Origin of the sequence: Nostoc sp. CALU 1950, assembly GCF_051172895.1 — a bacterium.
In the GTDB taxonomy this organism is placed as follows: Bacteria; Cyanobacteriota; Cyanobacteriia; order Cyanobacteriales; family Nostocaceae; genus Nostoc; species Nostoc edaphicum_A.
Map to the genome: position 1 here is coordinate 1 of NZ_JBDNJQ010000018.1, position 57,671 is coordinate 57,671.

General features: G+C 41.4%; 53 protein-coding genes, 2 pseudogenes and 1 CRISPR repeat array (1 of these 56 running past the window's edge). Of the genes and pseudogenes, 24 read left to right on the forward strand and 31 right to left on the reverse strand.

The window, feature by feature from the left end; genetic code table 11:
* Positions 1 to 84 precede the first annotated feature (84 nt).
* From ABF638_RS07755 to ABF638_RS07775, 5 genes are all read right to left on the reverse strand, one after another.
* Positions 85 to 753 carry a peptidoglycan-binding protein gene (locus tag ABF638_RS07755; RefSeq protein WP_435021681.1) on the reverse strand — a complete coding sequence of 223 codons (669 nt, stop codon included), beginning with the start codon at positions 751 to 753 and terminating at the stop codon, positions 85 to 87.
* Positions 754 to 1,073: 320 nt separating this feature from the next.
* On the reverse strand, positions 1,074 to 1,484 hold the full coding sequence (locus tag ABF638_RS07760) for a response regulator (RefSeq protein ID WP_435021683.1): 411 nt from the start codon (positions 1,482 to 1,484) through the stop codon (positions 1,074 to 1,076).
* Positions 1,485 to 1,646: 162 nt separating this feature from the next.
* Positions 1,647 to 2,378: a Crp/Fnr family transcriptional regulator gene (locus ABF638_RS07765; RefSeq protein WP_435021685.1), complete on the reverse strand. Its 732-nt coding sequence runs from the start codon at positions 2,376 to 2,378 to the stop codon at positions 1,647 to 1,649.
* A gap of 301 nt (positions 2,379 to 2,679) precedes the next feature.
* The gene (locus ABF638_RS07770; RefSeq protein ID WP_435021687.1) at positions 2,680 to 3,426 is read right to left on the reverse strand and encodes a Crp/Fnr family transcriptional regulator; all 747 of its coding nucleotides are present in this window, start codon (positions 3,424 to 3,426) and stop codon (positions 2,680 to 2,682) included.
* 191 nt (positions 3,427 to 3,617) lie between these two features.
* Positions 3,618 to 4,355, reverse strand: coding sequence for a Crp/Fnr family transcriptional regulator (locus ABF638_RS07775; RefSeq protein WP_435021689.1), 738 nt, complete (start codon positions 4,353 to 4,355; stop codon positions 3,618 to 3,620).
* Positions 4,356 to 4,972: 617 nt separating this feature from the next.
* On the opposite strand from ABF638_RS07775, the gene ABF638_RS07780 reads away from it, so the two are divergent.
* The 4 genes from ABF638_RS07780 (at position 4,973) to aroF (ending at position 9,554) form a co-directional block, all read left to right on the forward strand.
* Positions 4,973 to 5,740, forward strand: coding sequence for a circadian clock KaiB family protein (locus ABF638_RS07780; RefSeq protein ID WP_435021691.1), 768 nt, complete (start codon positions 4,973 to 4,975; stop codon positions 5,738 to 5,740).
* A 251-nt stretch (positions 5,741 to 5,991) separates the two neighbouring features.
* Positions 5,992 to 7,183: a CRISPR direct-repeat array (repeat unit 37 nt; unit sequence ATCGCAATCAACTAAAATCCCTATTAGGGATTGAAAC).
* 277 nt (positions 7,184 to 7,460) lie between these two features.
* The gene (gene rpsO / locus ABF638_RS07785) at positions 7,461 to 7,730 is read left to right on the forward strand and encodes a 30S ribosomal protein S15 (RefSeq protein ID WP_041565894.1); all 270 of its coding nucleotides are present in this window, start codon (positions 7,461 to 7,463) and stop codon (positions 7,728 to 7,730) included.
* Between the two features lie 11 nt (positions 7,731 to 7,741).
* Positions 7,742 to 8,212, forward strand: a complete 471-nt coding sequence (locus ABF638_RS07790; RefSeq protein ID WP_435021693.1) for a PAM68 family protein — start codon at positions 7,742 to 7,744, stop codon at positions 8,210 to 8,212.
* 283 nt (positions 8,213 to 8,495) lie between these two features.
* Positions 8,496 to 9,554, forward strand: coding sequence for a 3-deoxy-7-phosphoheptulonate synthase (aroF, locus tag ABF638_RS07795; RefSeq protein WP_435021695.1), 1,059 nt, complete (start codon positions 8,496 to 8,498; stop codon positions 9,552 to 9,554).
* 403 nt (positions 9,555 to 9,957) lie between these two features.
* On the opposite strand, the gene ABF638_RS07800 is transcribed toward aroF, so the two are convergent.
* The gene (locus tag ABF638_RS07800; protein ID WP_435021697.1) at positions 9,958 to 11,613 is read right to left on the reverse strand and encodes a B12-binding domain-containing radical SAM protein; all 1,656 of its coding nucleotides are present in this window, start codon (positions 11,611 to 11,613) and stop codon (positions 9,958 to 9,960) included.
* Between the two features lie 161 nt (positions 11,614 to 11,774).
* Between ABF638_RS07800 and ABF638_RS07805 the strand changes: the two genes are divergently transcribed.
* From ABF638_RS07805 to ABF638_RS07815, 3 genes are all read left to right on the forward strand, one after another.
* Positions 11,775 to 13,394, forward strand: coding sequence for a cyclic peptide export ABC transporter (locus ABF638_RS07805; RefSeq protein ID WP_435021699.1), 1,620 nt, complete (start codon positions 11,775 to 11,777; stop codon positions 13,392 to 13,394).
* A gap of 59 nt (positions 13,395 to 13,453) precedes the next feature.
* Positions 13,454 to 13,684, forward strand: coding sequence for a DUF6737 family protein (locus ABF638_RS07810; protein ID WP_435021701.1), 231 nt, complete (start codon positions 13,454 to 13,456; stop codon positions 13,682 to 13,684).
* A 744-nt stretch (positions 13,685 to 14,428) separates the two neighbouring features.
* The gene (locus ABF638_RS07815) at positions 14,429 to 15,523 is read left to right on the forward strand and encodes a sensor domain-containing diguanylate cyclase (RefSeq protein ID WP_435021703.1); all 1,095 of its coding nucleotides are present in this window, start codon (positions 14,429 to 14,431) and stop codon (positions 15,521 to 15,523) included.
* A gap of 34 nt (positions 15,524 to 15,557) precedes the next feature.
* Here ABF638_RS07815 and ABF638_RS07820 read toward each other — a convergent pair whose 3' ends face one another.
* Positions 15,558 to 16,151 (reverse strand): TetR/AcrR family transcriptional regulator, encoded by a 594-nt coding sequence (locus ABF638_RS07820; protein WP_435021705.1) that lies wholly within the window; start codon positions 16,149 to 16,151, stop codon positions 15,558 to 15,560.
* 82 nt (positions 16,152 to 16,233) lie between these two features.
* On the opposite strand from ABF638_RS07820, the gene ABF638_RS07825 reads away from it, so the two are divergent.
* On the forward strand, positions 16,234 to 17,568 hold the full coding sequence (locus ABF638_RS07825; protein ID WP_435021707.1) for a cytochrome P450: 1,335 nt from the start codon (positions 16,234 to 16,236) through the stop codon (positions 17,566 to 17,568).
* A gap of 44 nt (positions 17,569 to 17,612) precedes the next feature.
* Here the strand turns inward: ABF638_RS07825 and ABF638_RS07830 are convergent, their stop codons facing one another.
* A complete protein-coding gene (locus ABF638_RS07830; RefSeq protein ID WP_435021709.1) occupies positions 17,613 to 18,203 on the reverse strand; it encodes a thioredoxin family protein in 591 nt (196 codons plus the stop codon).
* Positions 18,204 to 18,391: 188 nt separating this feature from the next.
* Positions 18,392 to 20,302 carry an acetate--CoA ligase family protein gene (locus tag ABF638_RS07835; protein ID WP_435021711.1) on the reverse strand — a complete coding sequence of 637 codons (1,911 nt, stop codon included), beginning with the start codon at positions 20,300 to 20,302 and terminating at the stop codon, positions 18,392 to 18,394.
* A 313-nt stretch (positions 20,303 to 20,615) separates the two neighbouring features.
* Between ABF638_RS07835 and ABF638_RS07840 the strand changes: the two genes are divergently transcribed.
* The 3 genes from ABF638_RS07840 (at position 20,616) to purH (ending at position 23,891) form a co-directional block, all read left to right on the forward strand.
* Entirely contained in the window at positions 20,616 to 20,819 is a 204-nt protein-coding gene (locus ABF638_RS07840; protein WP_435021713.1) for a hypothetical protein, read from the forward strand.
* Between the two features lie 297 nt (positions 20,820 to 21,116).
* Positions 21,117 to 21,953 (forward strand): cyanophycinase, encoded by an 837-nt coding sequence (locus ABF638_RS07845; RefSeq protein WP_435021715.1) that lies wholly within the window; start codon positions 21,117 to 21,119, stop codon positions 21,951 to 21,953.
* A 417-nt stretch (positions 21,954 to 22,370) separates the two neighbouring features.
* Positions 22,371 to 23,891 carry a bifunctional phosphoribosylaminoimidazolecarboxamide formyltransferase/IMP cyclohydrolase gene (purH, locus tag ABF638_RS07850; RefSeq protein WP_435021717.1) on the forward strand — a complete coding sequence of 507 codons (1,521 nt, stop codon included), beginning with the start codon at positions 22,371 to 22,373 and terminating at the stop codon, positions 23,889 to 23,891.
* A gap of 366 nt (positions 23,892 to 24,257) precedes the next feature.
* Here purH and ABF638_RS07855 read toward each other — a convergent pair whose 3' ends face one another.
* From ABF638_RS07855 to ABF638_RS07870, 4 genes are all read right to left on the reverse strand, one after another.
* Positions 24,258 to 24,767 carry a PIN domain-containing protein gene (locus tag ABF638_RS07855; protein ID WP_435021719.1) on the reverse strand — a complete coding sequence of 170 codons (510 nt, stop codon included), beginning with the start codon at positions 24,765 to 24,767 and terminating at the stop codon, positions 24,258 to 24,260.
* A complete protein-coding gene (locus tag ABF638_RS07860; RefSeq protein WP_435021721.1) occupies positions 24,764 to 25,063 on the reverse strand; it encodes a hypothetical protein in 300 nt (99 codons plus the stop codon). The genes ABF638_RS07855 and ABF638_RS07860 overlap by 4 nt, the downstream gene beginning before the upstream one ends.
* A gap of 151 nt (positions 25,064 to 25,214) precedes the next feature.
* Positions 25,215 to 25,538, reverse strand: coding sequence for a hypothetical protein (locus tag ABF638_RS07865; RefSeq protein WP_435021723.1), 324 nt, complete (start codon positions 25,536 to 25,538; stop codon positions 25,215 to 25,217).
* A gap of 66 nt (positions 25,539 to 25,604) precedes the next feature.
* A complete protein-coding gene (locus tag ABF638_RS07870; RefSeq protein WP_435021725.1) occupies positions 25,605 to 25,727 on the reverse strand; it encodes a hypothetical protein in 123 nt (40 codons plus the stop codon).
* Between the two features lie 129 nt (positions 25,728 to 25,856).
* On the opposite strand from ABF638_RS07870, the gene gatB reads away from it, so the two are divergent.
* The 8 genes from gatB (at position 25,857) to ABF638_RS07910 (ending at position 37,387) form a co-directional block, all read left to right on the forward strand.
* Positions 25,857 to 27,332 (forward strand): Asp-tRNA(Asn)/Glu-tRNA(Gln) amidotransferase subunit GatB, encoded by a 1,476-nt coding sequence (gatB, locus tag ABF638_RS07875; protein ID WP_435021727.1) that lies wholly within the window; start codon positions 25,857 to 25,859, stop codon positions 27,330 to 27,332.
* A 775-nt stretch (positions 27,333 to 28,107) separates the two neighbouring features.
* A complete protein-coding gene (argJ, locus tag ABF638_RS07880; protein WP_435021729.1) occupies positions 28,108 to 29,349 on the forward strand; it encodes a bifunctional ornithine acetyltransferase/N-acetylglutamate synthase in 1,242 nt (413 codons plus the stop codon).
* A 592-nt stretch (positions 29,350 to 29,941) separates the two neighbouring features.
* Positions 29,942 to 31,315, forward strand: coding sequence for a CmpA/NrtA family ABC transporter substrate-binding protein (locus tag ABF638_RS07885; protein ID WP_435021731.1), 1,374 nt, complete (start codon positions 29,942 to 29,944; stop codon positions 31,313 to 31,315).
* A 103-nt stretch (positions 31,316 to 31,418) separates the two neighbouring features.
* Entirely contained in the window at positions 31,419 to 32,258 is an 840-nt protein-coding gene (gene ntrB, locus ABF638_RS07890) for a nitrate ABC transporter permease (protein WP_435021733.1), read from the forward strand.
* Between the two features lie 260 nt (positions 32,259 to 32,518).
* A complete protein-coding gene (locus ABF638_RS07895) occupies positions 32,519 to 34,525 on the forward strand; it encodes a nitrate ABC transporter ATP-binding protein (protein WP_435021786.1) in 2,007 nt (668 codons plus the stop codon).
* Positions 34,526 to 34,826: 301 nt separating this feature from the next.
* Positions 34,827 to 35,684 (forward strand): nitrate ABC transporter ATP-binding protein, encoded by an 858-nt coding sequence (locus tag ABF638_RS07900; RefSeq protein ID WP_435021735.1) that lies wholly within the window; start codon positions 34,827 to 34,829, stop codon positions 35,682 to 35,684.
* A 169-nt stretch (positions 35,685 to 35,853) separates the two neighbouring features.
* The gene (locus tag ABF638_RS07905) at positions 35,854 to 36,333 is read left to right on the forward strand and encodes a YbjN domain-containing protein (RefSeq protein ID WP_435021737.1); all 480 of its coding nucleotides are present in this window, start codon (positions 35,854 to 35,856) and stop codon (positions 36,331 to 36,333) included.
* Positions 36,334 to 36,916: 583 nt separating this feature from the next.
* Positions 36,917 to 37,387 carry a hydrogenase maturation protease gene (locus tag ABF638_RS07910; protein WP_435021788.1) on the forward strand — a complete coding sequence of 157 codons (471 nt, stop codon included), beginning with the start codon at positions 36,917 to 36,919 and terminating at the stop codon, positions 37,385 to 37,387.
* 49 nt (positions 37,388 to 37,436) lie between these two features.
* Here ABF638_RS07910 and ABF638_RS07915 read toward each other — a convergent pair whose 3' ends face one another.
* The 4 genes from ABF638_RS07915 to lysS all read right to left on the reverse strand — a co-directional run bounded on the left by ABF638_RS07915 (position 37,437) and on the right by lysS (position 41,035).
* Positions 37,437 to 37,811 carry a hypothetical protein gene (locus ABF638_RS07915; RefSeq protein ID WP_435021739.1) on the reverse strand — a complete coding sequence of 125 codons (375 nt, stop codon included), beginning with the start codon at positions 37,809 to 37,811 and terminating at the stop codon, positions 37,437 to 37,439.
* An 18-nt stretch (positions 37,812 to 37,829) separates the two neighbouring features.
* Positions 37,830 to 39,116 (reverse strand): SagB/ThcOx family dehydrogenase, encoded by a 1,287-nt coding sequence (locus ABF638_RS07920; protein WP_435021741.1) that lies wholly within the window; start codon positions 39,114 to 39,116, stop codon positions 37,830 to 37,832.
* Positions 39,079 to 39,567: an ankyrin repeat domain-containing protein gene (locus ABF638_RS07925; RefSeq protein ID WP_435021743.1), complete on the reverse strand. Its 489-nt coding sequence runs from the start codon at positions 39,565 to 39,567 to the stop codon at positions 39,079 to 39,081. Before ABF638_RS07925 ends, ABF638_RS07920 begins: the two co-directional genes overlap by 38 nt.
* Before the next feature lie 328 nt (positions 39,568 to 39,895).
* Entirely contained in the window at positions 39,896 to 41,035 is a 1,140-nt protein-coding gene (lysS, locus tag ABF638_RS07930; RefSeq protein ID WP_435021745.1) for a homocitrate synthase, read from the reverse strand.
* A 429-nt stretch (positions 41,036 to 41,464) separates the two neighbouring features.
* Between lysS and ABF638_RS07935 the strand changes: the two genes are divergently transcribed.
* Positions 41,465 to 41,674 carry a TOBE domain-containing protein gene (locus ABF638_RS07935; RefSeq protein WP_334696543.1) on the forward strand — a complete coding sequence of 70 codons (210 nt, stop codon included), beginning with the start codon at positions 41,465 to 41,467 and terminating at the stop codon, positions 41,672 to 41,674.
* Between the two features lie 50 nt (positions 41,675 to 41,724).
* On the opposite strand, the gene ABF638_RS07940 is transcribed toward ABF638_RS07935, so the two are convergent.
* From ABF638_RS07940 to ABF638_RS08000, 13 genes and pseudogenes are all read right to left on the reverse strand, one after another.
* Positions 41,725 to 41,985 (reverse strand): FeoA family protein, encoded by a 261-nt coding sequence (locus ABF638_RS07940; protein WP_435021748.1) that lies wholly within the window; start codon positions 41,983 to 41,985, stop codon positions 41,725 to 41,727.
* 103 nt (positions 41,986 to 42,088) lie between these two features.
* Entirely contained in the window at positions 42,089 to 42,388 is a 300-nt protein-coding gene (locus ABF638_RS07945; RefSeq protein ID WP_069069799.1) for a 2Fe-2S iron-sulfur cluster-binding protein, read from the reverse strand.
* Positions 42,389 to 42,616: 228 nt separating this feature from the next.
* Positions 42,617 to 42,988, reverse strand: a complete 372-nt coding sequence (locus tag ABF638_RS07950; RefSeq protein WP_094327427.1) for a HesB/IscA family protein — start codon at positions 42,986 to 42,988, stop codon at positions 42,617 to 42,619.
* 112 nt (positions 42,989 to 43,100) lie between these two features.
* On the reverse strand, positions 43,101 to 43,904 hold the full coding sequence (locus ABF638_RS07955) for a HesA/MoeB/ThiF family protein (RefSeq protein WP_435021751.1): 804 nt from the start codon (positions 43,902 to 43,904) through the stop codon (positions 43,101 to 43,103).
* Positions 43,905 to 43,914: 10 nt separating this feature from the next.
* Entirely contained in the window at positions 43,915 to 44,232 is a 318-nt protein-coding gene (gene nifW / locus ABF638_RS07960; RefSeq protein WP_114083655.1) for a nitrogenase-stabilizing/protective protein NifW, read from the reverse strand.
* Complete coding sequence (locus tag ABF638_RS07965; protein WP_099099960.1) at positions 44,229 to 44,444, reverse strand: CCE_0567 family metalloprotein; 216 nt, start codon at positions 44,442 to 44,444, stop codon at positions 44,229 to 44,231. The genes nifW and ABF638_RS07965 overlap by 4 nt, the downstream gene beginning before the upstream one ends.
* 128 nt (positions 44,445 to 44,572) lie before the next feature.
* Positions 44,573 to 45,049 carry a NifX-associated nitrogen fixation protein gene (locus ABF638_RS07970; RefSeq protein WP_012407193.1) on the reverse strand — a complete coding sequence of 159 codons (477 nt, stop codon included), beginning with the start codon at positions 45,047 to 45,049 and terminating at the stop codon, positions 44,573 to 44,575.
* Positions 45,046 to 45,459 carry a nitrogen fixation protein NifX gene (gene nifX / locus ABF638_RS07975; protein ID WP_012407194.1) on the reverse strand — a complete coding sequence of 138 codons (414 nt, stop codon included), beginning with the start codon at positions 45,457 to 45,459 and terminating at the stop codon, positions 45,046 to 45,048. The genes ABF638_RS07970 and nifX overlap by 4 nt, the downstream gene beginning before the upstream one ends.
* A 244-nt stretch (positions 45,460 to 45,703) precedes the next feature.
* Positions 45,704 to 47,041: a nitrogenase iron-molybdenum cofactor biosynthesis protein NifN gene (gene nifN / locus ABF638_RS07980; RefSeq protein ID WP_163926946.1), complete on the reverse strand. Its 1,338-nt coding sequence runs from the start codon at positions 47,039 to 47,041 to the stop codon at positions 45,704 to 45,706.
* A complete protein-coding gene (gene nifE, locus ABF638_RS07985; protein ID WP_435021755.1) occupies positions 47,042 to 48,424 on the reverse strand; it encodes a nitrogenase iron-molybdenum cofactor biosynthesis protein NifE in 1,383 nt (460 codons plus the stop codon).
* A gap of 110 nt (positions 48,425 to 48,534) precedes the next feature.
* Positions 48,535 to 48,882 carry a Mo-dependent nitrogenase C-terminal domain-containing protein gene (locus ABF638_RS07990; protein WP_435021757.1) on the reverse strand — a complete coding sequence of 116 codons (348 nt, stop codon included), beginning with the start codon at positions 48,880 to 48,882 and terminating at the stop codon, positions 48,535 to 48,537.
* A 158-nt stretch (positions 48,883 to 49,040) separates the two neighbouring features.
* On the reverse strand, positions 49,041 to 50,576 hold the full coding sequence (gene nifK, locus ABF638_RS07995) for a nitrogenase molybdenum-iron protein subunit beta (protein ID WP_435021759.1): 1,536 nt from the start codon (positions 50,574 to 50,576) through the stop codon (positions 49,041 to 49,043).
* Positions 50,577 to 50,776: 200 nt separating this feature from the next.
* Positions 50,777 to 50,944, reverse strand: a pseudogene (locus ABF638_RS08000) (nitrogenase molybdenum-iron protein alpha chain); the annotation flags it as partial.
* A 178-nt stretch (positions 50,945 to 51,122) separates the two neighbouring features.
* Between ABF638_RS08000 and ABF638_RS08005 the strand changes: the two are divergent.
* Positions 51,123 to 52,466: pseudogene (locus ABF638_RS08005) on the forward strand (site-specific integrase); the annotation flags it as partial.
* 192 nt (positions 52,467 to 52,658) lie between these two features.
* Here ABF638_RS08005 and ABF638_RS08010 read toward each other — a convergent pair.
* Positions 52,659 to 52,940 (reverse strand): hypothetical protein, encoded by a 282-nt coding sequence (locus ABF638_RS08010; RefSeq protein ID WP_094349959.1) that lies wholly within the window; start codon positions 52,938 to 52,940, stop codon positions 52,659 to 52,661.
* Positions 52,941 to 53,171: 231 nt separating this feature from the next.
* Between ABF638_RS08010 and ABF638_RS08015 the strand changes: the two genes are divergently transcribed.
* The 3 genes from ABF638_RS08015 to ABF638_RS08025 form a co-directional block, all read left to right on the forward strand.
* On the forward strand, positions 53,172 to 56,840 hold the full coding sequence (locus ABF638_RS08015) for an NB-ARC domain-containing protein (protein ID WP_435021761.1): 3,669 nt from the start codon (positions 53,172 to 53,174) through the stop codon (positions 56,838 to 56,840).
* A gap of 154 nt (positions 56,841 to 56,994) precedes the next feature.
* Entirely contained in the window at positions 56,995 to 57,411 is a 417-nt protein-coding gene (locus ABF638_RS08020; protein WP_435021763.1) for a XisH family protein, read from the forward strand.
* Positions 57,399 to 57,671, forward strand: the 5' portion of a protein-coding gene (locus ABF638_RS08025) for a XisI protein (protein WP_435021765.1). 66 nt of this gene lie beyond the right edge of the window; 273 of the gene's 339 nt are visible here — the first part of the coding sequence; its start codon is at positions 57,399 to 57,401; the stop codon falls past the right edge of the window. The genes ABF638_RS08020 and ABF638_RS08025 overlap by 13 nt, the downstream gene beginning before the upstream one ends.

A 57,671-nucleotide genomic window follows, 5' to 3' on the forward strand; every position in this document is an offset into this window, starting at 1 on the left:
GCCCCTCTGCAATCCCTACGCCGCTTACCTTTCAGCTTAACTTAGTGCCATTCGGCTTAAGACCTATCGCAGGATGGCTTCTGGCTAAATACCCAGAGCTGCTCGAGTTTCGGGGCCCACAACACCATCTACAAGTAGACCTTTACTTTGCTGAAAGCTTCGGACTCGGCTAACAGTTTCTTGACCATAAATTCCATCAACTCTAAGATTACCTAAAGCTGTTTGAACATCTCTGACAAGCTGACCTCTAGAACCAGGGGTAAGAATCACCGAACCGCCAACGCCACCAGGTCTAGTCACAGGAGGATTGCTAGGTCTATCACCAACCCATCGGGAAAAAACGTATCTACCCGTAGAAAGCCTAGCAAAACCGTTTTCATACCTTTCAATAGCTGGAAGTGTAGTGCCATTTGGTACACAATCTACATAGGAATAGTTGGTGCTTGGGCCTGTACGGATACGTAAACAACTGCCGTTAGTTTTTACATAAGCAGCCGAACTCATTTGAATTTGAGTAACAGCAGCAAGTAATACACCAACACCAGCTAAAGCTAGCCAAGCCGAAGATTTAAACAGTTTTTTCCAATTTAATTTATATTTGCTGTTTCCCGATTCCTCTTTTTTAGTAATAACTATGTCAGAAGATTTAAGAGGTTTTTCCCCATTGAATTGAGATTTAGGAGGATTATAATTGCTGTTTCCAAATGCCTCTTCTTGAGCAATAAACATGTGGGAATAAGCAAGATATTCCATAATATGCTCCTCTATATGCAAAAATGAGTACTCACAGAGAATAACCAAGTATTTCTCTGTATTGATTGTTAGTATATTTTATATCACTATCTTTCAACAGGTTTTTACTGGTAGCGAAATTAAGAAAAAATAAAATTAGTCAAAATATTCCTGAGAAAATGCGATGTCTACGACGGGCTACACCAAGGCACTGATTTAGGATCAAAATCACCAGGCATTAGTATAATCCGTAATAGACATCGCATTCTCAAATTAAATTTAATTTAAATTTAGTTAAAGCTTTCTTCCTTACTGGCTCCTTCCTTATGCATCCAAATATGTCAAGCGTATTGTTCGAGTCCAGTTAAACTAGCAACAGTAGAAGCTAAATCGTCTAAGTCTATCGGCTTGCATAGGTACATATCATAACCTGCTAATAGGGCACGTTTCTGGTCTTCGTCAAAAGCAGATGCCGTCATAGCAATAGCTGGAATCTTTCTCCCTCGCTTTGCTTCCAGATTTCTGACCTTCAAGAGCAGTGAGTAGCCGTTTTCATCTGGTAAATAAATGTCACTAATTAGAATGTCTGGTTTAAACAATGACACTATTGCTATAGCCTCGGCTGCTGAAGCAGCCGCAATAACCTGTGCTCCGTCTAATTCAAACAGAAAGGTAAGTAATGTTCTCGTATCAGGGTCGTCATCAACAACGAGCAATCGTAGGCCTTTAAAAGAGATCGATTGATTAGACATTCTCTCACCGCCATGTAGAGGAAAGACTTAGAGTAGCAATTACATCAAATGGCACGTGTTTGTAAATGTCATTTGATGCATACTTTACTAAATCTTAATGGAACTAACTAGCAAGCGTCTGTCCGGTTTCAGACATAGCAAGTTACATTGATCCACTGGGATTCACTGGCGATCGCGCCTTGGTTGATTCCCCAGCAACCGAGCAAATTCGTTTTGGATAACCCGATAACACTCGCAGGAAGTTGCTTCCAAATTCTCTCGGTTCAGGATGTTAATTTGACCACGTTGGTAGCGAATCATTCCGGCTCGGCTGAGGGTGCTAGCCGCTACTGTCACACCGGAACGCCGTACACCAAGCATCTGGGCGATAAATTCTTGCGTGAGCGGAAAATTCTCAGATTCCAAACGGTCAGAAACGGTGAGAAGCCAGCGAGCCAGCCGCTCCTCTAGGGTATGAAGACGGTTGCAAGCACATCCTTGTGTAAGTTCAGAGTATACAGCTCGTATATAGCGCAGCAACAGGTTTTGAATAGCTCCGCCCCGATCGAACTCGGTTTTCAGTACATCTGCATCCATCTGCATTCCAATGCCCGAAACTTGTACAAACGCTTTTGTGGTTGTTGTGTTGCCTCCTAAAATAATTGGGATACCCACCATGCCTTCATTGCTCACTATCCCAACTTCCACCATCGATCCATCTTTCATACTAGTGACTATAGAAACCACTGCGTTTTGGGGAAAATAGACTTGTGTGATTGGTTTTCCTGGTTCGTAAATGACTTGACGAGTGGGAAGTGAAACTAACTTCAGGTGCGGAACAAGACGCTCATAATCACTGGCTGGCAAAGCCGCAAGTAACTTATTTACTTGCGGCTTAAGAGTGTTTTCACTCACTGAACATTAAAAAATAAATTTGCTCAAAATACTTTAAATCAAGTTATTTTCGCGAGTCTGTCCGGTTTCGCACACATAACTCAAAAAAATTTTTGTGTAGTCTCGTTCCCAGCCTCCAGGCTGGGAATGTATTTAAAAGAGGCTCTGCCTCTTGTCAAGCTACTGGAGGCGGAGCCTACCAGAATGGGTTTCCAGCCTAGAGGCTGGGAACCAGTCATAGTAAGGGCTGTATCTTTTTTTAGTGCCATTCCACTTTCAATCAAGTTACTTTCACGAGTCTGTCCGGTTTCGCACACATAACTCAAAAAAATTTTTTGGCTCGGTTACTGGGCAAAAAGCCCAGTAACCGAGTAAATTCCTTTTGTATAACTTGATAACATTCACAGGAAGTTGCTTCCAAATCCTCTCGGTTCAGGATGCTAATATGACCACGTTGGTAGCTGATCATTCCAGCTCGGCTGAGGGTGCTAGCCGCTACTGTCACACCAGAACGACGTACACCCAGCATCTGGGCGATAAATTCTTGCGTGAGTGGAAAATCTTCTGATTCCAGACGGTCAGAAACGGTGAGAAGCCAGCGAGCCAGTCGTTCTTCGAGTGTATGGAGACGGTTGCACGCAGCTCCTTGCGCCAGTTCAGAGTATATAGCTTGTACATAGCACAGTAGAAGAGTTTGAATCGCTCCACCCCGATTGAATTCGGCTCTCAGTACATCTGCATTCATCTGCATAGCAGCACCCGGAATCTGCACAAATGCTGTTGTGGTTGTGGTGTTATCTCCTAAAATTACCGGGATACCCACCATGCCTTCATTGCTCACTATTCCAACTTCTGCCGTTGAGCCATCTTCCATAGTGGTGACTATAGAAACGACTGATTTATCAGGAAAATAGACCTGTGTGATCGGTTCGGCTGCTTCGTAAAGGATTTGGTGAACTGAGAGTGTAACTAGCTTTAGATGGGGGACAAGACGTTCATAATCACTAGTTGGCAAAGCTGCAAGCAGCTTATTTGGTGGTTGCTGAAAGAGGTTTTTATCTAATGACATTAGAAGTCACTCTCCTTAAGGTCGGTGACTTTAGAAAAGCCAACTTAGGGCACAAGGCAAGAATTAAAGAATCTGATCCTAATGTCAAAAGGTGTATTCTCTAAAGGAACACGGGGACAATCTAAAAAATCTTAAATGGACACACTTATTTGAGTCTATGCGGTTTCGTACATAGAAGCTTAAAAAAAAACTTATTTTTGTGGTTTATTGGGCTTATTAGCCAATAAACGAGCAAATTCATTTTCTATAATCTGATAACATTCGCAGGAGGTTTTTTCTAATCCCTCACGATTCAGGATGTTAATTTGACCACGGTGGTAGGTGATCATTCCGGCTTCGCTCAGAATGTTAGCTGCTTCGGTGACACCAGCGCGACGTACACCCAACATCTGTGAGATAAATTCTTGGGTGAGCGGAAATTCTTCTGATTCCAGACGGTCAGAAACTGTCAGCAACCATCGAGCCAGCCGCCTCTCTAGTTTATGAAGACGGTTACAGGCAGATCCTTGTGCTATTTGAGTATATACACCTTGCACGTAGCGCAGCAGCAGGCTTTGAAGGGCTGTAGCCCGATTGAACTCGCTCCGGAGTATATCTGCATTCATCTGCATGGCACTGTCTGGAATCTGCACAATTGCCGTTGTGGTTGTGATATCGTCTCCCAAAATTACCGGGATACCCACCATACCTTCATTGCTCACTAAACCAGCTTCCACTGTCGAACCATCTTCCATAGTGGTGACTATAGAAACCACTGCTTTATTAGGAAAATAAACCTGTGTGATCGGTTCGCCTGCTTCGTAAAGTACTTGCCGATTTGAGAGCGAAACCAGCTTCAGGTGTGGAACAAGACGCTCATAGTCAGCGGGTGGAAGAACTGCTAGCAGATTGTTTATCGGTTGCTCAAGAACATTTTTGTTGAATGACATTAGGATTATCCTGAATGTAGCCATTTTTAGAAAGGGTAACTCCAGGCATAAGGAGAAAAAGCAAGAGTCTAATCCTAATGTCAAAAGGTGTATTTCCTAAAAAAAAGTTGTAATAAAAATTTGGGATTTTTATACTTATATCTATAATCTAACATAGCAACATTAGCTATTTATAGGAGTGAAAAATATAAATTTTTTCCAATAAATTAGACAGATATCTAAAGGATCTATATCAAAACTGTGACAAAAGTAATAGGAATTAGTATAGAAAATATTAAGTACATACCAGAGCGCATAACTATTTTGGCATTGCTAAATTCTGGCTTTAGAAAGTTAATAGAAAGTATAAAAAATCAGCAGTTTCCCTCAAAGTAAGCAACCTCAACAATCAAATTTGCTAAATTTTACTGTAATTACAGTTGCGATCGCATAATTAAATAAAATTATATAGAGGTTCTCAGTTGAGTCCAATACAGACCTAACCCCCAGCCCCTTCTTTACAAGGCAGGATTTACGCAATTTTTAATGGGTTTCCAATTTTCTAGCTGATCCTGGTTGCGGTTATAGCTAAGGTAAAGGTAAAGAGAGAATTTTTTACTTTTAGCTCCTTAGCCTCTGTGAATAACTTGACGACAAATAAACTATCTACACCCCAGTTGTTTAAAGGCATTGCACTATTTACACCTGGAGGAGATTTAATTTACTGCATCGACCCTAGCAAACAAGGTCGATGGCACTTGCATTTGTGCTCGGCTTTGCAGGAAATTCTAGATTTACCAGAGCCGCCGCACTTTTTAGTGCCTTGTTATACTGCGACTATTGACAATTGGTTAGATCCGCGTACTCAACAAGTGCGAACTTTTGCTGAAGCTTATCCGGCTGTAATTAGACATCAAGCTTTGCTGAATGCTATTTTTGGCACTGGAGAGTTAGTATGGCAACCAGCTCCTTGGCAGGATGGATTGTGCGATCGCATGGTGTTAACAACTTATCGTTCCTCATTTTCGCAGCTTTGGGAGGATCACGATTTAATTGTCCGTCTAGACCTTTCTGAACCTGTGCCAAAATACCACCAGCCAGTTATAGTACAAAAAAAAGAAGCAATTACACAAGGCTATGTTCTCCGCTTGTTTGTTGCTGGACACAGCAGCACTACCGAACGCATCCTTCAAAATTTACACGAATTGTTAGAGCGATCGCTGGGACATCCTTATACTCTGAAGGTGATTGATGTTTTAAGCCATCCAGAACAAGCAGAACTCAATCAGGTTTCTGCAACTCCTACCCTTGTCAAAGTTTGGCCTCATCCAATTCGGCGAATCGTTGGAGAGTTGGATCATGTAGAAAAGATTTTACAGATGTTAGCTGCTAAGGAAAATTTTTAAATAATCAGGCTAGTTTTTTGCGAGTGCGCGAATGGGTAGGTGTTGGAGAAGGGGTGACTACAAAAATGGCTAGATTGCCGTATATCAAAGGCTTTGAGGCTTTCAGCATCTTGAAACCATCCGCGCACCTTATGTAGACTGACTTTCAGCTATTTACAGTTAGCACAATTGCCACTCCTTATGTTATGATTTCTGCATTCGCGCTATTGAACCTTGAAAACCAAATAACACACGGCTTTCAGACGCCTGCGATCGCAATCAACTAAAATCCCTATTAGGGATTGAAACATGACAATTATGAACAGCAGCGCGATCGCATTAATCGCAATCAACTAAAATCCCTATTAGGGATTGAAACTCAGTTTTGAGACTGTAGTCTCATTCCTGATCGAATCGCAATCAACTAAAATCCCTATTAGGGATTGAAACATTTTACGTCAAGCGAAAACCGTTTTTTCCATTTATAATCGCAATCAACTAAAATCCCTATTAGGGATTGAAACTGCATCTAAGATAGTTCAGAAAGTTTTGAAACATATCGCAATCAACTAAAATCCCTATTAGGGATTGAAACATCTCAGTCGGTAGTAGCATGTTTTTATTGATTCATCGCAATCAACTAAAATCCCTATTAGGGATTGAAACTACATCGGATACGGGGAAAAGTATCATACCAATTGCAAATCGCAATCAACTAAAATCCCTATTAGGGATTGAAACTGTTATTTGTTGTAACTGTGTTAGTGGGCAACGGCATCGCAATCAACTAAAATCCCTATTAGGGATTGAAACCCCACCGATGTACAAACGGGCATTGATAATGCCCAAGATCGCAATCAACTAAAATCCCTATTAGGGATTGAAACGTACAAAGTGCCTGGAATTCAGAATTTTTAGTATTATCGCAATCAACTAAAATCCCTATTAGGGATTGAAACCAGGTGGATTGAAGACAGCAACTTAAGGATAGGTAAATCGCAATCAACTAAAATCCCTATTAGGGATTGAAACGAACAAAGTATTTATTCCAAACTCTTTTGGAATTATATCGCAATCAACTAAAATCCCTATTAGGGATTGAAACACGGCAGCGGAAGAAGTAGCGGAATAATACATGCCAATCGCAATCAACTAAAATCCCTATTAGGGATTGAAACATAGCATTGCACCCATGGGAACGAGCGCGACAGAATCGCAATCAACTAAAATCCCTATTAGGGATTGAAACATCCCAATCAAGAACACCATGACGGCAACAATAGAATCGCAATCAACTAAAATCCCTATTAGGGATTGAAACTCGATATTATCTAAAACTTCATTGACAATTAAGGTATTGCAATCAACTAAAATCCCTATTAGGGATTGAAACGCAGCTTGACCAAAAGTATCTGCGATCGCTTGTTATTGCAATCAACTAAAATCCCTATTAGAGGTTGTTTGAAAAGTGTTTCGCTGTGGCTTTAGGCACTTTTAGATCCCCCCTAACCCCCCTTAAAAAGGGTGGAACCGGAATCAAAGTCCCCCTTAAAAAGGGGGATTTAGGGGGATCTAAAATTTTTGATACCGAGAAGTATGATAAAAATTTGGCTTCTTGATTACTTTGTATCAAAAAGTACAGTCTTTAAGCTATATAAGGTCATTCCACATCCAGCTTGAGGGCTGTGATATTATGGGAGACTGCTACATACATTTAGAAAAACTAGAAACTGAATCGATCATGGCCCTGACGCAACTGCGGAAACAAGAAATAATTTCCAATTACCAAGTTCACGAAACCGACACTGGCTCGGCCGATGTCCAAGTTGCCATGCTCACTGAGCGCATTAACCGCCTCAGCGAACATCTCCAGGCAAACAAAAAAGACCATTCTTCCCGGCGGGGACTGTTAAAGCTAATTGGTCAGCGCAAGCGTCTTCTAGCTTATATATCGCAGGAAAGCCGCGAAAAATATCAAGCTTTGATTGCTCGCCTTGGTATTCGTGGATAGGACTACCGCTTATGTCTGCTGAAGAATCTGAACGCAGTCGCTTGCCCTTTGAACCAAACAAAAAGCGCCAAAAACCCGCAAAAACTCAAAGTAAACCAGCAGCACAGCCACAAGAATCCGTCAAACAGGCTGATAGAAAGGTGCCTTACACCAAACAAGAGATGGCAATTCCCCAAGTAGTCAGCGAACGCATGATCAGACGCGTAGCTGGGTTTTGTGGTGTACCAACAGCTTTGGGCATTAGCGCCTTGGTTGTTAGCTATCTGCTTGCTATCTACTCCGACATCCGACTACCTCCCATCGCCGTGCTACTGGTGAACATGGGATTATTTGGTTTGGGGGTCTTAGGGATAACTTATGGCGTTCTCTCTGCCTCTTGGGATGAAGAAAAAGATGGAAGTTTGCTGGGTTTGGGTGAGTTCAACACCAATTGGGGACGAATGGTGGCAGCTTGGCGCGAAACTCGGCAAAAAAACTCATAATAAACGGCGCTCAGGTATTACATAACTGCGGTATTGGGTAAATGAAGAAGTGAATGTTGAAGTTGAAATTTTATAACTTCAACATTGCTAATTAAATTTTATATAATACTTTTTATACCCTACATGCAGTTATTTAGTAGTAAAACTACTGACTGAGCGCTATGTTTTGTCTATTTATTTTGTAAATAAGTTTTATTTTTAACTACTCGTAATTAGGCTGATAAGCAACAATAAAGTTAGCCAATTTACAGAAAAGTTTACTCAATTAATCAGGAAATTTCACATGATTATAGTAATGAAAAGTGGTTCCCCAGAAGCGGAAATAAACCGCATTGATGAGGAACTAACTAGCTGGGGACTAACTCCAGAAAAAATTGTTGGTCAACACAAAGTAGTTATTGGTCTAGTAGGTGAAACCGCCAACTTAGACCCGCTCCAAATTCAGGAACTTAGCCCCTGGATTGAGCAGGTATTACGGGTAGAGCAGCCTTACAAACGAGCCAGCCGCCAGTATCGCCACGGCGAAGCTTCAGAAGTGGTGGTTAATACTCCCAATGGAGCGGTGGTATTTGGTGAACACCACCCCTTAGTAGTCGTTGCTGGCCCGTGTTCGGTAGAAAATGAAGAAATGATTGTGGAAACAGCGCGACGCGTCAAGACGGCTGGAGCCAAGTTCTTGCGTGGCGGGGCATACAAACCCCGGACTTCACCTTACGCCTTCCAAGGACACGGCGAGAGTGCTTTGGATTTGTTGGCGAAGGCGCGGGAAGTGAGCGGGCTAGGTATTATTACAGAAGTAATGGATGCCGCTGATCTGGATAAAATAGCAGAAGTTGCTGATGTAATCCAGGTGGGGGCAAGGAATATGCAGAATTTCTCCTTGCTCAAAAAAGTGGGAGCGCAGCCGAAACCAGTTCTGTTGAAGCGAGGAATGGCGGCTACTATTGAAGATTGGTTGATGGCAGCCGAGTATATTTTGGCATCTGGTAATCCCAATGTGATTTTGTGTGAAAGGGGAATACGCACCTTTGACCGCCAGTATACGCGAAATACGCTGGATATATCAGTAGTACCAGTGTTGCGAAAACTAACTCACCTGCCAATCATGATTGACCCCAGCCACGGCGTGGGTTGGTCTGAGTTTGTGCCTTCAATGGCAATGGCTGCGATCGCAGCTGGCACAGATTCCCTGATGATAGAGGTACACCCCAATCCTGCCAAAGCTTTATCCGACGGGCCCCAATCTCTCACACCAGACCGTTTTGACAACTTGATGCAAGAATTAGCAGTGATTGGTAAGGCGGTGGGACGCTGGCAACAACCAGCAGTTGCTTTGGCTTAAAATTCAGTTGCAACTTCTTGCTAATTCCCACTCCCCCTCACCTCCCTCGTTACCTGACACCGACAGGTAACGAGTACCAGAGGCTCCGCCTAGGCTGTTGACTCTGTACCTTTTAGCCCACAAGACTTCATGCAGAAATTGTGTTTTTTATTTTGGCGTAAAGATGGCTGTTGCGGGCGCTTTCACACAAGCAAAAACCAGCACAAATAATTTTTCGGTAATTCCCAAAAAAATAGCCAAAATCAACAGCCTAGGCTCCGCCTCCCTAAATTCCCAGTCTCAGACTAGACTAATCAACGTATCGCGAACAAAACTTGGTTGAGGTCTGAATCCCTTTCCAAGTTTTCCCAGTCCCCAGTCCCCAGTCCCCAGTCCCTAATCCCCAGTCCCTTTTCAATGACAGTTAGCTACGAACTTTCGTAACAATTTTCTGGGAATAAAACGAAGCCGATTCTTGATTCTTGGCACAATCTTGGGCAAACTTAATCAGATGATGTCCGACAAGTCCAACGTGAATCAAGTTTTCAATATTACCTGCTTTTAGTGCTGGCTTGGCCATTTTCCAGAAAGTCTGACGATAATTACTAAATATGCCTATCCGCAGCAAAATATTAGCTAAATAAGTTAAACCTTTGCGAATATTAGCCCCAGAAGTTCGAGACGGGCTGTTAGGCACTTCGATGCGGTTTGGATAGGTGTGTTCCATATTGTAGGCAAACCGCTGATATAAAAATTCTGGCTCATAAGCAGTTGTGATGCAGCGCCGCCACATCTCAACAACTTGCTCATAAGGCATTAAAAACTCCACATTTGATTCACGGCTTTCATCAAAGACAAGTCGTCCTTCTGCTTCTAATCTCCGCCATAAAGGAGTTCTTGGTAAAGCATGAAGTAGGTTAATTGTCAACATGGGAATTTGGGATGCCCGAATAAATTCGATAATTCGGTCTGCTGTTTCTGGTGTATCTGTATCTAACCCGATGATGATTCCTGATACTACTTCCATGCCATAGCTATTTAAAACCTGAATTGCTTTTAAGATTGGCATACTCAGATTTTGGTCTTTGGAAATAGCATGGAGAGCATTTGCTTCAGGTGTTTCAATGCCGCAAAAGATTGTGCAGAAATAAGCTTCGCGCATCATTTCCAGCAGCTTTGGACTTTGGGCTAAGTTGAGGGTGGCTTCACAGGCAAACTGGATGGGGTAGCCATTGCGTTTTTGCCAGTCAATCAGGTGAGGAAGCAACTTCATGGCGGCGCGGCGATCGCCAACAAAGTTATCATCGACAAAATACACTGCCCCCAAATTGCCAGATTGTCGCATTGCATCTAACTCCGCGACTACTTGCTCTGGTGTTTTCATCCGGGGACTGTTGCCATAGAGTTCGGGAATATCACAAAACTCACAACGATAAGGGCAACCACTAGAAAACTGGACATTTGCTAGAAAATAATCATTAATATTCAGCAAATGATAAGCTGGGGTGGGAAACTCTGTTAAGGGTAAACGTTCCTTAGTTTCAAAGCGAATTTGCGTTTGGGGACGTTCCAGATTTTGGTCTAGATATTCGATCATGCGATCGCTTGCATCTCCCAATTCGCCCAAATGTAAAATGTCAAATTCAGGATAATATTCTGGACACCCAGATACTGAAGGGCCACCCACAACTGTAATTTTCCCGGCTCGATGGGCAAGTTCATTAATTTGATTAATCTGTGGTTTTTGGATATGCATTCCACTCACAATCACCACATCACACCATTGGTAATCAGCCCTCGTTGCTGATTTGACATTCTCATCAATAAACCGGACTTCCCATTCTTGAGGTAAGTAGGCAGCCACAATTAAAATACCTTGGGGTGGCATAAAAGCCCGGACATTGCCCATGAGTGGGTAGGCATGATGAAAAGTACCAAAGGAACGGCTGTATTTAGGAAAGATACACAGAATTCGTCGATGGTGCGAAGGAACGTAGCGGGTTCTTTGAGTGATCGGAGCGGTTTTGGAATCGGCCGCGACATGAATTTGGTTCTCTAAAGACTTTAGATTCACAGTCATTGCAAATTTCACCCTGGAAAACTGAGCAGGTAATTTGACAGTTTATTGACACAATCAGATGTAATGCAAACTAGCTTACCGTGATCTTTCAGAGGTTTTTAACTGTAAAATATAAAATTTCCCATAGAAAGGCGAACTGAGTTTGTTGGCAAGCCAATATCATGAATTTGATTTATTTTCTTTTGCGTTCTTCGTGGGGAATGGTAGCGATCGCGATCGCTACTGGATTCTTGAGTGGCGGTAGTAGTGCTGGTTTGATTGCCTTAATTAGCCGTGCTGCTAGTAGCGGTAGTGCCTCCCGCCTCACATCGATAATTTGGGGTTTTGCGGGGCTGGCAATAGTTGCACTGATTACCAGTATAATTTCTCAAGTGATGCTGATTCGCCTTTCTCAGAGTGCAGTTTTGCAATTACGGATGCGTTTGAGTCGCCAGATTCTCGCTTCCGAGTTGAGTCACCTAGAACGCTTGGGGAATCCTCGATTATTGGCAACTCTCACAGAAGATATTCAGGCGGTTGCCAATGCTGTTTATCAGATGCCTTTCATCTTTATTAATTTAGCGATCGTCTTGGGTTGTATCGCGTATATAACTTGGCTCTCTTGGTTAGTATTGTTAATGGTTTGTGGGATTTCAGTAGTTGCGATCGCTAGTTGTCAGTGGCTACTCAACAGAGGAGGAAAATTGCTGGCCCTAGCTCGTGAAGATGAAGATCAGCTATTTAAACATTTTCGCACCATTACCGAAGGAGTCAAGGAACTCAAGCTGAATTACAGGCGGCGTCAAGACTTTTTAGAAGAAAAACTGCAATCAACTGCTAGCGAGTTCCGTCATCACAACGTTAACGGTCTAACTCTTTTTGCCATGACTTCAAGCTGGGGTCAACTCATATTCTTTTTTGCCCTCGGTTTTGTATTGTTTGCGCTGCCGAATCTGCTTACCATCAATGCCGAAACTCTCTCTGGTTATATTTTGACCTTCACTTACTTGGTGTTACCAATGGATAACATCATCAGCAAACTTCCCCTATTAAGTAAAGCCAGCATTGCCTTTCAAAAAATCGAATCACTGGGTTTATCTCTAGCTAGTCGAACTGAAATATCCACTGTTCCACCTGCCCTAAAATCTGACTGGCACAGCTTAAAATTTGAAAGCGTTACCCACACTTACTACACAGATCAAGAGGATAATAGCTTTATCTTTGGCCCTATCGACCTAACACTATATCCTCAAGAATTGGTATTTATTGTCGGCGGGAATGGTAGCGGAAAATCTACCCTAGCAAAACTAATTACTGGACTTTACATTCCTGAGAACGGCGAGATTTCCTTCGATGAGGAGCTAATTAGCGAACAAAATCGAGAATGGTATCGCCAGCATTTTTCTGTGGTATTTTCCGACTTTTATTTATTTGAAGAACTTTTAGGATTAAAAAATTCTCACTTGGATGCTCAAGCGACAAAATATTTACAACAACTGCAACTAGACCATAAGGTGAAAGTTGAAAATGGACAACTTTCTACCACGGCACTTTCTCAAGGACAACGGAAACGACTAGCTTTACTCACAGCTTACTTGGAAGATCGACCAATTTATCTATTTGATGAATGGGCAGCCGATCAAGATCCAGTATTCAAGGAAATATTCTACACTCAACTTTTGCCAGAACTGCGATCGCGGGGCAAAACAGTGTTGGTGATTAGCCATGACGATCACTATTTTCATTTAGCAGACCGAATTATCAAACTTGACTATGGAAAAATAGAGTACGACAAAACTTAATCTGTCAAAGTAATTCATAATTGTTAAAGGAATATTTGGAGTTTTACTAAATAAAACTAATGACTGAACAAAAACCCATAAGTCCTTGGAACTACAAACCTTGGTGGTGTCAGCCCTGGTCTATAATTCTCACAGGTATAACACTGATTAGTGGTAGCTGGTTACTATTTAAAACTATCTGGCTAACAGTTCTCGTTTCTATCCCTGTAGTAACATGGATGGGATTTTTTGTGTTGTTTTGGCCACAACTAATGATTCGCAGTGGGGTTTTAGAGTCGTATAAAGAGTAATTAAAGCCTGATGTGATACTGGAAATTGCTCTACCTAGAAGAAAATTATTCCACCGTGTTTAGAGATTTAGCAGCAAAATTTATTTAGAGGATGTTTAAAAAGTTTTGGGCGAATTATATTCCAATACAGTTCAAGATAAGACGAAAGCACTTGTAGAGACGGCGATTTATCGCGTCTCTAACTCCACCTAGCAGAAAATCAAGTTTTATAACCCGCGTAGGCGGGTTTTGTATGTGTAGCCGCGACTTCTAGTCGCAGAGGCAACTAATGACTTTTCAAACAACCTCTTAGCTTGGTTTGGTCATAGAGAAAAATTCTGCATAAATTAGAACTCCTGTTGTAACTACTTTTGAGCCTATCTCTGCGCGTCTACGCAGAGATGGTCGAGAGGGATTACAAAGTTAAGCGATCGCCTCCGTAGACCAGAAAGAGAAGTTGCAGGGGTTGGAAGCTAACTCGTGCAAATTGCGTGTATATAGACAAATTAGCGGTATCAAAAATATCAAGTTTTGACGAAGGAAGCCTGACGATATAATAAGTTTTGATAATTTTTAGCTAAAATTAATTATTTTCAAGCCGACTTTGGGCAAAAGACCTTGTAAGCATTTACATATTCAGGGATTTTGCAGAGTGAAAGCTAGGGTGACATGAACAATAGAGCAAACCAAAGGCATGAAGAACATCATATAATACAATTTTTCTGTATATTCAACAGAATGTTGATTGTCGTTGCAGAGATGTTTATGTCACGCAGCCTTGCTGCTGGAGAGGTAATTTTACGGTTGTTGCAAAATTTCCAGCGTCCCAGACTTTTCTGGCTAAGGCTCAGACACTCATCTGTGAAAACCCAAGCTGTTCCTCTACCTGAAAATGAAGCAGAAAGACTCAAAGCATTGGCGGAATACAATATTCTGGATACCCTGCCTGAAGAAGCATTTGATGATATAACTGCTCTTGCTGCCTACATTTGTAAGACTCCAATTGCTTTAATTAGCTTAGTTGATAGCGATCGCCAATGGTTTAAATCTAAGGTTGGACTAAAAGTTAGAGAAACACCCAGACAGTTGGCCTTTTGTGCCCATGCTATTCTTCAACCAGAGGATATATTAGTGGTTCCCAACGCCATCAAGGACGATCGCTTTAATAACAACCCCCTAGTCAAAGGTAATCCCAAAATTCGTTTTTATGCTGGCGCTCCTCTAATTACACCCGATGGCCTTCCTATTGGGACATTGTGTGTTTTGGATACCATTCCTCATCATCTAAGTTACCAGCAGTTAGATGCACTGCGTCGCTTAAGTCGTCAGGCGATCGCTCAGATGGAACTTATTCAGGAAGTTCGCAACCGCAAACAAGCATCGCTGACTGATGAATTAACTGGTTTGCACAACCGACGTGGTTTCTTTCTGATGGCTGAACAAGAGTTAAAAATTGCTCACCGCATGAAAGCATTGTGCTGGGTGATCTTCATTGATTTAGATGGGCTAAAACAGATTAACGACACCCTTGGTCATGATATAGGAGATGCCTTAATTATTGATGCTGGTCAATTACTCAAGCAAAGTTTTCGGAACTCGGATATTGTTGCTCGCTTGGGTGGAGATGAGTTCATTGTTTTCATCTCCAGCTACTTTAAGGACGCTGATAGCATCCAAGTGTATCTGCAAGCAAATATCGCCAAATTTAATCAACAGCAAAACCGCAGCTATGAACTTTCAATGAGTATGGGGATAGAGCGTTACTCACCAGAAAGCAATATGTCACTAGAACAGCTAATCGCTAGCTCTGACGAATTAATGTACGCTCATAAGCGTCTCAAGCGCCAATCTCTTACATGAAGGGGACAGGGGACAGGGTACAGCGGACTGGGGATTAGGTAGGGAAATTGCTTTTCAGGAAAAGCTTCAAAGCACGGCGAATATATGCCTCCCAAGGCTCAGAGGCGGGAGGAAAGATTTGAGCGTAGAGCATTGCCCCACTCATCAAGTCGAAGATTAAATCGCTGTCTGCGTCAGCCTGGATTTCGTTTGTTGTTTTTGCACGCTCGATCACGACTCGGAAGGCTTGGCGTCGCGGTTGTAGGTATTTTGCCCAGTAGACCTGGGCAAACTGCGGACTACTCGAAGCGGTGCTGAGGATCAAGGCTTTAATCTGACGACCCAAGGGAGTAAGGGTAGTTCTGGCGGCACTCTCAATGATGAGATCGAGATCACTCCAAAGACTACCAGTATCCGGTATTGATATTTCTTCTCTTAAACTTTCAATAGCATCTGCTACGAGTTCTTCTTTAGAACTATAACGCCTATAGATGGTAGGTTTCCCTACCCCAGCACGCGCTGCGATCGCTTCAATACTCATGCGTTCATATCCAACTTCCGCTAACAAATCCAAGGTCGCTTTGAGGATGGCTTGATGTGATAGGACACTCCGAGGTCGTCCGGGCGAGTTTTTGACAGATTCACTCATGAAATCTTACCGATTGACATACTCTTTTAAATTTACGATACTGTTCCGTAACTAAAATAATACCTTTTTTCCCACAAAAAAAATGACAACTTTCTCTAAAGAGCGCCTCCCTTTACCCCCTGGTAACTTGGGCTTACCTATCATTGGCGAAACAATTAGCTATTTGCGCGATCCAGGACATTTTATTGAGCAGCGACAGCAGCGACATGGAACAATCTTCAAAACTCATTTATTGGGTCAGAAGACAATTGTCCTGATTGGGGCAGAAGCCAGCCGTTTTCTGTTCACTAACGAGGGTCACATATTGGCCATGACTAACCCTTTAAGTTTTGAAGTGTTATTGGGAGCAGGTTCTATTGGGATGAAAACTGGCATTTCTCACCAAAATCTGCGTAAGCAGTTGTCACAAGCTTTCCAGCCAAGAGCTTTAGCAGGATATGTCTTCATAATGGAGGAAATAACCCGCAGCTATCTGCATAAATGGGAACGCTTGGGTACAATGACCTGGTATTATGAACTGAAAAAATACACCCTTGATGTTGCCTGTAAGTTGTTAGTGGGAGTTGATACAGCCTCGGATGAGAACTTAGAAAAAGTCTATGAAACTTGGGGAGAAGGATTGTTATCAGTTCCGATTCGATTACCTGGGAGTAAGTTTGATCGCGCAGTACACGCTCGTGAACAACTTCTTGCCAGGATTGATGAGATGATCTACCAACGCCAGCAAAATCCTTCCTTAAATCAAGATGTCTTAGGAATTTTGTTGCAAGCGCAAGACGGGGAGGGAAATTGTTTGAGTTTAGAGGAAGTGAAGGATAACGTTTTGGCATTGCTAGTCGCTGGACATGAAACCTTGACTTCAGCACTGACTTCCTTATGTTTGCTGCTAGCCCAGCATCCAGAAGTGTTAAAAGCTGCCCGTGCAGAACAAGAGCAGTTAGGGTTCATAGAATCCCTTACTCAAGAAAACCTCAAGCGAATGACCTACCTAGAGCAAGTTCTCAAAGAAGTTCTACGGCTCACCCCTCCAGTAGTTCGCAGTGGATCTAGGGAGGTGATTGAGGCATGCGAATTTGGTGGATACTTAATTCCCAAGGGCTGGAATGTACATTACCAAATCCCGGAGACTCATCAAGATCAGAATGTTTATACTGAGCCTGAACGTTTCGACCCGCAGCGCTTTGCTCCTGAACGGGCTGAGGACAAAAAAATCTTTAGCCACATACCCTTTGGTGGTGGTATCCGAGAATGTTTAGGTAAAGAGTTTGCCAGACTGGAAATGAAGTTGTTTGCAGCTATGTTAATCCGTGACTATGAATGGGAACTGCTCCCTGGACAAAATCTTGAGAGGGTTTTACTACCGTTCTCTCGTCCTCGTGATGGCTTAAAAGTGAAATTTTGTCAGCGATCGCATTAAGTATAAGTCTTCCTGTGTGAATTTCATTTTTACTGTTGTTTTTGCTAATTTACCACCTGGCTACCATGACTGCGGGGGTCATCTTGATTAGTCGTTGGTGCGACTGGGGCTGAAAACTTGGAAACTTTGCCGCTAGCTTGAGCATAAGGCAGAGACGAACCAGTAACCAAAGCTTCTAAATTGCTTGCCATAATTGTCCGGGGTTGATCGCCGATGGCTTGGGCGATGGTTTCTCCTTGCTGACTCAAAAATACAAAATGGGGAATCCCATCCACCCGATATCTCAGCATTTCTGGCAGCCACTTGGTATTATCCACATTCAGCATGACAAAATTCATCTTGCCAGCATACTCGGTTTCTAGTTGAGTGATATCTGGGGCCATTTTTTGGCAGACAGTACACCAATCAGCATAAAACTCTACTAGAGATGGTTTGCCGTTGCTGATTGCTACTTCTAACGGTGTGGAAGTCTCGCTTAACTTAGCTAGAGTTGCCGAGGTTGTTTCAGTTCGCAATCCTAAGACGAGGGAAACGCTAAGTGCGATCGCTACCATTACAATTAAGAAGTTTCTCAGACGTTTCCCAAATGTGGATTCAGGTTTTTCGGGAGAATTAACAGGTGAATCAGTACTCATAACAGAATTATTAAAACTTATTAAGCAATTCTTCTTTAGTTTAGCTGACTCCACGCGCTCTTTTCTCTCTCTCCACCTTTGAAAGCTTGAACAGGGAACCGGGGATTGGGTATCCTTAAAGATTTGAATCGGGAGTGAACTAATCCGAGTTACCCAATCCCCAGTCCCCAATCACCTATTTACTTAACTCACAAAATCGTCCCGGTTTCTTTCAAATAAACCCGTGTAAATGGTTCATCTTCACCCAAAGTATAATCTTCAATCAACCCTTTGCGACGAATAGAAATATCATTGCCTTTTCTAATCACCACAGTTGAACCATCGAAAACATCCCGCACCAGAATCATTTCAGTTTCGGTAGGATTATCCAAAACTACCATATTACTACTCTGGTAAAACATCCCCTCTTCTTCTAAGATATTTTCTGCGTACTCGGCAATCAGCAAATCAAGTTTGGGATGGCGCAGCAAAGTTTGTACATTGGTGTTGTAATCTTTGCTTAATACTTTTTTCGAGCGATTCACAAAAACTGCATCACGACAAACAGCACCTATTGTCCAATCGGGATGTTGCAAAAGGATATGGTCAATTGTCGCTTGCAGTTCTTCAACTGAGATTTTATTGAAGGTAATAATCGGTATTCTCGCATCTGTACCTGACTCAAAAAATGTTTCTAAAATATGAGAAGGCACATCAACGCTTTCACCATCAGAAGGTTTCAGATGCATTAAAATTCCCGGTGCAGCATTGATTTCCAGGATGGCAAAGTTACTGGTTTTCCAAGATTCTGCGAGACTTTTGGTCATGACATCAATCCCCAGACAAGTCAATTGGAAATGCTGGGCAATATCTTGCGCCAAGATAATATTATCGTCATGAACTGTCGGGGTTGCATCGATGCTTATACCTCCGGCTGAAAGATTGGCGACTTTACGCAGGTAAACAGTCCGTCCTTTCTCAATCACGCTGTCCAATGATAAGCGCTGTTCGTCTAGATAGAGTTCCATCGCTTCATCAATCTGAATTTTGCTCATTGGTGAGGTTGGCGTATCTAAACGTGCAGGTTTGCGGTTCTCTTGGCGAATTAACTCTGCAAGCGTTAAGTACCCATCACCGACAACCGATGCAGGACGGCGTTCTGTGGCGGCGACGAATCGACCATTGACACACAACAAGCGAAAATCCGATCCTGAGATGCTTTTCTCAACAATTATTCGGGTTAGCTGATCTTCAGGAATCGCTGCCAGTGCCCGATTATAAGCAGATATTAGTTCTTTTGAGTCTTGCACATCAGCCGTGACGCCAATTCCTTTGTGGCCTACCACTGGCTTAACTGCCACTGGGTAGCCAATTTCTCTTGCTGCCGCCAAGGCTTCCTTTTCGGAAAAGACAATATCGCCTTTAGGCACTGGGAAACCCAAGGTATTTAAAAATGCCTTACAGTCATCTTTGCGGGTGGTGAACTCCGAATCTAGATGGCTATCACAGTTAAATGTTGTTGCTACCCCCCGGACGTGTTTTTTTCCCAAGCCATACTGCATTAATCCTTCTTCCCACAAATAAAAGGCAGGAATACCTTTCTCGTAGGCTGTTCGCAATAGGGCGTAAACTGTAGGGCCACCGTAGACAGATGCGCGAAATTTATCTTGTAGCCTTACTAGTTCTCCATCAAAGGCGAAGTCTTCGTCTTGGGTAATAGCTTCAAACCAATCCCAAACAAAGTAAATTACCTCTCTGGTTGTGCGTTCATGTAGTGATTGGACACTAATCCGTGTGAAATCTTGATATGGCTTAACACTCCAGTGCTTAAAGTGTAAATCCATGTCCAGTTTTCCGACTTCGGACACAACTTGGGCAAATAGATGGGCATGGGATTCGTAAGTTTGATCGCGCAGATTTGGATAGCGATCGCCAATGCTGACAATATAATCTTCAATGGGCAAAGGCTCTCTAGAGTCGACTAGAGCAAAATCAAATACTAGCGACCCTATATTTAAATAAGGGTTAGGCCCTATATAATGCTTGAAGTTGAAAATATCGAATACATCCGTTCTTCTAGCATTAATGCGGACTAAATCACTGCTTTTTTGTAGAACCATTGATTACGAACCTTTGGCTAAACACCCTGAAATTTCAATTCTGAGTTCTGGTTTCTCAGACTTATTGATTGTAGATTGATTCACATTTATTTTGGAGAGTGATGGCTTTGCAATTAAGCTAATCAGAACCCACCCTAACTCTATTGTTAAGTATTTTTAACTATCTTAAGGCATAATTCAATCTCCATTCCTCAGCCAGGAATCAACAACGGTCAATTCATCCTGATGAGTAATCAAAGGTATAACTTTTGAAGGGTGCAACCTCACTCAATAATTTGTATAAATAGTGAGGTATCAAAAAGACAGCAAAGGTATGAATAGCACACAAGCTACTCTAAGAGATGAAATTCGAGAACTTGCTGAGGAAGCTTTTCACCAAAAGCTGATCTCTGGACATGGAGATGGGGCAGATATGAATGAGTATCAAATTGTCTACCAAGGCAAACCCAGACATCTACCACTAGAACAAGCGCGTTTTTTCTTAACTAACTTACTTTACAGAAGTCGGATTCATTAAGAATTGCCATTAGCTAGAGTTAATACCAAATTACTCACGCTCGCACGATAAATCTCCAATCGACAATTAGAAATATAGCTAACAATGCCTCTAGAAAATAACTCTAGAGGCAGTTGACGTTGTAGATTTTATTTAGTGAGTGAAAATTTAGGTAATTTTTCGGAAAAATCTTTTGGTCTAATTGCGATCGCAAATGTTAATCCTACTTATATCCAGTAATCTACCATAAGGATGGTTTGATAGTTTTAATTGTCATGGTTTAGTGAAATTTACTAACTTAAATCAGGAGTCATCACGATGGAAAGTCATATCAAACGGCAGTTGGTCATTATTGGGGGAGCCGAAGATAAAGATGGCGATTCTGTAATTTTGCGGGATTTTGTACGACGCGCTGGGGGTACAAAGGCGTACATTGTAATTCTGACAGCAGCAACGGAACTACCAAGAGAAGTGGGAGAAAATTATATTAGAGTGTTTGAGCGCCTGGGAGCCGAGAATACTCGTATTATTGATACAGAAACCCGCGAAGATGCATCTTCATCTACCGCATTGGAAGCAATTAATAAAGCAACTGGGGTATTTTTTACAGGGGGAGACCAAGCTCGAATTACCAGCATCCTCAAAGACACCGAAATCGATGCGGCGATTCATAAACGTTTCTCTGAAGGTATAGTTATCGCAGGCACAAGTGCGGGTGCTGCTGTGATGCCAGATAAAATGATTGTTGAAGGTGATTCACAGACACATCCTCGGATAGAAACTGTTGAAATGGGCCCAGGTATGGGATTTTTACCAGGGGTAGTAATTGACCAGCATTTTTCTCAGCGGGGACGCTTGGGACGCTTAATTTCAGCTTTAATACTAGAACCTGCTGTTTTGGGATTTGGTATTGACGAAAATACCGCTATGGTGGTGACAGATAACCAAATTGAAGTGATTGGTGAAGGTGCGGTTACGATTGTTGATGAATCAGAGGCTACATATAACAATATGGGCGAAATTTTGAAGGATGAGCCTTTGGCGATTTGTGGAGCAAAGCTTCATATCTTGCCACATGGATTCAAATTTGACCTCAAAACCCGTCAGCCTATCCTAAATAATGTTGCTGTACCACTTGCTTCAATCAACGCTTAATTTTTAGCTATTTCCAGTATTTTCGACAGCAACACATCCTTGGGTAAAGACGCGATGAATCGCGTCTCTACAAATGGTCTATTTGTTGCATTCTTTTTTCAAATTGGTATAAGGATATAAATTACACGAGTCAATCTTATCAAGGAAGGCAGAGGGCAGGAGGCAATACTTGTCGGTTAAGCATTTTGAACCCAAAGTTTGGTTTTGGGAAAGGGTTACTGGGTTTGGGTTAAAGGTTTTTAATTTCCCTTTCCCCCTTCCCCTTTCCCCCTTCCCCTTTCCCCCTTAACCGACAAGTATTGGGGCAGGAGGCAGTTTTCCTCCTGTCTCCTTCAATCCTCATGGTCTTGAAGTGAAGCAAGGCTTATGCAAAACTTGAGATCCTTCGCTTCTAGCCTACTTTTAAGGAATTGATTAATGGCGCGTCTAGCCCTGCTGAGTGTATCTAACAAAACTGGTATAATTGACCTAGCCCGTAGCTTGGTTGAAGAATTCGACTTTGATTTAATCAGCAGTGGGGGAACAGCCCAAGCCCTCAAAGATGCGGGACTCCCTGTCACCAAAGTTGCAGATTACACAGGTTCTCCAGAAATTTTAGGTGGTCGAGTCAAAACGCTGCATCCCAGAATTCATGGTGGTATTTTGGCACGGCGCGATTTTCCCGAAGATATTACAGATTTAGAAAATAACCAAATTCGCCCGATTGATTTAGTGGTGGTGAATCTATATCCTTTTGAGGAAACGATCGCTAAATCAGGGGTAACATTATTAGAAGCTGTTGAACAGATTGATATCGGTGGGCCAGCAATGCTACGGGCATCATCGAAAAACTTCGCCCATCTTGCTGTATTATGCGAACCAGCACAGTATGACGAGTATTTGGAGGAATTGCGCCAAAATAACGGCGTAGCATCCCTAGAGTTTCGCCAAAAGGCAGCATTAAAAGGATTTTCGCACACTGCTAGCTATGATCAAGCGATCGCATCTTATCTCGCAGAAGCACAGCAATACACCCTTAGCGGTACACAATTGCAATCTCTGCGTTACGGCGAGAATCCCCATCAACCCGCCACCTGGTATCAAACTGGTACTACTCCAACTGGATGGGCAGCTGCAACAAAACTCCAAGGCAAAGAACTTAGTTACAATAACTTAGTTGATTTAGAAGCCGCACGCCGAATTATTGCTGAGTTCACTGATACCCCAGCCGCAACGATTATCAAACATACAAATCCTTGTGGTACGGCACTAGGAAGCAGTATTTTTGAAGCCTATCAAAAAGCTTTCAATGCTGATTCTACCTCTGCCTTTGGTGGAATTGTGGCACTCAACCGTCCCATTGATGCGGCGACAGCTAGCGAGTTAACCAAAACATTTTTAGAATGCGTGGTTGCACCAAGTTGTGATGCCGAAGCTCAAGAAATCCTTGGTAAAAAATCCAACGTGCGGATTTTGACTCTAGCTGATTTGAGCAGTGGCCCCAAGGATACAGTAAAAGCGATCGCAGGTGGTTTCCTTGTCCAAACTAGCGATGATATAATTGCTGACACCAGTCAATGGCAAGTAGTGACTGAACGTCAACCCACCGACAGCGAATTAGCCGAATTACTGTTTGCGTGGAAAGTTTGCAAACACGTTAAATCTAATGCCATTGTTGTGACTAGCGATCGCACTACACTAGGAGTAGGTGCTGGTCAAATGAACCGTGTCGGCTCAGTTAAAATTGCCCTAGAACAAGCTCAAGAAAAAGCCAAAGGTGCAACTCTAGCTAGCGATGGATTCTTCCCCTTCGATGATTCTGTGAAAACAGCCGCAGCCGCAGGAATTACAGCCATCGTCCAACCAGGAGGAAGTTTGCGCGATAAAGATTCAATCAAAGCTGCTAACGAACTAGGTTTACTGATGGTTTTAACTGGTGTACGTCACTTTTTACACTAAATCATTGACCATCAAGTGTGCGGTTTTGAAAGTGTCACACAATATACTTGCTCTTTCATAGGAGTGGTGATATATTTTAGTCGTGTGTGAGGAGCAAGTTAAAAATAAAAAGCGCCTGGGGTGGAAACACGGCAACACTCCCAAGCGCTTTTTAATTTGTCAGAAATTGGATTGTTTGTACGATTTTAGATGTGTCACTCAATATACTTGCTATTTGATAGAAGTAGTGATATTCTCTATTTGTGTGTGAGGAGCAAGTTAAGAATAAAAAATGCCTGGGGTGGAAACACGGCAACACTCCCAGGCATTTTTTAATTTGCGTATATAAATGATAGAAATTAACGCTTCCAAAATAATTTCATATTTTTACTTCCAGTTAAAGACACGAATATTGTTAAAGTTAACTACGTCAATTTCTACACTCTGAAGATAACTTGCTAGTTTGAAGTCATCAGTTAGTACAAGATACTTCCCTTTAGATAAAGTCAGGATTCCACAGTCAGTAAGTCCGAATTTGATAAATTTTTCAGTATTAACAGCATCTAAACTACTTACGTAGTATTCATCCAAAAGAGCAACATTTTTAACAAATTGAGCAAATATTGCAAAGCATTGAGAACGTTCCGGTTCACCAAGTTGATTTGCAAGGCTATTAACTTCTGTCAGAATATTCGGAGTTGTTACAAGCTTTTGAAAGCGTGCAATAAATGCTAGTAGAAGCTCATAGTCTTCTGGTATAAATTGCTGGGTTCGATTAAATCTAGTTATTCGTTCTTGATTAACACTCCCAACTAAAAAGAGAAGCAGGATATTTGTATCAATTAAAACCCCTTTTTGGCAATAACGACGAATAAGGGAAGCAATCAAATCTTTCATACTTGTCTAATTTTCATTGCTTCTACTTCGCCAGTTTGAGAATTTACTTTAAAAAGTTTATATTCTCGTTCATACAGCACGGGAGTAGAACCAAGAGAGGGAGGAATTAAGTCTTCTAATCGGCTTTTAGGAGGTTTTTTAGGAATATCAAACCCTAAAGTAATCAACCAGAAGCTTTTATCCTCAGAAAGTTCAACTTCTTCAAGTCTCAAATCTCCTAATGAAGAACCCATCATGTCTTGTATGGATTTTATGTATTGATATGCAGCATTTACTGCTGTTTTGACATCAATCATAATCTTAGTTACTCCCTGAACTAATTTGCTAGTTTAATACTTAATTATAGTAATTTAACCTTATTTACTGGTAGTTAGTTAGTAGATAAGTAACAATATCTACTTCCCCTATTTTTTCAGATAATTTTAATAAAAATCAATTTAGTAAATCTTAATAGCGGGAAATATTTTGCAAAAACTCTCTGACTTCTGTTGGTTTGCAGAGAATAATAACTTGTCGGTTTGGTGTTACTTGACTAAGTTTTTCTAGAATTCCAGGACGACGAATAATTGGGTATGACCATATATATTTAAGAAATTCCCAATTCAATCTTTCAGGACAATCTGATGCCATATCAGGTCTGGATTTCCCAGCATACATCAAGCGACGTTTAATCACTCGCGACAAACATAAAAGCCGGGGAAAATCCAAAAAAATTACCGTGTCTGCAACCGACAAACGAATGTCGAGAGTAGCACTATAGTTACCATCCATAATCCAAGATTCTCGCAAGGTTAGGTCTTGGATGATACTTTGCCATTCAGTTTTTGGAGTCTCAATCTAACCAGGATTCCAGAACCAAGCATCCAAGTGAATGACTTCTAAGCCTAAAATGGTTCCCAGTTGGCGGGCTAGGGTAGATTTACCAGCACCCCCAGAACCAATAATCAAGATTTTCTTCACTTTAGGTTTGCACCTTCTTTTTCAAGCTCAACAGGGTAAGCATTACTCACCCAAATAACCGTCTTCAGCGCAACTCAATACGCCGCTACAATAGTACCCTAAGAAGGATTATGCCGAAATAGTGATATTATGACGACTGCTACGACTGTAAAAACTGAGTATGAAGCGATTATTGGTCTAGAAACCCATTGTCAGCTAAGTACTAACACCAAGATTTTTTCTAATAGCTCTACGGCATTCGGTGCTGACCCCAATACTAACATTGACCCGGTTTGTATGGGTTTGCCTGGGGTTTTACCTGTACTCAATGAAAAAGTATTAGAATACGCCGTCAAAGCTGGTTTGGCACTTAATTGTCAAATCGCTAAATATAGCAAGTTTGACCGGAAACAGTATTTTTATCCAGATTTACCCAAAAATTACCAAATTTCTCAATACGATTTACCGATCGCAGAACACGGTTGGTTAGAAATTGAGTTGGTAGATGCTGAGGGGAATCCAACTCGCAAACGCATTGGAATCACGCGTCTGCACATGGAAGAAGATGCTGGGAAATTGGTACACGCAGGTAGCGATCGCCTCTCCGGTTCTTCCTATTCTCTGGTAGACTACAATCGCGCAGGTATACCGTTAGTAGAAATTGTCTCGGAACCGGATTTGCGTTCTGGACTAGAAGCTGCTGAATATGCTGAAGAATTACGCCGGATTGTGCGGTATCTCGGCGTCAGTGACGGCAATATGCAAGAAGGATCTCTGCGCTGTGATGTCAACATTTCTGTGCGTCCAGTGGGACGAAAGGAGTTTGGCACCAAAGTAGAAATTAAAAACATGAACTCCTTCAGCGCCATCCAACGGGCGATTGATTACGAAATTGAGCGCCAAATTGCCGCCATCGAAGCAGGCGATCGCATTATCCAAGAAACTCGGCTGTGGGAAGAAGGCGCTCAACGCACAAGTAGTATGCGGGTGAAGGAAGGTTCTAGCGATTATCGCTACTTCCCCGAACCAGATTTATCACCAATTGAGGTGACAAATGCCCAATTAGAGCAATGGCGCAGCGAATTACCAGAATTACCAGCCCAAAAACGCCATCATTATGAAAGTGAGTTGGGGCTTTCGACTTACGATGCGCGAGTGTTGACAGAAGATCGTCCAGTAACCGAATATTTTGAAACTGCGATCGCATCTGGAGCAAATCCCAAAGCTGCTGCTAACTGGATTACTCAAGATATTGCAGCCCACCTCAATAAGCAAAAACTTAATATTACTGAAATCGCCCTGACTCCGATCAATTTAGCAGATATCATCACTCGCATTGAAACGGGCAAAATTAGCAATGCTCAAGCTAAACAAAAGCTGCCAGATTTGCTCAGTGGTGTTTCTCCTGAGAAAGCCTTTGCAGGTCTTGAGTTAATCACCGACCCTAGTGTACTAGAACCCATCGTTGATGAAGTTATAGCCGCCAATTCCAAAGAACTAGAAAAGTATCGCAACGGTAACACCAACCTCAAAGGCTTCTTTGTTGGACAAGTTCTGAAAAAGACAGACAAACGTGCCGATCCTAAGCTGACTAACGAATTGGTCGAGAAGAAACTGAATGCCTAGTACCGCAAGGCGGAATTCGTAATTCGTAATTCGTAATTACGTTTTGTGTCGGGGTCTAAATCCCCGTCACAAAACGTTGTGCCTGTAGATCCAGGGGACTTAAACCCCCAAACTTAGTTAAATATGATGAGTTTGTAGTAAGCACTTCAGTGCTTAAAAATCTAGGACTAAAGTCCTTACTACGAACTTATTTACCCATCGTAACTAATAAGACAGAACATTGCTGGATGAGGAGTTGCAGTAGATTTTTCAGCTGTACCCAATTTCCAAGTAAGTATTTTCCCGGTGCTTCTTTACAAAATCTTCATACAAAAGCTGGTGACAACCCGCATACGTAAAATGATATGCTGTGGTAAGTAGATGCACCCTGATGATCTGGAGAGCTGCCTAAGTGGCTCTCTTTTTTATTTTATGTTTGTAGTATTTAGGGATAATCTCATAAGATTATTAGAAATAATCTCAATTAATAAGTATTAAACCTTAGAAGATAAATGAGAGAGTGCAGTAATTATATGCACCTTGATGATCTAGAGAGCTACTTAGGTCGCTCTCCTTTTTTGCTTTGACCTTTCTTATGACGAAAGATAAAAACAATTATGCCAATCGCCAACTGGTGCATTATTATTGCCATCAGCAAATAAAAGAGATTGGGGACTGGAAACTGGGAAGCAGGGGAAGTATAGAAAAACTTATAACTCCTGACTCCTAACTCAGCCCTCAGAACTTTTCTAAGCACAAATTGACATATTTAACCTAATAGTTATAAGGAAAAATAATGGCAGATTGGCAAGAAATAACAGGTGGCATCACAGCACCAAGGGGGTATCAAGCGGCGGGAATTACCGCAGGGTTGAAACCTTCGGGGTTACCAGATTTAGCTTTGATATTCTCAGATGTGGAAGCGATCGCAGCGGGTGTATTCACCACCAGCCAAGTGAAAGCTGCTTGCGTAGAATATTGTCGCCAACGTTTGCAAGCCAAACAAAGCGCTCGTGCCATCCTCTGCAACGCTGGACAAGCAAACGCCGCTACAGGAACTCAAGGCAACCTTGATACCATAGAATCTGCTCTGGCAGTAGGTCAAGCACTAAACATCCCATCTGAATCTGTGTTATTGGCTTCCACTGGCGTGATTGGTCAAAGAATTAAGATGGATGCTTTGCGAAGCGGGATTCCCAAAGTAGTAGCAGCACTATCAGAAACAGGCTCAGATGCCGCAGCCGGAGCGATTATCACTACAGACTTGGTAACAAAATCTATTGCTTTAGAGACAACTATAATCGATCGCCCAGTGCGAATTGGCGGCATTGCCAAAGGTTCCGGTATGATTCACCCCAACATGGCAACCATGCTGGCATTTGTTACTTGTGATGCTGTAGTTTCGCCTCACCTTTGGCAACAGATGTTAGCAAGGGCAGCTGATAGAAGCTTTAATTCCATTACCGTGGATGGTGATACCAGCACCAACGACAGCTTAATCGCCTTGGCAAACGGTCAATCCCGCACCCCAGCAATTATAGAATGGGGCGCAGAAGCAGAGAAATTAGAGGCAATGTTAACAGCAGTTTGCCAGCATTTAGCCAAAGCGATCGCTCGTGATGGTGAAGGTGCAACTTGTCTCATTGAAGTGGAAGTGACTGGCGCTCATGACGAACTCTCAGCCCGACAAATAGCCAAAACTATCGCCGGTTCATCCTTAGTTAAATCTGCAATCTTTGGACGCGATCCAAATTGGGGACGCATCGCCGCCGCTGCTGGACGTGCAGGTGTGCCCTTTGAACAAGAAAACCTGCAAATTAAGCTAGGAAATTTCTTAATGTTAGAAAATGGACAACCTCTGCAATTTGACCGTGCAGCAGCAAGTGCTTATTTGAAAAAAGCATCGTTGGGTGCTTATCTGCAACAGGATACGGTGTTAATCTCCGTTAACGTTGGCAATGGTTATGGCGTGGGTAAAGCTTGGGGTTGTGATTTGAGTTACGACTACGTGAAGATTAACGCCGAATATACTACTTAAAATACTCACAATTGTTTGCTTATAGGAGTTACGAACAAAAAGATCCCCGGCTTCTTGAAGAAGTCGGGGATCTGAGCCTCTCGGTGTTTCCAAATCAAATAGTATTGCTAGATAAATCATAGTCTCAACATAATAGTGATGATAAATGAAAACTTATATATGACACATTACGACTAAAATTAAGTTAGAAAATAAACCGAGACAGTAAATCATAAAGTAAACATAATAGTCTTCATAAATAAAAGTTGATATATTAAAAATTATTCCTATAGTTAAGGATAATAGATAAATTTTTCCTTATACATCCAATCTAATATTTGTTTAATAAATCGAGACTCCGAGTTAACAATTTCGGCTTCAAAGGCTGTAAACTAATTTCAACAAGGTGAATGACACCTCTGCATCACACTAGAAAAGCAGAGCCAATAATTTAACCGAGTTTTTATATAGCTAGCTATTTCATTGATGAAATGGCTGCGATCGCTTGGTCAAATATAGCTTGATTAATCATTAATAATGCAAGAAACATAAGGTTTTTTGCCTAAATTGTCATAGCTATAAAAAATAACATTTACATTTTCAGGAGATATTTATGACAGAATTTTTTAATCAAATTTCTCGCCGCAAATTCATCTTCACAGCCGGAGCATCTGCGGGTGCTGTATTCCTCAAAGGCTGTTTGGGTAATCCTCCTGAAAACCTTACTGGTGGAAGTACTCAAGCACAGCCAACTGCTCAAACGGTTGCTAATATTAGTCCCGAACAAACACCAGAAACTACTACAGTCAAGTTAGGATATATTCCCATTGTAGAAGCGGCTCCTTTAATTATTGCCAAGGAAAAAGGCTTTTTTGCAAAGTATGGGATGACTAATGTTGACCTTTCCAAACAAGCTTCTTGGGGTGCGGCTAGAGATAACGTAGAAATTGGTTCTGCCGGTGGTGGGATAGATGGCGGTCAATGGCAGATGCCAATGCCACATTTGATTACAGAAGGTTTAATTACCAAGGGCAATCAAAAAATTCCCATGTATGTATTATGTCAATTAATTACACATGGAAATGGAATTGCGATCGCAAACAAGCACCAAGGCAAAGGTATTAGTTTACAACTCGCCAGCGCTAAGTCCCTATTCACGGAATTAAAATCCTCAACACCCTTCACTGCTGCATTCACCTTTCCCCACGTTAACCAAGATTTATGGATTCGCTACTGGTTAGCAGCAGGCGGCTTAGACCCGGATGCAGATGTCAAATTGCTCACAGTACCAGCCGCGCAAACTGTGGCCAACATGCAAACAGGAACGATGGATGCCTTTAGTACAGGCGACCCCTGGCCTTATCGCCTGGTGCAAGACAAAATTGGCTACGTAGCAGCATTAACCGCAGAAATTTGGAAGAATCATCCTGAAGAATATCTAGCCATGAGAGGCGATTGGGTTGATAAAAATCCCAAGGCTACCAAAGCAATTTTAAAAGGAATTATGGAAGCCCAACAATGGCTAGATAATTTTGATAATCGCAAAGAAGCGGCTCAAATTCTGGCTGGACGAAATTATTTCAATCTTTCTTCCCCTGAAATATTGGCAGATCCATACCAAGGCAAATATGACATGGGTGATGGTCGTAAAATTGATGATAAATCAATGGCTGCTTACTACTGGAAAGATGAGAAAGGTAGTGTTTCCTATCCCTACAAGAGTCATGATTTATGGTTCATAGTTGAAAACGTTCGCTGGGGATTTTTACCAAAAGATTACCTAGACAATAATGCTGCTAAAGCGAAAGAACTGATCAACAAAGTCAACCGCGAAGATATTTGGAAAGAAGCTGCCAAAGAAGCTGGGATTGCTACTGCTGATATTCCTACAAATACATCCCGTGGCGTAGAAGAGTTTTTTGATGGCATCAAATTTGACCCCGAAAAACCAGAAGAATATCTCAAGAGTCTCAAAATCAAAAAATAGAGATGCAATTCCTCTCTTGTAGAGACGCGATTCATCGCGTCTAGAAATATCGATTATTTACAACGGACAAATAACAAATAAAATTTGAGGAGAACACAGCATCATGACACTCGCCCAAAAACGCCCTGCAAACCCTAGATTGAGTAATAGCTTTATATCCAGCCTGAAAAAGCAATTTCCCGATCTTATACCACCAACGATCGCGATCGCAATTTTCCTCATTCTCTGGCAACTCTTCGCCTGGACTCCGGGAGCCACATTACCAGGGCCAATACAGGTTATCCAAGATACTTGGGTACTCATTCTCTGGCCATTTTATGACCGAGGTGGCATTGATAAAGGTCTATTTTGGCAGATTCTCGCTAGTCTACAACGGGTTGCTATCAGTTATACTCTAGCTGCGATCGTTGGTATTGGCTTGGGCATTTTGATTGGGGTGAATAAAACCATGTCCAAAGCTTTAGACCCCATCTTTCAACTACTGCGGACAGTACCACCTCTAGCTTGGGTTCCGATTTCTTTAGCAGCTTTACGACAAAACGAACCCGCAGCCTTATTCGTAATTTTCATCACTGCAATTTGGCCTATCTTAATTAACACTGCTGTCGGCGTTACCCAAATTCCCCAAGATTACAACAACGTCGCCAAAGTTCTGCAACTTAGCCGCAAAGAATATTTCACTAATATTTTGATTCCGGCGGCATTACCCTACATCTTTACCGGCTTGAGAATTGCGATCGGTTTAGCTTGGTTAGCGATTATCGCCGCCGAAATCGTCATGTCCGGTATTGTCGGCATTGGCTTCTTTATCTGGGACGCCTATCAAAATAACAATGTCAGCGAAGTGATTTTAGCTCTAGTTTACATCGGCGTTGTTGGGTTGCTGCTAGATAAAGCAATGGGTTGGCTGCAAAACAAGATTTTACCAGCAGAGCAAAAATAGTCATTCGTCATTAGTCATTGGTCATTAGTCATTTGTAAAAAACTAAGAACTAATGACTGTTTTCAAACTCGGAGATCCCCCCTAACCCCCCTTAAAAAGGGGGGGAAAAGAAATTCTGAAAGCCCCCCTTTTTAAGGGGGGTTGGGGGGATCTTCAAAGGCTAGGGTGCTTAAAAAGAGGTTTGAAAACACGACCTAATGACTAGATACCAAGGACTAATGGCGAAATAGAAATGACAAAGGACAAATGACAAAGGACAAATAAGTATGTTTGTAGCTGTTGACCAAATTGACAAAGTTTTTGAATTAACTGGTGGTGGCAAATATATCGCCCTTAAAGGAATCGACCTTCAAATTAGAAAAGGAGAATTTGTCTCTCTTATTGGTCACTCCGGTTGCGGTAAATCCACTCTATTAAATATGATTGCAGGTTTGGATTTGCCAACTGAGGGTATTGTCACTCTCGAAGGACAAAAAATCACCAAACCCGGCCCAGACAGGATGGTGGTGTTCCAAAATTATTCGCTATTACCTTGGCGGACAGTAAGAGAAAATATTGCCCTCGCTGTGGACTCGGTAATGAAGGGTTTACCCGCAGCCGATCGCAACGCTATTATCGAAAAACATATTGATATGGTGGGTTTGCGTCCCCATGCTGACAAACAGCCGGGAATGTTATCAGGTGGACAAAAGCAGCGAGTTGCGATCGCCCGCGCCTTAGCAATTCGTCCCAAATTACTGCTGCTAGATGAACCATTTGGTGCATTGGATGCACTCACACGCGGCAATTTGCAAGAACAACTGATGCAAATCTGCGAAGAAAATGAAGTCACTGCTGTGATGGTTACTCATGATGTCGATGAAGCCGTGCTGTTATCTGACAGAATCGTGATGCTAACTAACGGCCCCGAATCTAAAATCGGCGACATTTTAGAAGTGGATATTCCCAGACCCCGCAAGCGGATGGAAGTAGTAGAACATCCCAGCTACTACAGTTTGCGGAGTGAGATGATTTACTTCCTCAATCAGCAAAAACGCATCAAGAAAATTCGGGCGCGGAAAACTGCCGACGTTGCCCGTCATGGATTAGAAAAAGTTAACCTAGAAATTGGCTTTTTACCTCTGACAGCTTGCGCCCCCTTAGCAGTTGCTAAAGAAAAAGGCTTTTTTGTCAAGCATGGTTTAGATGAAGTTAACCTGGTGCGGGAAAGTAGCTGGCGGGGTATAGAAGATGGCATCAGTGGCGGTTACTTGGATGCGGCGCAAATGCCTTCGGGGATGCCGATGTGGCTAACTTTAGGAGGACATAATAACCAACCTCTGCCCGTTGTCACCGCGCTTACCATGACTCGCAACGGTAACGCCATCACCTTGGCAAAACACTTTTATGAACAAGGTGTACAAACCTTATCAGATTTCAAAAGATACCTGCTTCGCACCCGCGAACAACGGCACACAATGGGAGTAGTACATGCCGCATCGATGCACAACTTACTGCTGCGTTACTGGCTAGCGGCTGGAGGAATTGACCCCGATAGCGATGTGGATATGAAAACCATTCCGCCAGCGCAGATGGTAGCCGACCTAAAAACTGGAAGCATTGATGGTTACTGCGTAGGCGAACCTTGGAACTACCGCGCGGCTGTGGAAAATGTCGGCTTTACTATCGCTACCGATTTAGAAGTTTGGTTGGGACACCCCGGTAAAGTTCTTGGTGTGCGGGAAGATTGGGCAGAAAATTATCCAAATACACATATCGCCTTGACTAAAGCTTTGTTAGAAGCTTGCCAGTATTGTGCAAATCCCGAAAATACCCAAGAAATTCGCCAAATTTTAGCAGGGCGAGATTACGTCAGCACTGATTTAGAATACATTCAACTCGAAGATCCAGATAATCTCACCTGTGACTTAGATCATCCGTTGCAAGACTATGCCCATCATCAGTTTTATTCTGAATCTGCCATTAATCGCCCCAGTCGCACCGAACAAATTTGGATTATGAGTCAATTGGCCCGTTGGGGTGACACTCCCTTCCCCAGAAATTGGGTAGAAGTTGTGGAACGGGTTTGTCGAGTGAGGGTTTTCAGCACCGCCGCACGAGAATTAGGTTTGGATATTAGCTATATTCGCCAACCGATCCAACTGTTCGATGGGACTCCCTTTAACGCCGACGATCCGATCGCTTATCTCAACAGTTTGCAGATTAAACGTGATTTTTCAGTCGCGGAAGTTGTTCTTGATGCGCCAAGAAGAAAACTCGCTTCATAAAAAAATCGTGAGAGAAAGAGGGAGTGGAAGAAGTAGCACATCACAAGCGAACCTTTTATCTCCGTCAACGAGTATTTGAACTGGATGCATCCACCTTTTATCTCCGTTAACGAGTATCTGAACTGGATGAATCCACCTTTTATCTCCGTTAACGAGTATTTGAACTGGATGAATCCACCTTTTATCTCCGTTAACTAGTCTTTGAACTTCATTAAGAAACCTCTAGGTTGCAGCGACTAGTCCCCAATACCCAGTCCCCAATACCCAATACCCAGTACCCAATACCCAATCCCCAAATACCATGCAAAACCGCAACTCAACAGCTACAAACACACTAGGAAAACCATTACCCCCTGCAAGCACCAGCCGCAAACCTTTCCTAGAAATTAAAGACGTTACCAAAGTCTACCCGACAAAGAAAGGCCCCTTCACCGTACTCGACGGCGTTAACCTCAACGTCGAACAAGGCGAGTTTATTTGCGTCATCGGCCACTCCGGCTGTGGCAAATCGACACTACTAAATATGGTATCCGGTTTTAACTTTCCCACCTCCGGGCAAGTTTTACTAGAAGGAGAACCAATCACCAAACCAGGCCCAGACAGGATGGTTGTCTTCCAAAACTATGCCTTACTACCTTGGCGAACTGCTTTTGAAAACATCTACTTAGCTGTCAACGCCGTTTATCCCAACAAACCACAAGCCGAAAAAAGAGCGATCGTCCGCGATCATTTAGCAATGGTGGGACTGGCTGATGCAATGGAAAAGAAACCAATGCAAATGTCCGGTGGAATGAGACAACGGGTTTCTATCGCCCGTGCTTTGGCGATTCGTCCCAAAGTTTTAATTTTAGATGAACCTTTTGGGGCGCTGGATGCCATTACCAAAGAAGAATTACAGGAAGAATTGCTGAAAATTTGGGGTGATAACCGTTGTACAGTGCTGATGATTACCCACGACATCGACGAGGCACTATTTTTAGCGGACAAATTGGTAATGATGACTAATGGCCCTCATGCGAAAATTGGTGAAGTTATGGAAATTCCTTTTTCTCGTCCGCGCGATCGCAGCCGGATCATGGAAGATCCACAATACTACCAACTGCGTAACTATGCCTTAGACTTTCTCTTTAACCGCTTTGCCCACGATGACGTAGGTTGAGCCAATAGTTATCTATTTTTTCAGAATAATTCTTGTTCTTCCCGTTACCATACCAGATGGTGGCGGGAAGAATCAGTAAGGGCAATTCATAAATTGCCCCTACAACTGCGTCCACAAGTTATAAAGTATGTGTAGATAAAACAGCGAGTATGTTGAGAAAAAAATCTGTATGACAAGCTACCCAGAAACCCTAACTAGTAACGAATCCGTTAATGATTTAATCGCCGAGACAACAACCATTAACCATGTGGAGGTAATTGAAAATGTCATCGACTCTTTGGAACAAGATGATAGTGCAATGGTTAGCCACACTCCAGAGGCTGGTTATCTCTGGAAGTTTAAGTACGGAAGTGTGCAAGTATTTGTCCAACTCAACGGGACAACCGATGAAGACACTATAACGGTTTGGTCTGCGGTGCTAAATTTACCTGCCAAAAATGAACCTAAGTTGATGCGGTATCTTTTGGAGTTGAACTGCTCTAGTACTTTTGAAGCGCGTTTCGGTATTATTGAAAATCGGGTGGTTGTAATATCGACACGCACCTTAGCCGAGTTATCTCCTGGCGAAGTGTCTCGGCTAATTACCGTTGTGGCAACGATCGCAGATAATAACGATGAAGCCTTACAAACTGAATTTGGTGCGACTTGACTAATCGCTTCACTTCAGTAGGAGTTATGAGTTGCACTATTTTCCCAGTGCGACCCATCAGTAAGTATGGTTTGCTGCATTACTTGTTTTAGTCGATCAATCTTGATGATGAACTGAATTTGTTAAGTCAGTCGATTGAAATGACTTTTTCCTCTATACCAATTAAAAAGCGCCTGGGAGTGTTGCCGTGTTTCCACCCCAGACGCTTTTTATTTTTAACTTGCTCCTCACACAACTAGATAGTATCATTGCTTCCATCAAAAGGCGAGTATTGTGAGTGACACTTTCAGAACTGCACCACCATTTGAATTTGGGCTTATATTGCCTTGACTTGAGCTATTAGAGCAAATATAGGACTCATATTTGATTTCTGAAAAAACTTAGTACAACTAAGAAGCCTTCTTGACTGTTGCCTATTGCCTGCCTACGCAAATTAGTTCAGAAATCAAAGCGGATTCCTATAAAAGAAGTAAGTATAGATTTGTAGCGTGGGCATAAAAGCTTAATAGAATAATTAATGCCGAATGCTCAAGTAGTAGCAGATAGATTTAATGTAATGACACAGATAATTAAATATCATCTTATGCTAACTATTATTGGTTGCGGAAATCTCAATCGCAGTGACGACGCAGTAGGCGTAATCATCGCCCAACGCTTACAGAAATATCTAGCTGAAAACCCTCATCCTCATGTGCGAGTTTATGACTGTGGCACCGCAGGGATGGAAGTAATGTTTCAAGCTAGAGGTAGTAAACAATTAGTAATTATTGATGCAAGTTCAACTGGTTCTGAACCCGGCGCTGTGTTTAAAGTTCCAGGAAAAGAACTGGAAGCTTTGCCAGAACCTAGTTATAACTTGCACGATTTTCGTTGGGATAATGCTTTAGCCGCTGGAAAGAAAATCTTTCAAAATGACTTTCCCGAAGATGTGACAGTTTATTTAATTGAGGCGGCAAATCTTGGTTTTGGACTAGAGTTAAGTCCTGCTATTAGACATTCTGCTGATTTGGTTTTTGAAGAGGTAGCTGCACTTATCAGCCAGAATAATAAGTAAAAATTCCTAACTCTTGTACAGACGCGATTAATCGCGTCTCTCCAATCTTTTATGCCCAATCCCGATAAACAGAAAGTTCATCTACTCTCATTTCAAAAGGTATACCTTGACTTTCTGGCGGACAAACACGGATTTTTGCACTGTTAACAATTCCATATAGTAATGTCCCCATTGGCACAATTTTTTGTAAAACACGCCAATTAATAACTTGATCGGGACATTCAATTACCAATGTCAGAGCATTGGCGTGGGTTGTGACATACCACCGACAATCAGACAGCAGATTTTGAATGGTGCGATCGCAAGCGTCATAAAAGTATCTACTAATAGAATCCTCTAATTGCTGTCGCAGTATAATATCTGCCGATGTCGGTTGCATAGGATGTGAGTCATCACTATTAAAGTAATACATCTTTTTAGCCATCTCTCTTTAGTTTCCTACTTATATTCCAATTGCCATCCCATAAAGTACATCTTTATTTGTCTCTAATAATTCTTGGGTTTCGTCATCATAATAAGCACCAATTCCACTACACTGAATTCCCAAATAATTACTAGTTAAATAAAGTCTCTGTCCGAGAAAACCAGCTATTTGCATAGCAGTTTGATAATTTAAATAATCTGACACAAAAAATAAAGTTACAGCGCCATCTTTAGCAATAGCCTGATTGATACATAAGTAACCTGTCTTTTCACTAAAATTACCTGTCTTAATCAGATTTGTTCCTTTATATAACCCAGGTGTCATTCCATTTACTCGATGCACCACTGAGTAAATTTCTATTTCCTCATAATTTTCTGTCGGTATTTGCTGCTGAAGTTGCTGCACTATATATAAATAATCTTCTTGAGAAATAGGCTCTTTCCGGAAACGTCTAATAGAACGTCTATTCCAAACAGTTTGATGAAATTTATCCTGATCAAAATCAAATTGAGGATACTCTAATTTTTGCTGGCGGCTCTTTTGTAGAGTAGTTGCTTGATAGGCATCTTCAATAAATTGATTAGATTCAAAATAATCAGTACCACAGACAAAAGGAATTTTCAGCCTTAAGTGTCTGATTTTCTTGTCTTGTACTTCTCCTGACACCACACAAGCAGTGATAAACTCTTTATTCTCAAATCCCAAATCTGAATTGAGCGAAAGTTTATCAAAGTCGAAAACTAGTTGTATATTTCGGTTGTGGAGAAAAGCTGAAGCTGCGATTGCACCTAAATGGTGTCCGCTATCTAATAAGCAATATCTTATGCTTCTATTTTGATATTTCCAGCTAGACCTATAATAAACAGAACTAATTAAAAAGATGAATCCATTGATACTTTTACCCGGTATAATATAACTCTCTAACCCATCATCAATTAATTCATAGATGAGAGTTAGACAATTATTCTCAACTTCTAGATGGTATATACCATCTACCATTCCCTCAATCCCGCGAACCTGTACGTAAACTTCTGTAGGATACAGAGCGCCTGCTGATGGATTCACCCGCAATTTATAAGGGCCATCTTTATACACTTTTTCCAGGGTTATCGCACTGGTTAATGAGATAAAAGAATGAACAGGATTATTGAGATTTAATTTCACTCTCCGATAAAACTTGGGATAAACTTTAAATGAAGATGGCTGTGTTGAAGCATCTACATAATTTGGATCAAGTTGTACCGATAAGTAAGAATGCTTGGTAGCGTCATGATAGGCTTTTCCCGATATCTGACTTGATGGCATTTTTAAGTATCCTTAAAACTTCTACATTGCTAGCAAAATCTATCGCTTTATAATCGTCTAAGTTTTTTAAATATAAATTAGGATGATGTTGTAAAAGTAACTTGACGACTTCTGTCTTTCCGGCTGATGCTGCGTACATTAAAACAGTTGCACCATTATCATTTTGGTTATCGATGTTAATGTTGACAGCCAGCAGCAAATTAATTAAATCGTAGTGATTACCAAAACAAGCAAACCACAAAGCGTTGTTGCGATCGCTATTTCGAGCATTGATATCCACACCTGCATCAATTAGTTCTTTGACGACTACATAAACTCCTTCTCTTGTAGCTTTCATCAAAGCTGTATCGCCATTTTCACCTGTCTGATTTAAATCACCAGGATTATAGCCTTTTGCTATTAGCCATTGGGTTGTTACGTCACTCATTTTTTGACTGTTGGTTCGATTCATAACTACTCGCTCAGTTAATTTTTTTACTAATATAAATTTGCTTGGCAAATAGAATGGTGAGCATTGCTCACCATTTTTGCAAAAATGTTATTTAAATCCTTTTAACTTAGATATATGCTATCAATTTTATAAGTTTAAATTATGAATCATTTATAAAGAACAGCAAACATTCTTCTTAAAAAAGCTTGAAAAATAATGGAAAAGCAGTAATTTTTACAGTTTTCTTCCATAAGATAGATTAATAGCAGATATAGATGGATTTAGATCCCCGACTTCTTGAAGAAGTCGGGGATCTGCACTTGGAGATTAAGTGCGTATATTTTAAAATTTACTGGCAATGATAAGAATATAAAATATTGTCTACATCTTCGATGGTAAGACTTTGTTTATCAGCTAAAGCTTTCAACCTATGAGTAATATCTTTAAGCTGGGATAAATTAAAGGAAAGTCCTAATTCATTAGCTCGGTGATTAATCGCTTGTTTACCAGCTAATTTATGATTGATTAAAATTGAGCGAGTTACACCAAAACTCCGGGGGTTAATAGCTTCATAAGTCTCAGAACTATTGAGCATAGCTTTAGTATGAATACCAGCTTTATGACTAAAAGCACTCTCCCCAAAAATACAGTGATTAAAAGGAATAGAAATTCCAACTTTTCTCGCAACTAATTCATGCAAGTAAGCCAGTTCTTCCAAGCGATATTTACACTTAATCTGCTCCGGATTTGTAGCATATAACCTAGCGATAAATCCGGCTAGTGAGGTAATACCATTGCGTTCACCAATACCAAGCACACAAGTATCGATATGAGTCGCTCCTGCTTCCAGTGCTGTATAACTGTTAGCATTTGCACATTCTGTATCATTATGACCATGAAACTCAATATCTAAATTGGTGAACTGGCGCAAAGTCTTCACTAATTCAAATACTTGCATTGGGGTACTAATTCCTACTGTATCGGCAATTCCTATGCGTTTGACAACTCCTAATTTCTCAATCGCCGAGTAAATTTTTATTAAATCTTCTGTGGAAGTGCGTGACGAATCCTCAGCAGAAAAACGTAACTCAATATTGGGAGCTTGCTGATGAATAAAAGTTAAGACTTCCGATGCTAAATCAATAATTTGATTAATATTTTTACCATGACTGAACTGACGCATCAAAGAAGAACTACCTATAGTTAAATTAATCCCAGCTACACCTGTAGCTAAAGCAACTTTAGCATCTTCTAAGTGACAGCGAATGTGAGTTAAGATTTTGGAAGGTAATCCTAACCCAGCCAATCGTTCACAGTCTTGTCTAGATTGAGGTGAAGCAATTGGTGAAGTTAGCTCTATATATTCAACTCCAAATGCACCAAGCGCCTCAGCAATTTCGACTTTATCATCTGAGGAAAAATTGGCTTTTATAAATTGTTCACCTTCACGGAGAGTACTTTCTACAATTGCAAATTCAGATAGCGACATCGAGCAATCCTTGTGTTAATTATTGCTAAGGATATTTACTTGTTAATTTTTATATTAACAGATTTGCATAATCGAGAAATAATTACTTTGTCTGATTATTGGAGACTAGCTATAGTATCAATTATAAGAGAGCGATCGCTTGTATCCATCGCTTCTAAAATTTGTTTCCTAGGAACTGAATCATAATAATAACAGCTATACTAATATTGATAATAAGATCCATCAATATTAGTTTTGTTTAAATTGTTTTATTTTATGCTTTGCAGTAAATGACCACGCATTTTTGTAATACTCGTCAAGTAGAGGTAACACCATTAGATAAATGATAATTATTTCAAAAATATTAAGATATCTTAAAGAAAGCTAGTTTTAAAATCAAAGCTTGCTATTTTACTAAAGTAAAAATAGTTAAATTTGGTAAGTAAAAACATGGAAATTAGCGCTCGTAATTCTCTTAAGGGTACTGTGAAAAAAGTTGTACATGGTTCAGTTAATACTGAGATAACTTTAGAACTAGCACCAGGAGTAGAGCTAGTGTCAATCATCACAAAATCATCGGCAGAAAAGCTAGGGCTTGCAGAAGGGAAACAAGCTTATGCCGTAATTAAAGCATCAGATGTAATAGTTGCTGTTGATTGAAAAATAGAGTGGCTTGTAAAGTAAGCCACTCTATTTTTCATATCCAAATGTTAATTAATTGTATTATCAAAAATACGAACGTAAATGGCGCGAACGCTTCCTATATCTAGTGCCAAATCTGTGTTTCCAATTGTGATAATCAAAGAGGGTAAGTTTTGTTTTAACGTGATAGTAGCCCCTGATATTATTCCCATTGATATAAGTTGTCTTAAGATTTTTTTATCCTGACTTTTACAGAAAGTGACGATTCCTTGCTCTCCTATTCTCAATAATTCTAATGAACAGCCAGTTACACTAAAGCGAGTAAACATTTTAATTATAAATTAGGAATTGTGAAGGGAAGAAGGAAGTATATTTTCATCCTTCATCCTTCATTTTTCTTTGGTCGCTAAAGGCAGCAACCAAAGTAATACTTTATACGAGATACGCTTCTTGATGTGTTTTGATTGTGCAATTAGAACGAGGATAAGTTACACAAAGTAGAGCGTATCCTTTAGAAACCTGATCATCATCTAAAAAGTTTTGATCGTCTTGATTAACTTCACCTTCGACAACTTTACCAACACAGCTAGAGCAGGAACCTGCATGACATGAAAAGGGCAACTCAATACCATTCTCTTCTGCTGCTTCCAAGATTGTCGTCTCTTCGTCAACTTCAATTGTGGTGTCGATGTCTTCTTTTTTGTTGATTAATCTAACTTGGTAGGAAGCCATTTTCCGATTCTCCTCAAACGTTATACAGTTGGTCTAATTTCTGAAGTTTTTGAGCAACCTATCCTACTTTTTGCTTCTTTTCTTCTTACAGAGATGCAAAGTTTAGTCGGCTTCTCTATAGGAATAAGGAATGCAACGCGAACTAGAAACTACCTCAAAGGCATTTAAACTCTGCGGAGTGCGTCTATGAGAAGCCTCTATAACTGACCTAGCACTAACGGAATGATGTTAGCTGCAAGGTACACCAGTAGGCGTACCGTCGTCTGTTTTGAAGGACTTTCCACAACCGCAGGTATCAGTTGCATTGGGGTTGATGAATTTAAAACCGCTTTCCATCACTCCCTCAACGAAGTCAACAATAACTCCGTCTAATAAGGGCGCACTTTTGGCATCAACGTAAACCAGCACTTTGCCTTGCTGGCTTACTAAATCATCTGGTTGGGGCTTGCTGGTGATATCGATCGCATATTCGTAGCCACTGCAACCACCATCTTTTACAGAGATGCGGACACCTTTAGTTGCGCCATTAGCATCGGGTGCGGAACCTTTGAGGAATGCCCGCAGATGAAATTCTGCTTTTTCTGATAAAATAACGGCCATTAAGTCTCCTGATTTGTAGCGATTAGTTGTTCTGATTTCAGGTGGGGATTGTCATTTGTCAGTTGTCCTTCGTCATTTGTCTTTTGTTATTCACTAATGACCAATGACAAAATTAACTATTCTGTGCAATACCTGTGGGTTCCATCGAATTAGCTTGTGCGTGTCTCCAAGGCGCACTATTGCCGCATACTGGACAAGAGCGATCGCGGTGAGAACGGCGTTTAGCAAATTCCATCCGATTTAGGTCGATTGTCAGCAATTGCGATAATAGAGGCTGACTAAACCCGGTGATCAGCTTGATAGCTTCCAGTGCTGTTAAACAAGCTAGTGTTCCAGAGACAGCGCCTAGAACTGAAAAGCCGCGCTGATCCCACTCAGGCTTTTCTGGAAACAAACAAGATAAACAAGGAGTCACACCAGGAATAATCGTTGTTAGGTAAGCCTCCATCCCGTTCATTGCAGCTTCCACCATTGGCTTACGCGATCGCACACAGGCTTCATTTAACAAATTGCGCTCTGTAAAGTTGTGGGCGCAATCAAGAGCCATATCAGCCGACTGCACTAACGAATCTACATTTTCCGGGGTGATGTAATCATGAACAATTTCCACTTGGACATCAGGATTAATCGCATCCAGAGTTTCTTTAGCTTTGAATACCCTTGGCTTACCTACCCAATCATCAGTCATGAGAACCTGACGATTCATATCATCTAGCCGCAAGTCACCACCCCGGACTAAGATTAGCCGCCCAACGCCTGCTACTGCTAAGTAAAGCGCCGCCGTACCGCCTAATCCCCCCACACCTGTAACCAAAACTGTCGCTGACTTCAGGCGTTTCTGTGCTGTTTCGCCAAAATTCGGAAGCATCATTTGGCGACGATAGCGTTCTAATTCGGTAGGCGTCAGGTTAACCAATTTATACCTCCTAATCAGAAGTGATTTCTGTCAGTGTGACTACATTTTTCGGCTTGTCGTTAAATACTTTGAACAGCTTTTGTTCGTAAGCTGTCGATTCGATAAATAACTGATAAGCTTTTTGCAAAGCCAAAGAATATTGATTTAATTTCTCTTCTTGACTCAAGTCAGGAGAATTATCATCAATTTCCTGCATGTGTTGAGAAAACTTTTTCAGAATATGTAGACGATGCACATTCACAACTTCTAAGTCGTAGGACATATTAAAGAATTGAAAAAATTCTTCTGCATCTACGAGCTTCTTGAATTCATCAATAGTTCCAGTCATTTAGCATTCTCCAATTGTTTCAGATGTTGCTTAAGTTCATCTAACTGGCGATAGATTTCATAAGTTGCAGCGGCAACATCCATTAGTTGTTTGTAATCTGTTGGCAGACCTTCAGCTAAATCATGCAGATCCATTTTCATTTGACCTGCTTTGCTGTTCAGCCGTCTGATTTGCCCTTGTAGTTCCTCAATACTCGTGTCTTCTGCTTGCACAATCAGCCACTCCTTTTCTAAAAGTTAGGAGTTATAAGTTATGAGTTATAAATTAAGAACTGTCAATTATGAATTATCAGTTAAAACTTAATTTAACTACTCCCTCCTAACTCCTAACTCCCAACTCCTTAAATTTTGCCAACTTCAGGAAAGCGTTTCGCCAAGTCAAGACCTTTTTTGACGTAGTTTTCTCCTTCTTCTGCTAATTTCTCTACTGAGTCAAAGCCAAAGCGATGAGCATCTCGCAAGGTTTTTACAGCTAGCAAAAGACGGCCAGAAAAAACTAGCGCCCAGCCAAATCCTTCATGGCTCAAATCAACTACAACCTGGGATATCAAACCTGTTTCTTGTTCAATTCCAGCAGCTACAGCCCGAAAAAATGCCATAATTCGTGCTTGTGTGATCGGATCAACTTCTCCCTCAACGGAGATTTCTCGTTTCTTTTGTTTGGTGACAATAAAGGGTTTGAGAATTAATTCATCCGACCAACTGCGATAAACTCCATAACTGTCTTGACCACGGATTTGTTTAATTAATACCTTCAGAAAAGGTGAGTTCAAGACTTCAGTTGTAGCAGTTCCGTTAACACTATTATTTGTGGTCATACTGTTGCTTCGTCTTCAATTTCATCGGCAAAGTTTGTGGTTTTTGGCTGTAAAGCTTTACGCAACCAAGGTGGAGGATTACCTTTGAGGGTTTTCACTAACTTATTTAGCACTTCGCTAATTTCTTCTTCTTCTGATCGCGCCTTCACTGGGGTGACACCTTTCTTGATTAACCGAGCGGCGGCACTACCACCAATTGCTGTTACGTAAACAATCGTACAGTCGCCTATTGCTTCAAGTTTTGGGGTGATTTTGTCTTCGTTACCATCTTCTTTGAGTTCGCCTTCAAAGGTGAGGGTTTCTACGAAGTGATATCCCTCATCGGTAATTTCGTAAACATCAATCATTTTTGCCCATCCGAAGTGGGCGTTAATATGAACTCGGTCGCTCGTCGTGAAGGCTATTTTCATTGTAATTCTCCTCTCTAAAGTTTTGAATTTTGAATTGGGAAGAAGGGATTCAGGAGTCAGGAGTCAGAATTCAGGAATAATTAAAGTTCGACTGGCAGAAGTAAATCTGCATATTTAGACCAATTCTGTTTAAGATGCGCCAAATTATATGAGGAACGAACCGCAAAGGACACAAAGGAAGAATTGGTATTAGTGGTTGTATTCTGAATTCTGAATTCTGACTCCTGAATTCTTGAAGAAGAATTCAAAACTCAGCGCTCACAGTTCCGAACTCTTGGAACTGTTTAACTCTCGCTTCTTCTGCCTCTAAAAATAGGTTGCCGATGCCAAATAAAAGCTCCATCGTGCCTCGATAGCCAACTTTAGTAAATTGACCATTACCTAAGCGGTCATAAATGGGCAATCCTAAACGATAAAGAGGAATTGAGAGGCGTTTTGCGATCGCACCCACATTCGAGTTACCAATCAGCAAATCAGAACCGCCCGCTAGACTCTCAAAGTCTTCTAAGTCGCCGATGGTGATACTTTTAACCGGGAGTTTTTCTAAGAGGTGCGATCGCGTGGTTGTCACCACTGCATGAATTTGCGCTCCCATCGATTGCAAGAAATGCACGGTTGACCACAACAAATCTGGTTCCAGTGCTAAGGAAACTCGTTTTGCACCGAAGTAAAAATGAGTGTCCAACATCGCATCTTGCAACTGACGACGTTGGCGGCGGTATTTTTCGGGTACGCTGTTACCGCTCAGAATCGCCAATGCTTGGATAAATTCATCTACTGGTTCTAATCCCGTCAGTTCGCCAAACACTTCGTAAGGTGTGCCAAAGCGTTCTTCCAGAATCTTCGCAGCCCCCCGCATACTTTCACCCAATGCCAGGGTAAAGGCAGAACTACCTACTTCTCGTAGCTGTTTTAAGGTAGTTCCACTGACTGTAACCGCACTATAATTATCCTCTAAATGACCATCTAGAGAAGCGCCAAGGTCAGGTACAAAGATCGGCACTAATCCAAAAGACGTGACTATCTCTTTGATTTCCTGTACATCCCCAGGTGTGAAAGCAGAACCCGCCAAAATTGTGACTTGTTCAGTTCTGAGTCCACCGGCGCGAGGAATTTCCTTAACTATGCTTTCGACAGCAACAGCAAAGCCATCTTGCAACGCACCTTTAAAATCTGGGGTAGGTGCAAAAACGATCGCTAAATCATTCAATTCGGGATGGCGATCGCGGATTTCCTTAAGAAATCCCTCGATGTCATCTCCTCTAGTTTCCGTTAACCCAGTAGTACATAAACCAATAATTTCTGGATTAGCTTTTTCCACCAGAGTCAGAATTGCTTGCTCCACATTCTCTTCACCACCCAAGATTGTAGTAACTTCCGTCATCGCTGTGGTAGCTAGGGGAATCGCTTCCCGGAAATGCCGCACTAGGACAACTTTGGCGAAAGCAGTACAACCTTGAGAACCGTGGAATAAGGGCATTGTCCCTTTCAATCCCAAAAAGGCTAAGGTTGCGCCCAAAGCTTGACTCTGCTTGAGGGGATTAACTGTCAGTGCTTTGTTAGAAGCGGTAACGATCGCCATTTAAACTTCCTCCTCTTCTTCCCAAGGAGCCGGTTTGCGTATTTGTTCCCAAATCGGGCTATATAAAGCTTCGTACAGTTCCCGCGCCATCTCAATCATTCCCACATAACCTGCATAAGGATGGTGGCGTTCTTGGTTGATATCAAGGAAAGGAATTCGAGCTTTCAAAGCTGTGTATTGGTTACGTCCACCAGCAATCAGCATATCTGCGCGAGTGTCTTTAACCAGTTGTAGCAATTCTTGAGCGTTGCCTTTCTCCAGCATGATGCCATCGTTGCCAATCAACTTCTTAATTTTGGCTTTATCTTCTTCAGTACTTTTCCGAGTACTGGTAGCAACAACTTCAATACCTAAGTCCCTAGCAGCCGAGATAATCGACCAACTCTTGACACCACCAGTATACAAAACAACTCGCTTACCTTTGAGTCGAGCGCGATAAGGAGCCAATGCCAAATCTAAAGCAGCCGTTTCTTCTGCAATTAGCTTTTCTGTGCGCTCCTGCAAATCAGCGTCGCCTAATTTAGCGGCGATGTTTCGCAGACAGCGATTCATATCATCGATGCCGTAGAAAGACTCTTCAATGTAAGGGATGTTGTAACGCTCCTCCATCTTTCTCGCCATATTCAGCAGCGCTCGTGAGCAGATCATGACGTTGAGCTTGGCGCGGTGGGCGTAGCGAATTTCATTGTAGCGAGCATCGCCCGTAATTTTAGACAAAATACGGATGCCTAATTTTTCTAGCAGTGGTGTTACTCCCCACATTTCACCGGCGATGTTGTATTCACCGATTAAGTTAATATCATAGGGCGTTGTATGTTCCGGTTCTGCTGTTCCGACAACATATTCTAATAAAGATTCACCGCCAAAACGGTTGCCGAGATTTTTACTGCCAATGAATCCTGGAGCAATGACGGGAACAACAGGAGTACCAATTTTCTCAGCCGCAGCTTTGCACACAGCATCCATATCGTCGCCAATTAGGGCTGTAACGCAAGTGGCATAGACGAATACTGCTGCTGGTTGGTAGCGCTCGTGAAGTTCCAAAATTGCTTTGTAGAGTTTCTTTTCGCCGCCGAAGATGACATCATTTTCACCCAAGTCAGTCGTAAAGCCCATTTTGTAGAGTTGCGGGCCAGACGACAGACTACCACGACTGCCCCAGGAATTACCAGCACAGGCGATCGGCCCGTGGACTAAATGAGCAGCATCTGCGATCGGCACTAGAGCAATCATTGCACCATCAAAGGCACAGCCCCCTTGAGCCGCGCCAGGTTGTGCCTGTTGAGCGCATGATTTGTTTTTCTTTTCCGCTTGTTTGTGCTGATTATGTTCGCATCCTGTCTCAGTCAGCAGCTCGTTGATTTTTCCTTGGGTGCTTTTCATCTCTCTTCTCTTACTGAACTATGCCAATTTTGGATTTTGGATTGAAATAAAAATCTAAAATTGGCAATCTAAAATCCAAAATTGATTGACCAATGACTAATGACCAATGACTAACAAATGTATCTTGTGACATCCTCTCCACATACATCAGCGAGGTAAGATAGAGCGCGAAAACGCAATCCTACAAATTCGTCATATAAAGGATTGAGTTTACATAGTGGTGGGATATCAATAGTCTTCCCAAATAATTTAATTTGTCGCTCAAAGGGACAACAACAAGGAATTGTTTGGCAAATTAGATGAGCGATGCGATTATTTTTAACCTGAATTTCATCCACCACACGGCGTAACGGATTAAGAAGATTGTGGAACCACCCTGGTTTTTTCTGATTAGGTGGATGGTAATTAGGATGAGGATGAGTGTGAGTATGTTCGTGAGTGTGATTGATGGTTTCCATTATCAATTCCTTGGGTAAATGCTATCAAGAAAAAGGGGAGTTGGGGATTGGGAATTGGGTCTTGGGTATTGGGTTTGCATATTTCCCCATTCCCTATTCCCTATTCCCTACTCCCCTTCTTTACCCTTTAATTAACACGTTGTGTTTCTACGCAATTTCTAACGAATCAAGTCGTAGGAAATATCTGTCTTAGAAGGAATGTTGGTGTTGCGATCGATTTCTTCAAACAGGGTGTTTACAGTCCAGTTGAGGAGGTTGATTATACCTTGATAACCAATGGTGGCGTAGCGGTGTAAGTGGTGACGATCCATGATGGGGTAGCCGATTCTCACGAGGGGAATCTTGGTGTCGCGCCACAGGTACTTACCGTATGTGTTACCAACCAGGAAGTCTACTGGTTCGGTGAACAACAATGAACGCATGTGCCACAAGTCTTTACCAGGCCAAATAGTTGCATGTTGACCGAAGGGGCTAGAAGCAAGCAATTCTCTCATTTCTGCTTCAAATACTTCGTTGCTGTTGTGAACCAAGACATGCACAGGTTCAGCACCCATTTCTAGCATAAAGCCAACTACGCTGTATACTAAATCTGGTTCGCCGTAGATAGCGAAGCGCTTGCCGTGAATCCATGAGTGGGAATCAGTCATGGCATCAACTGCACGACCGCGTTCGATTTCCAATTCTTCAGGAATGGGGATACCACTCAATTCGCTGAGTTTCATCAAGAATTCATCAGTACCCTTAATGCCCCAAGGACGGGAAACTGAGGTTGGTTGATGCCATTCTTTTTCGATGTATTCGCGGGTTTTGAGGGTAGAGTGTGCTTGCAGAGCGATCGTAGCTTTCGCATTGATTGAATCTGCTGCATCTTCTAGCTTTGTACCACCTGGGTACATATCGAATTCACCTGTGTTTGGTGAATCCAAGTAGTCGCTGTTGTCGGCTAGAATTGTGTAGTCAAAGCCGAACAAAGAAGCAATCCGCTTGATTTCGCGGTTGTTACCTACATAGGTATCAAAACCTGGGATGAAGTTGATTTTACCATTGCTGGTTTCTTTCTTATGACCTGCGGTCAAGTTAGAAAGAATTCCCTTCATCATGTTGTCGTAACCAGTGATGTGGGAACCGACAAAGCTAGGGGTGTGAGCGTAAGGTACTGGGAAATCTTGAGGAACTGAACCAGCTTCCTTGGCGTTGTTGATGAAAGACTGCAAGTCATCACCAATTACTTCTGCCATACAGGTGGTGCAGACAGCGATCATCTTGGGCTTGTAGAGTTGGTAAGAGTTCGCCAACCCGTCAATCATGTTTTGCAGACCACCAAACACGGCTGCATCTTCAGTCATTGAAGAAGATACACCAGAGAATGGTTCTTTGTAGTGACGGGTTAAGTGGGTGCGGAAGTAAGCAACGCAACCTTGAGAACCTTGAACAAAGGGTAGAGTACCTTCAAAACCAACAGCAGCAAAGATTGCTCCTAGTGGTTGACAACCTTTAGCAGGGTTAACGGTTAAAGCTTCACGAGCGAAGTTCTTTTCACGATAATCCCAACCTTTTGTCCATTCTGCAACCCGTTGTACTTCTTCGGCTTCGTGACCGTTTTCAAACTGCTTTTTGTTTTCAAATAGCTGTTGATACTCAGGTTGGTGGAATAACTCGACGTGATCTTGAATTTTTTCTGGATTCTGAGGCATTTCTTCTGGACTCCAAGGTTACTGAATTCTTTTACTGATTGAGGTGCGAGTGGGGAGTAGGGAGTGGAAATATGATTCAAAATTCAAAATGCAAAAATCAAAATAAATTTTTAATCTTTCAATTTTGAATTTTGTATTCCCAACTCCCCCCTGGGGTTTTAGCCCCAGGTTATCCTTACTTATCTCACTCTCCCATTTCCCTAAACGGCAGCCTTAGCCTTAGCTTCAGCCTTCTTAGCCTGAGCTTTTTCATTCCAAGGAGCGCCAATTAATGCCCAGGTTGGGCTGTTGAGTGCCAAGTCCATATCGCGTGCGAAGATGGCGAAGCCGTCATAACCGTGATAAGGGCCGGAGTAATCCTTTTTGTGGTTTAATTCTTTTCAATAGCCTAATGTTTACAGTAAACAGTGTCAGCGATAAGCATTGTTCGCTGATAACACATTTATTTTTAGGCTAAATATAGGCTAAAAACACAGCATAACTAGGTTCAGAACTCACGCATCATCTAAATGTTGTCCTGAACCAAGGCGATTAAAAAATCGCCTGTTTTTTTGCTCATCTCTGCAAGCACAGCAGCAAAAAGAACACATGAGAACGAAAGTACTACTGGAATTAGAGAAAGTTAATCTGCGTTTGAAGTCTGCAAAGGCAAAGGTGACAATTAGAGAATCGAATGGAAGTCTGCAATTACGAGCGACGTTGCCAATTAAACCGGGAGACAAAGACAGCAACGGTACTGGAAGAAAGCAATACAATCTCAGCTTGAATATTCCCTCTAACTTAGATGGACTCAAAACGGCTGAGGAAGAAGCCTATGAATTAGGGAAGTTAATCGCTCGTAAAACGTTTGAATGGAATGATAAATACTTAGGTAATGAGGCAATTAAAAAAGAATTTAAGACCATAGGAGAATTACTCGAAGAATTTGAAACTGAGTATTTTAAAACTCATAAACGAACTACTAAAAGCGAACACACTTTTTTTTATTACTTTTCCCGAACAAAGAGATTTACGAATCCTAAAGATTTGGCAACTGCTGAGAATCTGATAAGTTCAATTGAACAAATCGATAAAGAATGGGCTAAGTATAATGCAGCTAGAGCGATCGCAGCATTTTGCATGACATTTAAAATCGAAATCGATTTATCTAAATATTCCAAAATGCCGGAAAATAATTCCCGCACTATCCCTACAGATGCTGAAATAGCTGATGGAATTCTCAAGTTTGAATATTATCTGAATAATAGAGGTAATCAAGTAAATCAAAACGTTCAAGATAGCTGGCAACTTTGGCGATGGACGTATGGAATGTTAGCAGTTTTTGGTTTACGTCCACGAGAACTTTTTATTAATCCTGATATTGATTGGTGGTTGAGTCAAGAAAATGTCGATTTGACATGGAAAGTTCATAAGGATTCTAAGACTGGTGAGAGAGAAGCATTACCTTTACATAGACAATGGATTGATGACTTTGATTTGAGAAATCCTAAATATTTAGAGATGTTGGGGAGTGCGATCGCAAAAAAAGATAACACTAATCATGCTGAGATAACGGCGTTAACACAGCGAGTTAGTTGGTGGTTTCGCAAGATAGGATTGGATTTTAAGCCTTATGATTTACGTCACGCTTGGGCAATTCGGGCGCATATTTTGGGAATACCAATTAAAGCGGCGGCGGATAATTTAGGCCATAGTGTGCAAGTTCACACGCAAACTTATCAGCGTTGGTTTTCCTTAGATATGCGGAAGTTGGCAATTAATCAAGCTTTAAGTAAGAGAAATGAAGTTGACTTGATTAGGGAGGAGAATGCTAAGTTGAGGATGGAGAATGAAACATTGATGTTGGAGATTGAGAAGTTGAAGATGGAATTGGTTTATAAGCGAAGTTAAAAATCAAGTGCATTTTGTACACTTATACTATATACATATAAATCATAGAAGGTGCAATTGTAGAGATAGCAATTGCTTCGTGAGAATTTTTAAGTAAGTGCAATCGCTAGCTGTCGATTTACCTAAAATTTGGTATCGTTGCAGGAGAGGATAGCGATCGCATTTACAGTTGAGTTACGAGCTATCAGTAAATTATTTGGTTTTTACATCTCGCTTTTGTAGCATTACAGGTACAAATATCTTGTTATATTCAGCTAAAGCAAGAATGAGAAATGCAATAGCTAGGATGATAGCGGCTGGAAGTCCCCCATATTGAAGTAATGCAATTGTATCTGATTGTTCCAAAGGTGAGATGATGGCTTTTTCAGTCGTACAAACAAGTTTTTCTGGTTTCGCTGTTGTTGTTTGGCAGCGCAATAGCTGATTTGTTTGTTGTTGCTGTTGAATAGTTTCAGAGACTAAAGAGTAATTCATAGATATATTCAATCCTTTAATCAGATTTTAAGATGTAATGACCAACAAATACATTCTATAAGCTGCTTCTGAAAAAGTCCCAGAAAATAATTTCCAGTAAATAAAATATAAGCGGAAAAATTTTTCCGCTTTTGAAAATAACTGGAAAACATATACATTCTCAAGCCAATTCAGTTAAACTGAATCAAAATATGCCAAATTATAAGACAGTTTAGGAAGATAACAGTAACTATGAAAAACTGGTACACATTTTTAAGAACGGAGGTGTTTCCTCAAGAACGATATGGATTAACCAAAACTGAGCAAGCCATTCTTTTGTCTAAATTTCCTAGCCAAGAAACTGTCAGAACTAACAAACTGGTTGCAGATCAAGCGATAGAAGATGATGAATTGCCTCATAATCCAGAGACTGTTAGAAAGCATATGTGGACAATATACAATGAGCGGTTCTGTCCAAAGGATGGTAAGGAAGGTTTTCCGGGCTATAAACAGAGAAGCCAAAATAAAGATCAACAATTCCTCGCTTGGTTAAAACAACAGTATTTGCAATGGCTGCAAACTTCTAACTTTGATACTCCACTTCGGTCAGCTTCAGACGCTAACGTTCTAATTCAAGTATCTTCGGCAGCATTAGGAAAACTCAGCAACCATGTACCAGATTTACCATTAAATTTCTTGCCACGCTTTGATGCACTTAAGGACGTGAAAAAGTTGGTACTTGATGGTACAAACCAGCCAGTAGGCGTTACTGGAACTGCGCTTAGAGTTGGAGTGCAAGGTATGGGCGGAATTGGCAAATCAGTTTTGGCAGCAATGCTAGCACGGGATGAGGAGGTGCGACATAGTTTTCCCGATGGTATTTTGTGGGTAACGCTTGGCCAAAATCCAGCACTTACCTTACGGCAATTAGATTTAGCCAAAATGCTGGGCGATAGTTCACAGATGTTCCAAGATGTTCAACAGGGCAGAGTTCACTTGAGCGAATTGTTAGCAGATAAAGCTTGCTTATTGATTCTAGATGACGTGTGGCAAAGCAAACACGCTGAAGCATTTAATACACTAGGGCAGAAGTGCAAGATGTTAATTACAACACGCGACAATAAGGTGCTTCAGGAACTGGGCACTGTTGAATATTTGCTAGGTTTGCTGGAGGATGAAGAGGCGCGAACACTCTTGGCATTGTGGGCAAAACAAGAGAAAGAAACATTACCTTTTGAGGCAGATGAAGTGGTGCGAGAATGTGGTAACTTGCCTTTGGCGCTAGCAATGATTGGTGCATTAGTGCAAGGTAAGCCAGACCGTTGGGGCAATCTGCTGCACAAGCTTTGCAATGCTGATCTAGAAAAAATTAGCCATCAATTTCCTGATTACCCTTATCCAAACTTACTGAAAGCGATTCAAGTCAGTATTGAGGCATTAGATATTGATATCCAAAAGCGCTATTTAGATTTTGCCGTTTTTCCAGAAGATACGCCTATTCCTGAAGCTGTGTTGCAAACTTTTTGGGAACCGGAAGGGCTAGATGAATTCAACACGCAAGATGTGGTAGATGTGCTAGTAGAGAGATCGCTAGCACGGCGTGATGATAAAGGATGTTTAACTTTGCATGACCTCCAGTATGACTATGTGCGTAAGCAAGCTGGAGATTTGCCTGCATTGCATAACCGTTTTGTGAATTCTTACTCTTCACGTTGCTCAAATGGCTGGCATACTGGTCCAAATGATGGCTATTTTTTTGAAAACTTAGCTTACCATCTACATGAATCTGGGCGAAAACAAGAACTGTATGAACTGCTAACTAAATCCCCAGATTGGATGGAAGCGAAATATATTGCTTGTACAGGTGATGCAGCCTATGTTGCTGATTTGGAATTGGCAATAAGTGACTTTACCGATCCGTTAGAAGCAAACCAATTGTTAACGCTGACTCAACTCCAAACAGCAAGACAAGTAGTAAATCAAAGAGTAACTAATTATAGCGACACTGATTTAGAAACTTTGGTCTGGTTGGGGCGTGAAACAGAAGCAGTTGGCTATGCGCGTTTGCGACAATTTCCTGAAACTAGGTTTAACGGCTTATTAACTGTTTTTAAAGCACAACAAAAGAAAAGAGAAGTTAACTATCTACTTTTGCAGGAGCTAAAAGAATTAGCTTTATCAAATCAAACGAGAAGTTTGGATAAACCAAAGATATTAGTCAATTTAGCAGTAGCTATATCCCAAACTATATGTCATACAGAATTTCTAACAGTAATTGAAGAATCTGAAAATTTTATTCAAAGTAGAAGTTCAAATGAAGCATATGTATTGACAAAATTAGCAGAAGCTTTAGATAGAATAGGACAGAATAATAAGGCAACTAAAGCCTTTGTCCAGGCAGAGAAAATTGCACTTGCTGAACAGAATTTCTGGTTTAAAGCATTTTATTTAACAAATTTAGTAGCTACCCTTGTTCAAGTACGTCGTTTTAGTGAAGCTAAACAAGTAGCAAATAAAATTGAGGTGAAGTGCTGGAAAGTACAAGCATTAAGTGAATTAACTAAAGCACTGATTGATGAAGGATTAGGTAAAGAGGTATATCCAATCTTTACAGAAATTAAATTTTTGGTAGAAGTTAATAATTCAAATCCTGCCGATCATCATGAACAATGGACGGATGCATTGGGCCGGTTTGCAGTAGTGTTAGCTCAAGTTGGATGTAAAAAAGACGTTAATAAATTCTTCACAAAAGCTCGAAAATTTATTTATGAGAGTCCTTGGTGGTGCCGTGAAAGATCTAAAAATCGTTTAGTATATCACTTGGCTCAAGCTGGACGTTTCCATGAAGCTTATAAATTAGCTTTTACTATTCCTAAAGGTAGTTTGGAACGAGCAAAAGCTTTGAGTGCATTAGCAAATACTTTAGCGCAAGTAGGGCAGACTAAAAGAGCCATAGAAATTTTTACAGAAGCCAGAGAAGCTGCCAGTATTACCAGAGATAGATTGGCAGTAGCAGCAATGGGTAATCTAGCAGTGATAATGGAAAAGGCTGGATACAAAGCAGAAGCAGAGGCTATTTTTATCAAAATAAGGGATATTGCGAATAACGAAGATGAACACGAACAGGTAGATATATTCAGTACATTAGCTATTGCTTTTGCTCAAGTTGGACGCTTCAGTGAGTTACAGGAAGTTTTTCAGATGATTCCGCCAGCCAATTCATATCGTGTCAAAGTACTAAGTGCATTGGCAGTTGCTCTTGAGTTAGATGGGCAAAAAGTCGAAGCAGATAGAATTTTTGAAGATATTCAGGAGTTTGCTCACAAACCTATGACAAGTACATCTCTTTATGCACCACCACAAAGTACATTAGTAAAAGCATTAGCTCAGGTAGGTCGTTTTAAGCAAGCTATGGAAAACACGCTTCATATTAATGACGATTTACAAAAAGCGCAAGCATTATGTGCTGTAGGAGCAGCCTTAACTAATGCAGGACTCGAAGCTGAGGCAAATAGAATATTTATGGAGGCTAAAGCAGCTACCTATGCTGTTGAAAGCTATGGGCGCAGAGAGTTAGCAGTGTGGACATTTGCAGCTGCATTATCTCAAGCAGGACATTTCGATCTAGCTAAGAAAGAGGTTCAACCGTTAATTGATAATGGCTTCCATCGCTCGGAAGAACTAAGCAATTTAGCAGCGCCGATCGCAAACATTGGGCACTTTGTTGAAGCATTCACCACACTGGGATTGCAAAGACTCGATAAATTTTTATATGATCTGAGTGAATGGGCATCAGCATTTGAGAAACTTCAGCCAAGATTATCGTTAGAGGTTATGCAAGAAGCAGTTTGCATTGCCGGGTGGGTACGTCCCCACTGGAAAGAAATTTCTCAACTTTTTCCTGAGATCACAAATAGCTGAATTTTAAAATAGTGCGATCGCCCTTTCTCTCCAACACAACAAGCGATCGCCTTCAGATTCTGCAAAGGCGAATGTGTCTACACCTAATGCTGCTTGAGTGGGATAAACGATAGAATTTAGGCAAAGACTTTATCTTTCTGGTTAGCTGTCTACGATGTCTGCAAGAGATAGGTTCCATGAACTGGTTAGAACTGCCCTTGAGAAGCAAGGGTGGATAATTACTCATGATCCCTACCACATTGATTTGGGGTTTGTTGATTTTTACATCGACTTGGGTGCAGAACTGTTGCTAGCAGCGACAAAGGATGAAGAAAAGATTGCAGTTGAAATCAAAACCTTTTTGGCACCCTCAACGATTTCTGAGTTCCATACTGCAATTGGACAATTTATTAACTACCGCATTGCTTTGGAAGATGACGATCCAGAGCGGCGGTTGTATTTGGCAGTTCCGCTCGATGTTTATAGGCGATTTTTCAGATATCCATTTATTCAAACGGTCATTGTGCGTAACAAAATTCCCCTTTTAGTGTATGACACAGAAAAACAGGAGATTGCAGAATGGATAAGCTAAATTTGTATCGTGAACTAATTCAGAAATTATTGACGGCGCGAGCAAAGTTACGTTCAAAGAGCGATCCAATCGAAAGTCAAACCATTTTTGATACTACAAAAGACCACTATCAGCTTGTGCATGTGGGATGGAAGGATAGTAGTACCCGGATTTATGGCTGTGTGCTGCATATAGATATCAAGGATGGGAAGATTTGGGTGCAGCATGATGGAACGGAGGATGCGATCGCAGATCAACTTGTGAGCGAGGGAGTACCTAAG

What these genes read in the sequence shown, in the direction of transcription:
- purH (WP_435021717.1), top strand. Translation starts at nt 22,371, where the DNA reads ATGGCGCGTCTAGCCCTGCTGAGTGTATCTAACAAAACTGGTATAATT.
- ABF638_RS07915 (WP_435021739.1), bottom strand. Translation starts at nt 37,811, where the DNA reads ATGGCTAAAAAGATGTATTACTTTAATAGTGATGACTCACATCCTATG.
- ABF638_RS07885 (WP_435021731.1), top strand. Translation starts at nt 29,942, where the DNA reads ATGACAGAATTTTTTAATCAAATTTCTCGCCGCAAATTCATCTTCACA.
- nifE (WP_435021755.1), bottom strand. Translation starts at nt 48,424, where the DNA reads ATGAAAAGCACCCAAGGAAAAATCAACGAGCTGCTGACTGAGACAGGA.
- ABF638_RS07970 (WP_012407193.1), bottom strand. Translation starts at nt 45,049, where the DNA reads ATGACCACAAATAATAGTGTTAACGGAACTGCTACAACTGAAGTCTTG.
- ABF638_RS07825 (WP_435021707.1), top strand. Translation starts at nt 16,234, where the DNA reads ATGACAACTTTCTCTAAAGAGCGCCTCCCTTTACCCCCTGGTAACTTG.
- ABF638_RS07845 (WP_435021715.1), top strand. Translation starts at nt 21,117, where the DNA reads ATGGAAAGTCATATCAAACGGCAGTTGGTCATTATTGGGGGAGCCGAA.
- gatB (WP_435021727.1), top strand. Translation starts at nt 25,857, where the DNA reads ATGACGACTGCTACGACTGTAAAAACTGAGTATGAAGCGATTATTGGT.
- ABF638_RS07925 (WP_435021743.1), bottom strand. Translation starts at nt 39,567, where the DNA reads ATGAATCGAACCAACAGTCAAAAAATGAGTGACGTAACAACCCAATGG.
- aroF (WP_435021695.1), top strand. Translation starts at nt 8,496, where the DNA reads ATGATTATAGTAATGAAAAGTGGTTCCCCAGAAGCGGAAATAAACCGC.
- ABF638_RS07830 (WP_435021709.1), bottom strand. Translation starts at nt 18,203, where the DNA reads ATGAGTACTGATTCACCTGTTAATTCTCCCGAAAAACCTGAATCCACA.
- ABF638_RS08020 (WP_435021763.1), top strand. Translation starts at nt 56,995, where the DNA reads ATGTCTGCAAGAGATAGGTTCCATGAACTGGTTAGAACTGCCCTTGAG.
- nifW (WP_114083655.1), bottom strand. Translation starts at nt 44,232, where the DNA reads ATGACTGGAACTATTGATGAATTCAAGAAGCTCGTAGATGCAGAAGAA.
- ABF638_RS07860 (WP_435021721.1), bottom strand. Translation starts at nt 25,063, where the DNA reads ATGATTGATGTCAAAACAGCAGTAAATGCTGCATATCAATACATAAAA.
- ntrB (WP_435021733.1), top strand. Translation starts at nt 31,419, where the DNA reads ATGACACTCGCCCAAAAACGCCCTGCAAACCCTAGATTGAGTAATAGC.
- ABF638_RS07775 (WP_435021689.1), bottom strand. Translation starts at nt 4,355, where the DNA reads ATGTCATTCAACAAAAATGTTCTTGAGCAACCGATAAACAATCTGCTA.
- ABF638_RS07835 (WP_435021711.1), bottom strand. Translation starts at nt 20,302, where the DNA reads ATGGTTCTACAAAAAAGCAGTGATTTAGTCCGCATTAATGCTAGAAGA.
- ABF638_RS08015 (WP_435021761.1), top strand. Translation starts at nt 53,172, where the DNA reads ATGAAAAACTGGTACACATTTTTAAGAACGGAGGTGTTTCCTCAAGAA.
- ABF638_RS07840 (WP_435021713.1), top strand. Translation starts at nt 20,616, where the DNA reads ATGAATAGCACACAAGCTACTCTAAGAGATGAAATTCGAGAACTTGCT.
- ABF638_RS07905 (WP_435021737.1), top strand. Translation starts at nt 35,854, where the DNA reads ATGACAAGCTACCCAGAAACCCTAACTAGTAACGAATCCGTTAATGAT.
- lysS (WP_435021745.1), bottom strand. Translation starts at nt 41,035, where the DNA reads ATGTCGCTATCTGAATTTGCAATTGTAGAAAGTACTCTCCGTGAAGGT.
- ABF638_RS08010 (WP_094349959.1), bottom strand. Translation starts at nt 52,940, where the DNA reads ATGAATTACTCTTTAGTCTCTGAAACTATTCAACAGCAACAACAAACA.
- ABF638_RS07920 (WP_435021741.1), bottom strand. Translation starts at nt 39,116, where the DNA reads ATGCCATCAAGTCAGATATCGGGAAAAGCCTATCATGACGCTACCAAG.
- ABF638_RS07805 (WP_435021699.1), top strand. Translation starts at nt 11,775, where the DNA reads ATGAATTTGATTTATTTTCTTTTGCGTTCTTCGTGGGGAATGGTAGCG.
- ABF638_RS07945 (WP_069069799.1), bottom strand. Translation starts at nt 42,388, where the DNA reads ATGGCTTCCTACCAAGTTAGATTAATCAACAAAAAAGAAGACATCGAC.
- ABF638_RS07760 (WP_435021683.1), bottom strand. Translation starts at nt 1,484, where the DNA reads ATGTCTAATCAATCGATCTCTTTTAAAGGCCTACGATTGCTCGTTGTT.
- ABF638_RS07865 (WP_435021723.1), bottom strand. Translation starts at nt 25,538, where the DNA reads ATGGATGGTAACTATAGTGCTACTCTCGACATTCGTTTGTCGGTTGCA.
- nifN (WP_163926946.1), bottom strand. Translation starts at nt 47,041, where the DNA reads ATGGCGATCGTTACCGCTTCTAACAAAGCACTGACAGTTAATCCCCTC.
- ABF638_RS07815 (WP_435021703.1), top strand. Translation starts at nt 14,429, where the DNA reads ATGTCACGCAGCCTTGCTGCTGGAGAGGTAATTTTACGGTTGTTGCAA.
- nifK (WP_435021759.1), bottom strand. Translation starts at nt 50,576, where the DNA reads ATGCCTCAGAATCCAGAAAAAATTCAAGATCACGTCGAGTTATTCCAC.
- ABF638_RS07855 (WP_435021719.1), bottom strand. Translation starts at nt 24,767, where the DNA reads ATGAAAGATTTGATTGCTTCCCTTATTCGTCGTTATTGCCAAAAAGGG.
- ABF638_RS07755 (WP_435021681.1), bottom strand. Translation starts at nt 753, where the DNA reads ATGGAATATCTTGCTTATTCCCACATGTTTATTGCTCAAGAAGAGGCA.
- ABF638_RS07810 (WP_435021701.1), top strand. Translation starts at nt 13,454, where the DNA reads ATGACTGAACAAAAACCCATAAGTCCTTGGAACTACAAACCTTGGTGG.
- ABF638_RS07900 (WP_435021735.1), top strand. Translation starts at nt 34,827, where the DNA reads ATGCAAAACCGCAACTCAACAGCTACAAACACACTAGGAAAACCATTA.
- ABF638_RS07935 (WP_334696543.1), top strand. Translation starts at nt 41,465, where the DNA reads ATGGAAATTAGCGCTCGTAATTCTCTTAAGGGTACTGTGAAAAAAGTT.
- ABF638_RS07770 (WP_435021687.1), bottom strand. Translation starts at nt 3,426, where the DNA reads ATGTCATTAGATAAAAACCTCTTTCAGCAACCACCAAATAAGCTGCTT.
- nifX (WP_012407194.1), bottom strand. Translation starts at nt 45,459, where the DNA reads ATGAAAATAGCCTTCACGACGAGCGACCGAGTTCATATTAACGCCCAC.
- ABF638_RS07820 (WP_435021705.1), bottom strand. Translation starts at nt 16,151, where the DNA reads ATGAGTGAATCTGTCAAAAACTCGCCCGGACGACCTCGGAGTGTCCTA.
- ABF638_RS07950 (WP_094327427.1), bottom strand. Translation starts at nt 42,988, where the DNA reads ATGGCCGTTATTTTATCAGAAAAAGCAGAATTTCATCTGCGGGCATTC.
- ABF638_RS07790 (WP_435021693.1), top strand. Translation starts at nt 7,742, where the DNA reads ATGTCTGCTGAAGAATCTGAACGCAGTCGCTTGCCCTTTGAACCAAAC.
- ABF638_RS07800 (WP_435021697.1), bottom strand. Translation starts at nt 11,613, where the DNA reads ATGACTGTGAATCTAAAGTCTTTAGAGAACCAAATTCATGTCGCGGCC.
- argJ (WP_435021729.1), top strand. Translation starts at nt 28,108, where the DNA reads ATGGCAGATTGGCAAGAAATAACAGGTGGCATCACAGCACCAAGGGGG.
- ABF638_RS07910 (WP_435021788.1), top strand. Translation starts at nt 36,917, where the DNA reads ATGCTAACTATTATTGGTTGCGGAAATCTCAATCGCAGTGACGACGCA.
- ABF638_RS07990 (WP_435021757.1), bottom strand. Translation starts at nt 48,882, where the DNA reads ATGGAAACCATCAATCACACTCACGAACATACTCACACTCATCCTCAT.
- ABF638_RS07940 (WP_435021748.1), bottom strand. Translation starts at nt 41,985, where the DNA reads ATGTTTACTCGCTTTAGTGTAACTGGCTGTTCATTAGAATTATTGAGA.
- rpsO (WP_041565894.1), top strand. Translation starts at nt 7,461, where the DNA reads ATGGCCCTGACGCAACTGCGGAAACAAGAAATAATTTCCAATTACCAA.